The following is a 57,065-nucleotide window of genomic DNA, read 5'->3' as shown; positions in this document are numbered from 1 at the left end:
TTTACTAGCTTTAGAGTACTCAATACCCCAATCACAGAACTCTGTCCATACAAATTTATATAAAATAGATGCTGCTTCATTGAATTTAAATGTTTCAAGTGCTTCTCTTACATCTTCAACTGCATGAGAAAGTCTTGATTGCATATATTTTCCAAGAGCTGTTTTAATCTCAATATCTTTTAAATCTTCAAATGTATCTACATTTAAAGTTAAGAAATTAGCAGCATTATAAAGTTTGTTTGTAAAGTTTCTAAACTGCTCTAAGTTTTTAGCACCAAGTTTAATATCTCTACCTTGAACTGCTAAGTATGCAAGTGTAAATCTAATAATATCAGCAGAATGTTCTTCAACCATATCAAGTGGGTCAATTACATTTCCTTTTGATTTAGACATTTTAGCACCGTGCTCATCTCTTACAAGTGCGTGCATATAGATATCTTTAAACGGTAACTCACCTTGGAAGTGATCACCCATCATCATCATTCTAGCAACCCAGAAGAACATAATATCAAAACCTGTGATTAATAAAGAGTTTGGATAGAAGTCTTTCATATCTTGCTCTAAATTATAAAGCTCAGGTAATTTTCCATTATTTCCCCAACCTAATGGAGACATAGCCCATAAAGCAGAAGAGAACCATGTATCTAATACATCAGGGTCTTGAGTATAGTGTTTATTTCCACATTTTGGACAAGCTTCCGGTTCATCAGCTTTATCTGCCCATTGGTGATTACAAGAGTCACAAGTAAATACAGGAATTCTATGTCCCCACCATAATTGTCTTGAAATACACCACGGTCTTAATTCATCCATCCATGCTGTATATGAGTTGATCCAGTGAGCAGGGTGGAAGTTGTTATGTGCTTTTGTTTTATCAATTGAAGATTTTGCAACTTTTTCTGATAAGAACCATTGTTGAGAAATAAATGGCTCAACAATATTTTTACATCTATAACAGTGACCAACTTGGTGAGTATGCTCATCTATTTTTACAATATAACCTTCTGCTTGTAGTTTTTCAACAATAATAGGTCTAGCTTCAAGTCTCTCAAGTCCAGCGAACTCTCCACAATAGTCATTTAAAATACCAGCTTCATCAAAACATTTGATGAATTCTAAATCGTGTCTTTTTCCAACTTCGTAGTCATTTTGGTCATGTGCTGGAGTTACTTTTACAACACCTGTTCCAAACTCCATATCAACATGAGAGTCAGTAATAACTTTGATTTTTCTATCAGTTAGAGGAAGTAATACTTCTTTTCCAACGATATCTTTATATCTTTCATCATCAGGGTGAACCATAATAGCAGTATCACCAAAGTATGTTTCAGGTCTAGTAGTTGCAACTTGTACTTCACCACTTCCATCAGCAAACTTATAAATCATATGATAAAACTTACCATTTACTTCTTCGTGCTCAACTTCGATATCTGATAAAGCACCATCGTGAGTACACCAGTTTACCATGTAGTTGTTTTGAGTGATAAATCCATCATTGTATAAAGATACAAAAGCTTCTTTAACAGCTTCTTTTAGACCTTCATCCATAGTGAATCTTTCCCTTGACCATGCAGGAGTAACACCAAGTTTTCTCATTTGGTGAACAATGCTTCCACCAGAAGTCTCTTTTTGAAGCCAAGCTCTTTCAAGAAACTTTTCTCTTCCAATCTCTTCTTTAGTAGTACCTTCTGCTAATAATTGCTTTTCAACAACATTTTGTGTTGCGATACCAGCGTGGTCAGTTCCAGGTTGCCATAAAGTTTTGTACCCATCCATTCTTTTATATCTAGTAATAATATCTTGCAGTGTAAATGTAAGAGCATGTCCAATATGTAAGCTACCAGTTACATTTGGAGGAGGCATCATAATTGAAAAGTTTTTTCCCTCTTCTTGAATATCTTTGTTTCCGTCAATTTCAAAATAACCTCTATCTTCACAGATTTTGTAATAGTTGTCTTCTACTTTTGATGGTTCGTATTTTCCGCTCATTTATGTTCCTATGTGATTATTATGATTTTGTTTAATAAAATATCCGCGATTATATCTAAAAAAGATTTTATTTAAGGTAATACTATAAATAGCTTTTTATTTTGCTATCTTGCTGTGCAAGTTTAGCAATACTCAAACTTGGGATATTTCTTTCCATGTTTAAGTTATCAAGTAAGTAGTTTAGTTTTAAGATATTTGTTTTGATTTGTTCTAGGTAGTTTTTTAAAGATTTAATATGATTTTTGTCATTTGTATTTGTGTTGCTTAGTTCATTGATAGTTAGTTGTTCTCTTACTTTTTCTTCTTTAAGAACTTTTTCTATTTTCTGAATATAGTTGTGTGAATCTTTAGGGCTTTTTAGCATAATATATACCTTCAACTTTCTTTGAAGGTATATGATAACTAAAAAATGTCACATATGTGTCACGTATTTAAGAAAACTCTTAATCTTCAGGAGACTCTTTTTTTATTAAGCCAGCTTCTTTTAAAAATGGAGAGTGAATAAAATCTAGTTTTTTTACTTTGTCATATTTTGCAAAACTAAGGTAAAGTACATCTTTAGCTCTTGTTACAGCAACATAAAAAAGTCTTCTTTCTTCTTCTATACTTCCACCTTTGCTCATAAGTTTTCTATTTGGGAATCTTCCATCCATAAGGTCGATTACGAAAACTTCTTTAAACTCTAAACCTTTACTTGCATGAACAGAAAGAAGGTTTACTCCATCTCCTTCACTCATCTCTCCACCACCAAGAATCATTGAGTTAACAAATTTTGATAGGTCGTTAAAGTTTCTAGCAAGGTTTTTTAGAAGCATCACTTTTCTATTGATTTTAGCATGGGCTTTAGTTTTTTGCATCATGTTTACAGTACCATCTTTTTGCGTTGCTCTTTTTGTAGCTAAATTCTCTTTTAGCCTTGAGTACATCATAGATGAAGTAACCGATGAAACAAGTGATTCTGGAACTTTTGTTCTTCTAATCATTTTCATAAGTAAATAGAAGTCATAAAGATATTTTGCTCCATCAACAGATAGTTTAGGGTGTTTTAAAATTGCATTAGATAAAAAAGCTTCTTCAAAACCACAATCTTTAAATTTTGATACACTTCCTAATTCAATAAAATCATCAAATAAACCTAACTGTACATTTTTAACTCTATTTGATTGATAAGGGTTTTTAATACTTGAATCAGGTGTAAATAGACCTTTGAAAACATCTCCATTTCCTAGTTTTACTAAGGCATCAAAGATATCTTTTGCAATAGCTTTTCCAATACCTTTTCCATGTTCAAGTACGTGAATAAATGCCATCATATCATTGTGTGATAGTTGCATAACTAAAATATCAAGTACAAACTTTATCTCAACAGAGTCAAAAAATGACATTCCACCTTTTCTTTTTGCAGGAATTCCATACTCTCTTAAGTTTGCTTCAATTCCATCGGCACTTGAGTTGTTTCTAAAGATAATTGCTATATCACTATGGGGTGTTGAACTTTGAGAAATCTTTTCTGAGATATGATGATATTGTGCAAACAACTCAGTAAACTCTAAAAGTTTTGGAGGAATAGAGATATCTGTTCTCATAACTTGAAGTTGTTTCTCATATATTCTTTCATTATGTTCAATAACTTTTGTAGCTAAGTCTAAAATAGGTCTACTTGAACGATAGTTTTTTCTTAGTGTATATACATTTGAACCTTTATATCTTGTATCAAATGTTGAAATAATACCAATATCAGAGCCATTAAAAGCATAAATACTTTGGTCATAATCTCCTACACAAAATAGTGATTTAGGTCTAAATGCATCAAGAAGTCTTCCTTGTAAAGGGTTCGTATCTTGGTATTCATCAACTAAAATCTCTTTAAAGTCAAACTCTTCTTCTTTTAGAGTATCAAGCATAATAGTTAATAAATCATCAAAGTTTGCATAACCATATTTTGTTTTTAGTTCATTAAACTCTAATACAACATCATCATAAATAGGTGTATAGATTTCATGGTCAGGGTTTTTATTTTTTATCCACTCTTCAAAACCTTCACCTTCGTTTGAGTTAAGGTATAGTGAATACATATCATAAAGATATCCACCATCATATGGATTTACACCATCTTCTCTTTCATAAAAAACTCTTTTTTCATATAAAGACCTAAAAAGAGTTTTTAACTCATTTGGTTGTTTTAATGTAATATTTTTATTTAGTTTCTTTAAAAGTTTATATGAAACTGAGTGAAATGTTCCAGCCATAATTTTTGCAGCCATATCTTTTCCAAAGAACTTAGCAACCCTTGCTACCATTTCAGCGGCAGCTTTATTTGTAAAAGTTAATAGTAAAATTTCATCAGGTTGCACACCATTGTTGATAAGATTAGCAATTCTTCCTACAATAGTTGAAGTTTTTCCTGTACCTGCACTAGCAATAATAAGGTTAAAACCTTTTTCACATGTTGCAGCTTCGAGTTGTTCTTTATTTAAATTAGATAGAGGCATTTATTTAATATTCTTTAGTAGTATTTTCATTTGGCGAATATTAGCATAATGATTCTTATTTTTCGGGCAAAAAAAAAGCTCCCAGGGAGAGGAGCTTTTTTACACACAAGGAAATAAGTTTTTGGAAAACTTTAAAAAATTCGCAATTTAAAGTTAAGAAGTTTCGCGTTTCTTCTTAATCCATATGAAAATTATAATAGATGAGCATTAACTAAAGTCAAATAAAAAGTTAATGATTAGTTAATATAAGTATTAATAGATTGTTTTTTTGATTAATATAAGTGTGTTTTTAAGAGTATATAAGTAAAGCAAAGATTGCTTTACTTAAAAATATAACTAGTCTTCTACAGGCACAACTACAGGAGTTGATTCCCATATTCCGTGCTTTGTACAGTAACCATGTGCAACTAAGTTTAATTTCTTAGAAGTTGGGATAATTGTAAAAGTTGTAGTATTGTGAGCTTTAACATTACCTAATGTTCCTGGAACATAAGTAGCTTTAGCTAATAAAGTTTCTCCATTAAATAATGAAACAGACTCAATATAGTGATCAAAATCATCTGGGTGAGTATATTCATTTCCCATTTTAACAGTTACTTCAAAAGGCTCACCTTTTTTAGCAGCTTCAGCACAGTGAATAAATGGTGAATGTCTATCAATTAAATCTTTCTTTGCTTCTCTTTCTACAGTATCAATATCAACATATTTGTTAATTTTTGGCATTTCTTCTCCTAATAATAAAATTGGCGTATTATACAAAAAAATAATTAAAATAGAAAGCAAGTACAATTATGCTATTATCTCGCCTATGAATAAAGAAGATTTTTTTATAAAACAGTTTGTTAGTAATACAAAACTTATTGGTGATGACGGTGCTGTTATTGGTAAATGGGTTTATAGCAATGATGCTTTTTTTGAAAATGTTCACTTTAAAAAAGAGTGGATGAGCTTAAAACAAATAGCTCAAAAAGCAATGCTAGTAAATATTTCAGATGCAATTGCAATGAATGCTAAACCTAAATATGCACTTTTAACTGTAGCAATTCCAAAAGAGTACACTAATAAAGATTTAAAAGAGTTAGCAAAAGGTTTTAAAAAAGTAGCCAAAGAGTTTGGTATTGAAATTATTGGTGGAGATACAATCTCAAATATAAAGCTAGATATTTCGGTAACAATTATTTCTAAAACAAAAAAGCCAATTCTTAGAAGTGGAATAAAAAAAGATGATTTGCTTTGTTACACGGGAAGTTTAGGCTCATCTAAAAGAGATTTAGAAAAACTATTCTTAGGCGAAAAAGTATCAAAGAAATCTAAATTTATAAAACCAAAACTTAATGCAGAGTTTTTCTATAAAATTTCAAAATATGTAAATGCTTCTATGGATATATCTGATGGTCTGTTTTTTGAGCTTGAAAGAATGTCAAAACAAAGTAAGGTTGGATTTGAGTTTTTTGAAAAAATTGATAAAGATATAGGTTGTTCGGGGGAAGAGTATGAATTACTTTTCTCATTTGATAAAAAACATAAAGAAAAAATAGAAAAATTAGCAAAAAAATATGATGTGCCATTAAATATATTTGCCAAAGCAGTTAAGGGTAAATACTCTTGTGAGTGTGCAAATCATCATTTCAAAGATTAATAAAGTATAAGGAAAAATGTGGAAAAAGTTCAAAGGTATTTAAACCATTCAAAGATTGATGTTCTATTTAAACAAAACAAAGATGATTTTGTTGTAACAGAAATACCTCTATATGAGTTTAGTGGAGAAGGTGAACATTTAATTGTAAAGTTTAGAAAAAAAGATTTAACTACATGGGATGCGGTTAGAATATTTTCAGAACATTTAGGATGTAAAGGAAGAGATATAGGTTATGCAGGATTAAAAGATAAAAATGCGATGACGATTCAACATATCTCTATTCCAAAGCAGTTTGAAGAAAAACTAAATAGCTTTAACCATGAACAGATAAAAGTTTTAGATGTAACAAGACACAATAATAAAATAAGAGTAGGGCATTTAAAAGGAAATAAATTCTTTATTAGATTAAAAAGAGTAAATCTAATTGATGCTAAAAAGATTGAACAAGCAGTTCAAAGTATTGCAACTTTTGGTATGCCAAACTATTTTGGATTTCAAAGATTTGGAATAGAGGGAGATAACTATAAAAAAGGTGAAGCAATAGTAAAGGGTGAACTAAAAGAAAGAAATAGAAAACTAAAACAGATGTTTGTTAACTCTTATCAAAGTTACCTTTTCAATAATTGGCTTTCAAAGAGAATAGAAGTTTCAAAACTAGTTGACTCTTTTAAAGCTGAAGAGATTTACGAAAAACTTGAATTACCATTAGATGTAGTTAAAGATATGAAAAAACAAGAACATCCTTTCAAGCTTATTCCTGGTGATTTAATGAGTCATTATCCTTATGGAAAAATTTTCCATGTTGAAAACTTAAATGAAGAAGCTGAAAAGTTCTTTGCAAGAGATAGAGTTGCTACTGGACTTCTTTGTGGTAAAAGAGTTAAAAAAGCAGATGGTTTAGCACAAAATATTGAAAAAGAGTTTGATGTTGAAATCAAAGAAGATGGTGCAAGAAGATTTGCATGGATTTTCCCTGAAGAAATTGAAACAAATTTTAAAGAAGAAAAAAACTGGATGGAGTTACAATTTACTCTTCCAAAAGGTTCATATGCAACTGAGTTTGTTGCTGAGGTAATTCACTAAAATATCTTTTTTGTAGTTATAAATAACTAATTAGTCATAATATTATTAAGGTAAAATAAGATACACTTTTCTTACTTTTGATAAAGGGTTATATTATGACATACGAGGATCTTATAAAAGATTTATGTGATGTAATTAAAGAGTCAGAAAACAATGCTGTTTCTATTTATGAAAATTTAGAAAATGTTGACAGTATTATTTCTGAACTTGATCTTCCATTACATAAAGCTAAAAAAATTGAAGAACTGATTTCTAATTCTTTTGGTTTATTACAGCATCAAGACTTACATAGACAAAAAATAGAAAGAGTTGTAAATCACGTTTGTGAAACTAACAATATTGACTCAAAAGAGTATAATATTGCTTCTTCTGCTAAACATATATCGGGGGATGAAACATCAGATGTAGTTTCTGATGATGAGTTAGAAGCATTAATTAAAAGTATGCAAACAGCTAACTAAAATAAAAAGGTTTTTAAACCTTTTTATTTATTATTCTTACAAGCCTCTTTTTTCAGACTATTTAGTGTTCCAAATATTCTTAAAGACTCTACTTCTACAGCTTTAGCTTTTTCATTTAGAACTTCATTATCTGCTTTAGCCGCATTTGCGTCTACTAGTTCTTGAAGTTTACCTTTTAAACTTACATTTAGTTTTTCAAGGTCTTCAATTGCACTATAGTCACAACTTGGATTAATCTCTAAATACTCTTTAATCCAATCAGAAACAGTATAACAAGATGATGTAGTCCATTTTTCATAAGAACCAAGTTTTGAGTAAACATCATCTTTAAGACCAAGTACATTTACTTTTAACTTAGCTGTATCATAAACTAAATCTACATTACAAACTTCTTCTCTTGCTTCTTGTAAGAAACTTGCTCTTGAAGCTGCTGTTACAAGAGAGTTTGACATATTAGCAATATCATTTGACATTTTAGAGATTTGGTCAGCAACTTGTGCATTTTCTTGAGTTGCTCTATCTAATAAGTTAACGGCATCATTGATTTGAACGATTCCAGCTTCCTGCTCTTTAGAAGCATTTGCAACTTGCTCAATCTTTTCAATAGTTAAGTTAATATTTTGATTTAACTCTTCATATCCAGTAATCATATTATCAGAGATTTGTTTACCAGTATTTGTTTTTTGTGTTGCTTTTTCAACTAACTCTTTAATCTCTTTTGCTGCTTCAGCTGATCTAGAAGCTAGGTTTCTAACTTCACCTGCAACAACTGCAAAACCTTTACCTGCTTCACCAGCAGTAGCTGCTTCAACAGCTGCATTTAGTGAAAGGATATTTGTTTGGAAAGCAATTTGGTCAATAACTTCAATAGCTTCGTTAATAGAGCTAACTTGTGCATTGATATCATCCATAGCAACAGCTGTTTCATTTGCAAGGCTATGACCATTTTGTGCAGATTTTGTTACATATCCTGCTAAAGAAGACATTTCATTAGAAGCTTCTGTATTACCTTTAATATTTGCAGTAATTTGTTCTAATGCAGCAGCTGTTTCTTCTAAAGATGCGGCTTGTTGATTTGATGACGTAGATAACTGATTTGATGCAGTTGATAAAGTATGAGTGCTCTCTTTAAGTGAATCACCAGTATTCATAATCATCGCTAAAATCTCAGATGTATTATTACCTACAAGTTTAATTCCAGCAGCTAGTGAACCTAAGTCACCATAAATACCTTTATCATTTATCTTATAATCAAATTTAGACTCAGAGTAGTTTTTAAGAGTATCATTGATTCTATCAAGAGTCTCTTTTGTATGATTAATCATTGAGTTTAGTTTATTTTTTAAATCTTCAACATATGGGTTAGATGCAGTTGAGTTTACTTGGTATACAAAGAAACCATTTCCCGTTTTTTCTAAAATATCATTTGCTTCTTCAATAACTTTTTCATCTTGTTTTAGACCTGCTCTTACTTTATCCATATAAGAGTTAAATAGATTCGCTACTTCTCCAATCTCATCTTTTGATTCAACATCAAGTTTAATACTTGGGTCATTTGATTTAAGAAGGTTTTCAAATCCGCTTTTAAGTGTAGCAATAGGTTTTGTTGCTCTTTTTACAATTATAAAGATTAAACCAATAGTAATCCAGCCAAATACTGTAGATACTATTAAGATTTCTATTACTAAAGTACTAATTTTATCATCTGATTCTGCAAGTGAGAATGTAAGGTCCATAATACCAATTACATCACCTTCTTTTTGATTAGCATGACACATTAAACACTCTTGTGTTGCAATCATTGGCTTAATCATTCTTAGATTATGACCTTCTGCATCATCAGTTTCTAGTAGTTGATTTTCTTTTGTTTTAAATGATTTTAAAACATCTGGGTCTGTAGTAAATTTTGCACCTGGGTCGTACATATCAATAAGAGGTTGACTTTTTGCAATTACAAGCTCTTTAACTCCATCAATAGTAGCAGCTTCATCTTCTGCTTTTTTAATTTGTGCAGGATCTCCTGTATTCATCGCATTTCTTAGACTTTGGAACATTGCAGTATTAAGCATGTCAAGATTTTTTTTAGTAGTAGCAATGGAGTCTGCTCTTACTTGTTCAGTAGTCATATATGTTACTATTAAACTCGAAAGAGACATTAAAATGAATAGAGAAACTATTATTTTATTACTTATTTTTTTTGTAATTAATTCAATCATCAAAACAACCTTGATATTAAGCTTCAATATTATATAATGAATATTATTTATTGTATATAAAAACAAAAAGAAAATTTAAAATTTTGAAAGAAAAATATGATTGTAGGTATTGAAGGAAGCATTGAAAAAAAGGAGCCAACCCACTTACACCTTAATGTAAATGGTCTAATTTATGAGGTTTTCGTTTCAGTAAATTGTAGCTCAAAAGTAACAGATAAGCGTGTTAAGCTTCATACAACTCACATTATTAGAGAAGATTCTCAAACACTTTATGGCTTTTTAGACCCCAATGAAAAAAAATTATTTGACACAGTTATCAAGATAAATGGAGTGGGTCCAAAAGTAGCACTTGCTATTTGTTCTACCTTTACTCCAAGTTCTTTTGCACAAATTGTTAGTGAAAATGATGTATCAATGTTAAAAAGAGTTCCAGGTATTGGTCCAAAAGGTGCTAGTAGAATTTTAGTTGAGTTATCAGGGTTTATTGTTGAAGATGATGAGGATGGAGCTGTTGGTGGTTCAAAGGCAACACTTGAAGCTTCTCTTGCTTTAGAGTCTTTAGGATTTAAAAAAGATGTTGTATCAAAAGCACTTAAAGCGTGTACAGGTACAAATACAAGTGATTTAGTAAAACAAGCACTTAAGCAATTACAAAAATAAAATATAATAGTAAAAGCAACTCGTTGCTTTCTTTAGAATTTTGATACTTTTAAGGATTTTTTATAAATCCTGTTAAAAAGTAGTTATTATGAAATGTGTCCCTTTTAAATGGGACATTTAAAAGGAGATAGATTGAAGTTAGGAATAGTTTTTGGTGGTAAGTCATATGAGCATGAAATATCAATTGTTTCTGCTATTGCTATGAAAGATGTTTTAAAAGAAGAGTTAGTTTATATTTTTTGTGATTCAAATAGAGAGTTTTATCATATTCCAACAGATAAAATAAAATCAAAACTATTTAGTAGTGGTGAGTATAAAAAGTGTGATATTTTAAACTTCTCAAAAGATGGTTTCTCAAAGAAAGCTATGTTTGGAACAAAACCTTTTGAAGTTGATGCTGTTTTAAATATAACTCACGGTGGTGATGGCGAAGATGGATTATTAGCTTCTTTATTTGAGTTTGCAAATATTCCTTATATAGGACCTAGAAAAGGTGCTTGTGCTGTTAGTTTTAATAAGTTTTTAACAAAAGGTTATGCTCACAGTGTCGGTGTAAAAGCTATTGATTATAAATACTACACAAAAAATGACAAAGTAGAAGTTCACTCATTCCCTGTGATTATCAAGCCAGTTACTTTAGGTAGTTCTATTGGTGTTTCAATTGTAAAAACTCAAGAAGAGTTAGATTACGCACTTGATGTAGCTTTTGAGTTTGATGAAGCAATTATTGTAGAACCATTTATTGCAGGAATCAAGGAGTATAACTTAGCAGGTACTAAAGTAAATGGTGAATTTGTTTTCTCAATCATTGAAGAACCACAAAAAGCTGAATTCTTAGATTTTGATAAAAAATATTTAGACTTTGCTAGAACTTCTGCTGCTTTAGAAGCTGATATTTCTGAAGAACTTAAAGATAGAATAAAAGAGTCTTTCAAAGCTATTTATAACAATACTTTTGATGGTTCACTTATTAGATGTGACTTCTTTGTTCAAGAAGAGGAAGTATATTTAAATGAGATAAATCCAATTCCTGGTTCTATGGCAAACTATTTATTTAAAGATTTTAATAATGTATTAACAACATTAGCTAAATCTTTACCAAAACAAAAAGATATTAAAATAACATACGAATATGTAAACAAAATACAAGCATCAAAAGGTAAATAGATTTGGCTTTAAAAAGCATTGAAGTACAAGACAGAAAATTTAGTATCTCATATGAGATTGTAAATCCTAGCCAAAAGAAGGATATAGTTATTCTTCATGGTTGGGGTTCAAATAAAGAGATTATGAAACAAGCATTTGGTAACTTGCTTCAAGACTTTAGACATATATATATTGATATGCCTGGTTTTGGAAAAAGTTCAAATGATTATGTTCTTACTACAAAAGATTACTCACTTATTATAAAAAAGTTTTTAGAAGCTTTAAATACAAATGTTGTAGCAATAGCTGGACACTCATTTGGTGGAAAAGTTGCAACACTAATAAATCCTGAAAATCTTATCTTACTAAGTACTGCTGGAATTTTAGAAGAGAAAAGTTTCAATGTTAAAACAAAAATCTTCTTTGCAAAGATTTTTAACAAACTAGGACTTAGAAAAGTTACGAAGTCATTTAGAAGTGATGATGTAAAGCAAATGAGCCATGAAATGTATGAGACTTTTAAAAATGTAGTAGATGAAGACTTCTGCTATATCTTTTCTTCTTTTGAAAAAAATGCTATGATTTTTTGGGGGAAAGTAGATACTGCTACAACTCTTCCTTCTGGGAAAAAAATTCACGAGCTAATTAAAAATAGTAGTTTTACAGCCTACGAAGGTGATCACTACTTCTTTTTAAAACATGCAAAAGATATTTGTGAAAAAATTGAAAATGGATTAAAATAATGGAAATACTAGAATACTTTTATATATTTACTCATGTTTTACTAATCATGTCTTTAGGTTGGTATTTAATCACAAACTTACAATGGTATAACTATAAGTTAGAAAGAGTTTTATTTAAACACCACAAATGGCAATGGCATATCACATACTTTGCTGCTCCAGTTGTACTTTTTCATCTTTTACCTGATTTATATTTTTCTATCTATTTTTATTTGATTTATATGACTAGTTTTGTTCTTTGGAATAGAAAACTTGATAGGTCTTTAGTTTTAACTTCTAGAGTTAAAAGATTTTTAGGGGTACTTTTATTTATAACTTTTGCACTTCACTTACTTTGTATTTTAAGTGAATCTTGTCATGCAACGGCTATTTTTGTACCTATTATCTTAACACTTGCCGTTACGTACTTAATGGAAAAGATGTTTTTTATCTCTTTTAAACATAAAGGCAAACAAAGACTAGAAACTATTCCTCAGCTTAGAACTATTGCTATTACAGCTTCATATGGAAAAACTTCTATTAAAAACTATTTATACCATGTATTAAAAAGAAAATACAAAGTATATAAAACTCCAAGGTCAGTAAATACAATCGCTGGAATAGTTCTAGATGTAAATAGAGACTTACCTCTTGATACACAAATATATATTGCAGAAGCTGGTGCTAGACAAGAAGGTGATATCGAAGAAATCACTATGTACTTAGAACCTCAATATTGTATTTTAGGAAGTGTTGGAGAACAACATATCGAATATTTTAAAACTATAGAAAATATTATTCATACAAAAATGGAAATACTAAAATCTCCAAAGATGCTAAGAGGTTTTGTACATGAATCTGTTCCTTTAAAACAAGATTATGATGAGATTACAAAATTCCCTGATAATCTAAATGTAACTATGTCAAATCTTGATGGTATTTGGTTTGATATTTTAATTGATGGGGAACAACAACATTTCCATGCTCCAGTTCTTGGAAGTTTTAATGCGATAAATCTTACGGCAGTTATTTTAGTAGCCCATGAGCTTGGGATGACTATTGATGAAATCAAACTTGCAATAAAAGATTTACCACAAGTAGAACATAGGCTTCAAAAAATAGAAGCAGGTGGAAAGATTATTATTGACGATAGTTTCAATGGAAACTTAGAAGGTATGCTAGAAGCTATAAATATTTGTACTAATCATGAGGGAAGAAAAGTTATTATCACTCCAGGATTAGTTGAGTCAACTTCTGAAGCAAATATTTTACTTGCAAAAGAGATAAATGAGAAGTTTGATTTAGCGATAGTTACGGGAGAATTAAACTCACAATTACTTAGTTCTAATATTGATGAAGACAAAGTATTTGTATTAAAAGATAAATCAAAACTAGAAGATACTTTAGCATCTGTTACAAAAGAGGGTGACTTAATCCTTTTTGCAAATGATGCACCAAACTTTATATAAAAACAACTCGTTGTTTTCTTTAGAGTTTGCTACTTTAAGGATTTTTTACAAATCCTACTAAAAGTAGATGATAAAATAAAGGTCCCTTAAAAACTGGGACAGTTTTTAAGGAGAAATATAATGGAACACCTATACGCACCTTGGCGATACTCTTATGTTAGTGAAGAAAAAATAGAAGGGTGTGTATTCTGTCATATAGCAAAAAACAAAGAAGAAGAGAAATATCAAGTTCTTTTTCACGATGAACTTTGCTATGTAGTTATGAATAAGTTTCCTTACTCTCCTGGTCATATGATGGTAATCCCATATTTTCATACTGATAAAATAGAAGAGTTAGAAGAAGAGACTTGGCTAAGAGTTTCTAAAAGAGCAAGACAAGCAGTAAAACTACTAAAAGAAGTAATGCCTTGTGAAGGTGTAAATATTGGTATGAATCTTGGTAAAGCTGCTGGTGCTGGTATAGAACAGCACGTACATTATCATGTACTTCCTAGATGGATAGGTGATACGAACTTTATCTCAACTGTTGGTGGAGCAAGGGTTTATCCTGCCGAGTTTGATGAGATATATAATAAACTAAAAGAAAATTCTAAGAACTATTTCCTATGAAAATTTTTATATTTTTATTATTTCTTTGCAATTTTATATTTGCTGATAATGATTTATCTTTAGAAAAAATTTTTAAGAAAAACAAAGTAAAAGGTACAATTGTAATTCAATCACTAAGCTCAAATAAAAGTTATGTATTTAATCCAAAAAGAGCAAATACTCGATTATTACCTGCATCTACATTTAAAATACCTAATTCATTGATTGTACTAGATAATAAAGTAATTAAAGATGAAAAAGAGATTATTCTTTGGGATAGAAAAAAAAGGTTTTTAGATGTATGGAATAAAAACCAAACTTTGAAAACGGCTTTTAAATATTCATGTGTTTGGTGTTATCAATATTTTGCAAGTAAGTTATCTCTAGATATCTATAATGATTATTTAATAAAACTAAAATATGGAAATATGAAAACGGGTAATAACCTTACAAGTTTTTGGTTAAGTGGAGATATCAAAATTTCGTCTTATGAACAAATAGAATTTCTTAAAAAATTATATACTGAAAAACTTCCTTTTAAGAGTAAGCATTTAAAGTTAGTAAAAAAGATTATGATAGAAGAGAAAAACAACAAATACATATTACATGCAAAAACAGGCTGGGCTACTTCTCCTAAGAATAAACATGGATGGTATGTAGGATATATTGAAACTTCAAAAGATACATGGTTTTTTTCAACTAATCTTTTAATTAGTGATTTTAAAAGATTATATCTTAGAAAAGAATTAACTCTAGAAGTATTTAAATATTATAATATTATATAGAAAAGTTACCTAAATGTTTTTCAAGAAAAAAGAGTGCCCAATAGCAAAACTTGGTGAAAAAGTTTTAAGACAAAAAGCCAAAGAAGTAGAAAATATAAACTCAAAAGAGATATTGACTATTATAAAGAAAATGCTTGATTGTGTAAAATCAAGTAGGGGAGTTGGCCTTGCTGCTCCTCAAATCTTTGAAAGCTATCAAATACTTATAATCTCATCTCACCCAAATGACAGATACCCAAATGCTCCTCTTATGGAAGATGAAGTACTTATTAATCCAAAAATCATAAATAAATCAGAAACTATAGAAAAAGATTGGGAAGGGTGTTTAAGTATTCCAGGTATTAGAGCTTTGGTTCCAAGACATAAAACAATTGAAGTTGAATACACAACATTAGATAATAAAAAGGTACAAGTAGTATTTGAGGATTTTGTTGCAAGAATATTTCAACATGAGTATGACCATTTATTAGGTAAGGTTTATATAGACAGAGTAGAGACTCCCAAAGATATAATATCAGAAGAAGTCTATTTTAAAACTATAAAGTAGTTTTAGTGTTCGCTGTGCTCAGCAATCATAGTTTGAATTTTTTCTAAAATCTCTTTTGCTTGTTCTTCATCCATCTTTTCTTCATCAATTGCTAAAAGAATATTTTGAAGCTCAACTAAAAAAGACTCCATATCTCTAACTTCTTCTAGTGTATCATCTGTTTGTTCATTTTTCTCAATAACTTTATGTAAATCTTCAACATAACTTTCAACTTCAGGTATCATAGTATCATGAACAATTGAATATAACTCTTTTTTTATTTCTGACATTTTGTCCCTTTTTTGATTTTGGCTATTATATCTTTATATGTTCAATACTTAGGTTAACTTTATCATAGGATGATATACTTTCAATTAAAAATTTTCAGGACACAAAATGATTACTAGAAAAATAATAAACGAAAAAATGAGCAGAATAGTAGAACACAATGGCACTATCTATTTTGCAGGAATTGTATCAGATGATAAAGAGTTAGATATCAAAGTTCAAGCTAAAAGAGCTTTAGAAATAGCAGAAGAGAGATTTAAAGAAGCAGGAACAGATAAACATCATTTACTTAGAGCTGAGATTTGCCTAAAAGATATTTATAGGGACTTCAAAGCTTTCAATGAAGTTTGGAACGAGTGGGTTTCAGATGAAAAGCCAGCAAGAGCTTGTGTTGAAGCAAATATGGCAAGTCATAATACTCTTGTAGAAATTATCTTCACAGCAGCAAAAAAATAAATCTTTATGTTTGAAGTTATCTACAAGTATCTTACTATCATTTTTTTGATAGTACTTATGTTTATACTTTCCTTTACTGCATATGAATTTTATATTGGTTCAATCACAGTTAATAGTATATTTTTACATAAAGTAGCAGGAATAGCTCTATTTGTAGTAACTTTAATACATATATTAATAAGAAGAAAAAAACTAAAAAAATTAACACAAGAGTTTTTTAATATTTTCTCAAAAAATAAGAAAGTCACACTAGATAGTGATATGGATAGACTGCTTGATTCTTTGGAGCCAAAAACTTTAAAGCAAGTATGTGATACTTTTAATCTTGATATTAAAGAGCTTGATAAAATCTTTTCACAAAACAATATTTCTTATGAAAGTTTAGAGCAAATACTAAAAGAAATATCTAAAATAAACTCATATAAAACCTTTGCAATAATAGTAAAAATAATAGAATACAAAGCTGACTAATCAAAAGATTATTCTATGTTTAATAAAATAAACTATATATAATTTTTTTTATAATATATACTTTTCTTTTGTATGATTTCAGTATATGGATTTAAAAGGATACTTCTATGAAAAAAGATGTAATAGTTATTGGTGGTGGTATAGTTGGACTTATGTGTGCTTACAATCTTCATAAAAGAGGACGGCAAGTTACAGTAATAGACGAAGGTACTATTGAAAATGCAACATCCTTTGGAAATGCAGGGCTTTTATCTTCTTTTGATAAAACACCATTAAGTTACCCTGGAGTTGTATCAAACACTTTAAAACTTATGTTAAAGGGGCAATCTCCTGCTATCTTTCATCCAAACTTAGATTTAAAACTTTATAAGTGGTTATATAGATTTGTTCAAAGTGCAAATGAAGTTCGTACAAAAAAGACAATGATGCTATTTGAAAAGTATGGACAAATCTCACTTGATATCTACAAAGATTTAGTTTATAAAGAAGGTATTGATTTTGACTTTCACCATGATGGAATGTTATCAGTCTTTACTCAAAAACATACATATAAAGAAAAACTCGAAAAATACAACTATATAGATGAAGAAGATAGGTTTGAGATTTTTGATGATGCAAAGATTAAAGAGTATCTGCCTTTTGCAAATGATAAAATAGAAGGAGCAATTTTATTTAAGAAAAATGCTCGAATAGATCCAAAAAAGTTAATGCTAGGACTTAAAAAGTATTTACAAGATGAAGGAGTAGAGTTTATTTTAAATGAAGAGATTACAGATATAAAATATGAAAACAAGAAAGTAAAATATATCTATTCTCAAAATAGAAACTTCTATGAGGCTGAGACTTTTATTATGTCAACAGGGTACAAAACTGATTTGGCTAAAAAAAGTAATAAAGAACTTATGCTAACTCCTGCAAAAGGTTATAGTATAACTTTCACTATGCCAAAAGAGCTAAAACCAAAAACATCAACACTATTTAACGATTTATTTATAGTCATGACTCCAAGATTCAATGATGTAAGACTTACTTCAAAACTAGAGTTAGGAAGTGATGACCCAGAAGTAGTACAAAAACAAATAGATAGTATAAAGAAAAACTTCAAAGAGTATAGTATTCCTTTTGAAATGAAAGATGAAGTTACATGGAGTGGTTTTAGACCTCTTACTCCAAATGATATTCCTCTTATAGGAAGAGATGAGAACTATTCAAACTTAGTATATGCTATGGGATTAGGATGGCTTGGAATGACCTTTGCACCTTCTATTGGGCATATAATTGGTGACTTAGTAGAGTTTGACCAATCAAATGCAAAGAATGATGACATACTTTTATTTTCAGGATTTTATCAGTATTAAACTCTAATAGTACCTTTTCGATACCATTTTTTATTATACTTTTCATTATAAAGAGGTGTAATAATGAATGGAAACAATATAAATTTAATGTATGTAGAAGATGATGTGATTGTAAATGATACTATTACGAGCTTACTACAAAAGTTAGGTTATACGGTATATAACTTTTTTAATGGTGCAGACGCCTACAATTATTTTAAAGATAATAAAATTGATATAGTTATCTCTGATATTGATATGCCAAAGATGAATGGTATTGAATTAGTAGAAAAGATAAAAAAAGTAAATACAAAAACACCTATAATATTTACTACTGCAATTAGCGATGAAAAATATCTTCTTGATTCTATTAAATTAGGTATTGATTTATTTATGAAAAAACCTATTGACTGTAGTGTCCTAAAAGAGAATGTTGATAAGGTTTTAAAGCCATACTTCTTAGAGCTTGAAAATGAAAAAAAAGAAGAGAAAATAAGAGAACAAGCAAAAGAGATTCTTATTGCAAAAACTGTTTCTATGATTTCACACCAGTGGAGACAACCCTTATCAAAAATAGGTTCTATTACAAGTAAGATTAGAGTTTACTCACAAATGAACAAACTTACCGATGAAATTTTAATTGCCAATTTAGAGAAAATAGAAAAAGAGAATATCTACCTTTCTTCAACAATAAATAAGTTTAATAATCTTTTAGAGAAAAAAGATATTAGAGAATTCTCTTTAAAAGAGTTACTAAAAAGTATAATAGAGGATGAAATCTCAATTGAGATGCAAAACAATGTTTTTATCAAAAGTGACTATGATGAGTTTAAAAATATTTTTGAAAGTATTCTAAAAAACTCTTATGAGCAGTTTGATAAAAATGACATTGAAAATAGAAAGATAGATATAACAACATTTCAAGATGATGACTTTTTGAATATAAAGATATGTGATAATGCAGGTGGAATAGATAAAGATATCTTATCAAATGTATTTGATTTATACCATTCAGATAAATCCTTAAATGGTAGAGGACTAGGACTTTATTTAGCTAAAGTTTCATTAACTCTTTTAACAAATGGTGAAATTAGTTTAGAAAATATTGAGAGTGAAAATGGCAAAGGAGTTTGCGTAAAGATTAAAATACCAACTACGTATGTAAGTTAAACTTACACACTAGCTTTGTAGAACATAATAGCTGCAACAGCCATAAAAAATATACCAAGAAGTATTAGGTTAAATGCCTTCTCTTTTCTTACTTTTTCTTCATCTACTTCAAATACAGCAACAGACTTTAAAGCTCCATTATCTATATAATGAATAAACTTGTAACCTTTTTTTGAGTATTTAGCTCTTATCTTTTCTAACTCTTTTTCTCTTTGTTCTTTTGAAAATCCACCAACTACAATCTGTTTTTTCATATTAAACATATTCCTTAAAAGTTTTTTGAGATTATACAATATTTTATTGTAATCAAACTGTAGCCTATATCTTTGACTTTACTTAAAGTGTATACTAAAACATATACACTTATCCTTTTTAGAAGGAAATAAATTAATTAAATAAAAGGGCAAAAGCCCATAATACTTGACATTTAACTAATATTAAGTTATAATCCGCGTCCATAAAAATGGTTAGAGTGCCTTTTTCGGTATATCTAACGAGTTCTTTAAAGGAAAATACATGGAAAAAATTAGATTAAAGCTTAAAGCTTATGATCATAGAGTTTTAGACAGAAGTGTTGCTTCAATTGTTGAAGCTGTTAAAAGAACTGGTGCTGAGTTAAGAGGTCCTATTCCTCTTCCAACGAAGATCAGAAAATACACTGTTCTTAAAGGTCCTCACGTAAATAAGGATTCTAGAGAGCAATTCGAAATCAGAGTACACTCAAGAATGATTGATATCATTGCAGCGACTCCTGATACTGTAGATTCATTAATGAAACTTGACTTAGCTCCTGAAGTTGATGTTGAAGTTAGATCAATGGGTCAAGAATAATAAAGAAAGGGTAATAAATGGAATTTATCGTAGAAAAAATCGGTATGAGTAGAACTGTTACAGTTCCTGCAACACCAGTTACACTTTTAAAAGTTCTTGATACTAAAGTATGTGACGTTAATGAAGGTGTAGCACTTGTTTCATATAGCAAAGGGAAGAAATTCAACAAAGCTATTGAAGGTCAACAAAAAAAATATGGTTTAAGCAAAGAGTTTAATAGATTTGCAACAATTAATGTAGCAAATACTGAAGCTGGTGACTTAGATGTTTCTGGATTATCTGAAGCTGCTGTTTTAAAAACAACTTTTAAAACAAAAGGTAGAGGTTTCCAAGGTGGAGTTAAAAGATGGAACTTCGCTGGTGGTAGAGCATCTCACGGACACAGAATGGGTAGAAGAACTGGTTCTATCGGTAATGCAGAGTGGCCAGGTAGAGTTCAACCAGGTAAGAAAATGCCAGGACAATACGGAAATACAAATGTAACTGTTAAAAATGATATTGTTTCATTCGATGCAGAAACTGGTATATTAGTTGTAAAAGGTTCAGTATCTGGACCAAATGGTGGATTAGGAAAAGTAAGGATTGCTAAATGAGTAACGCAGTTGCAGTAAAGACAAACGAGTTACCAGAGTCTTTCAAAGATATTAACTCACACAATTTATATTTATATGTAAAATCTTACTTAGCAGCACAAAGAGCAAACACTGCTAGAGTAAAAAACAGATCTGAAGTAAGCGGTGGTGGTAAAAAACCAAAAGCACAAAAAGGTTCTGGTGGAGCTAGATGGGGTTCTAAAAGATCACCATTATTCGTTGGTGGGGGTCAAGTATTTGGACCTACTAAGAGAAACTACAACCAAAAAATCAACAGAAAGCAAAAAGCTTTAGCATTAAACTTTGCTATTAACGCTCATGCTGAAAATGGTTCTTTATTTGTAGCTGATTCTATCACAGTTGAATCAGGTAAAACTAAAGATGCGGTTTCAATCATTAATGGATTAAATCAAAGAGATACAGTAGTAATCGTTGATTCAATTGATGAAAAAACATACTTAGCGTTCAGAAACGTTAAAAACTGTTACATGATTGAAAAACAAGAAATTAATGCATATTTAATTTCTGCATATCACTCAGTACTAATTGAGAAATCAGTACTTGAATCATTAACAAAAGAGGCGTAAGATGGCAGATATTACAGATATTAAAGCAATATTATATACAGAAAAAACAATCGAGCTTCAAGAAAACGGTGTAATCGTTGTACAAACTAGTCCAAGAATGACTAAAAACGGTTTAAAAGAGGTTTTTAAAGAGTATTTTGGAGTAACTCCAGCAAAAGTTAACTCTTTAAGACAAGATGGTAAAGTTAAAAGATTTAGAGGAAGACCTGGTAGAAGACCAGACTTCAAAAAATTCTATGTTACATTACCTGAGGGCGCTGAAATAGCGAACCTATCAGCTTAAGGAGTATAGAAGATGGCAATTAAAAAATTTAGACCAATAACTCCTGCAAGAAGATTCATGTCTGTAATGGATACTTCTGATATTACTTCTAAACCAACAGTTAGATCTTTACTTGTTAGAGTAAAAGCTTCAGCTGGTAGAAATAATAACGGTAGAATTACATCTAGACACAAAGAAGCAGGTGCTAAGAAATTATATAGAATTATTGATTTCAAAAGAAACAAATTCGGTGTTGAGGGAACTGTATCAACAATTGAGTACGACCCATATAGAAACTGTAGAATTTGTTTAGTAACTTATGCTGATGGTGACAAAAGATATATCTTACAACCATCTGGATTAAAAGTTGGTGACAAAGTTGCTGCTGCTGAATCTGGATTAGATATCGTTACTGGAAACGCTATGAGACTTCAAAGTATTCCTGTAGGTACAATGGTTCATAATATTGAATTAAAGCCTGGTAAAGGTGGACAACTTGCAAGATCTGCTGGTGCATATGCTCAAATCATGGGTAGAGAAGGTAAATATGTTATCTTAAGATTACCATCTGGTGAAATGAGAAAGATTCTTGGTGTTTGTATTGCAACAATTGGTGTTGTAGGAAACGAAGACTTCTCAAACATGGTTGTAGGTAAAGCTGGTAGAACTAGACACCTTGGTATTAGACCTCAAACTAGAGGTTCTGCGATGAACCCAATTGATCACCCTCACGGTGGTGGTGAAGGTAAAACTAACTCGGGTAGACACCCAGTTACTCCATGGGGTATGCCAACTAAAGGTTATAAAACTAGAAAGAAAAAAGCTAGTGATAAATTAATCATTTCAAGAAGAAAGAAGTAAGGGTTTAAGATGGCAAGATCAGTAAAAAAAGGACCATTTGTAGACGCACACTTAATGAAGAAAGTTATCAAAGCTGTTGAAGCTAATGATAAAAAACCAATTAAAACTTGGTCAAGAAGATCAATGGTATTACCTGATATGATTGGTTTAACTTTTAATGTGCATAACGGTAGAAACTTTGTACCTGTAAACATTACAGAAAACCACGTTGGATATAAATTAGGCGAATTCGCTCCAACTAGAACATTCAAAGGGCACAAAGGTTCTGTGCAAAGAAAGGTATAATGATGGGTAAAGCAGTATTAAAATTTATTAGACTTTCACCTACTAAAGCAAGACTTATCGCAAGAGAAGTTCAAGGTATGAATGCAGAGTATGCAATTGCTTCATTAGAGTTCACTCCTAATAAAGCGGCAGGAATTATTTCAAAAGTAATCGCTTCAGCTGTAGCTAATGCTGGTTTAGAGCCAGAAGATGCAGTAATTACAAGTGCAAGAGTAGATAAAGGACCAGTTCTTAAAAGATTTACTCCAAGAGCTAGAGGAAGTGCATCACCAAAACATAAGCCAACTGCACACATTATGATTGAAGTTGCTGCTGCATCAGAAGGAGATAAGTAATGGGTCAAAAAGTTAATCCAATAGGTTTAAGACTAGGTATCAATAGAAACTGGGAATCAAGATGGTTTCCTAAGTTTGAAAATATGCCAGCAAATGTTGCTGAAGACGACAAAATTAGAAAATACGTTAAGAAAGAGTTATACTATGCAGGTGTTGCTCAAACTATCGTAGAAAGAACTGCTAAAAAAGTTAGAGTTACTATCGTAGCTGCAAGACCAGGAATTATCATTGGTAAAAAAGGTGCAGACGTAGAAAAACTTAAAAACAATCTTTCTAAATTAGTTGGAAAAGATATTGCAGTTAACATTAAAGAAGAGAGAAAACCACAACTTTCTGGACAATTAGCAGCTGAAAATGTTGCTCAACAATTAGAAAGAAGAGTTGCATTTAGAAGAGCTATGAAAAGAGTTATGCAAAACGCTCTTAAATCTGGTGCAAAAGGTATTAAAGTTTCTTGTTCTGGTAGACTTGGTGGAGCTGAAATGGCTAGAACTGAGTGGTACTTAGAAGGTAGAGTTCCTTTACATACTTTAAGAGCTAGAATTGATTATGGTTTTGCTGAAGCTCATACAACTTATGGTTGTATTGGTATTAAAGTTTGGATCTTCAAAGGTGAAGTACTAGCTAAAGGTATTCCAGCAGAAAAAGATACAGCTTCTAAACCAAAAAGAAGACCACAAAAGAGAAGAGGTAAATAATCATGTTAATGCCTAAAAGAACAAAATACAGAAAGCAAATGAAGGGTCGAAACAGAGGTAAATCTGCTAGAGCTAACACTTTAGCTTATGGTGAATTCGGAATCAAAGCTTTAGAGCATGGTAGAATCGACTCAAGACAAATCGAAGCTGCTAGGGTTGCAATGACAAGAGCAATCAAAAGACAAGGTAAAGTATGGATTATGGTATTCCCACACAAACCTTTAACAAAAAGACCATTAGAAGTAAGAATGGGTAAAGGTAAAGGTCCTATTGACAAGTGGGTTATGAATATTAAACCAGGTAGAGTGTGCTTTGAGATGGCTGGTGTTTCTGAAGAAATGGCCAAAGGTGCTTTAACTTTAGCTCAACACAAATTACCATTCAAAACTAAAATTGTAAGTAGAGAAAGTGAAAATGAACTATACTGATTTAAAAGATAAGAGCTTACAAGAGCTAAACGAATTGTTAAAAGAGAAAAAGGTGCTTCTTTTTGAATTAAAAGCTAAGCTAAAAACTATGCAGTTAACTAATACTTCTGAATTAAAAGCGTGCAAAAAAGATATTGCACAAGTTCAAACAGCTATTACTGCAGCAAAAGCTAACTAAGGATCTAAAGTATGACACATAAAAGAGAGATTCAAGGTGTAGTGGTAAAAACATCTGGAGATAAAACGGCTTCTGTATTAGTTACTAGATACGTTTTACACCCAAAATATCACAAGACTGTAAAAAGATTTAAAAAGTACTTAGTTCATGATGAGAGAAACGAGTTAAATGAAGGTGATACTGTTATCGCTGTAGAGTGTAGACCACTTTCAAAAACTAAATCTTTCAGACTAAAGACAATAGTAGCTACAGGAGTTAAATAATGATTCAAAGTTTTACTAGATTAAATGTAGCTGATAACACTGGTGCAAAAGAAATCATGTGTATCAAAGTTCTTGGTGGATCTAAGAGAAGATATGCTTCTGTTGGTGATGTAATTGTTGCTTCAGTTAAGAAAGCTTTACCAACTGGTAAAGTTAAAAAAGGTCAAGTTGTTAAAGCAGTTGTAGTAAGAACTCACAAAGAAGTTCAAAGAGAAAATGGATCTTTAATTAGATTTGATGACAACGCTGCTGTAATTCTTGATGGTAAAAAAGAACCAATTGGAACAAGAATCTTTGGACCTGTAGCAAGAGAAGTTAGATACTCAGGTTTCATGAAAATTGTTTCACTTGCTCCGGAGGTATTATAATATGGCTGCTAAATTAAAAATCAAAAAAGGTGATACTGTAAAAATCATCGCTGGTGATGACAAAGGTAAAACTGGAGAAGTTTTAGCTGTATTACCTGCACAAAACAAAGTAATCGTAAAAGATTGCAAAGTTGCTAAAAAAACAGTTAAGCCTGACCAAGACAAAAACCCTGAAGGTGGTTTTGTAAACAAAGAGATGCCTATTGATATCTCTAATGTAGCAAAAGTAGAAGGTGAGTAAGATGGCAAACAGATTACAAGAAAAATATAATACTGAAATCAAACCAGCTTTAGAGACTGAGTTTCCAAAGAACAAATCTTTAACTGCTAAATTAGAAAAAGTTGTTATTTCTGTAGGTGCTGGTGAAGCTATGAAAGATAGCAAATTAATGCAAAGTATGGAAGATACTATCTCTTTAATCGCTGGTCAAAAAGCTGTTAAAGTAATTGCTAAGAAATCAGTTGCTGGTTTTAAAGTAAGAGAAGGTTCACCAGTAGGAGTAAAAGTAACTCTTAGAGGTGAAAGAATGTATGCATTCTTAGATAAATTATGTTCTATTGCATTACCAAGAGTAAAAGACTTTAGAGGTCTAAACAGAAATGGTTTTGATGGTCAAGGTAACTTTAACTTTGGTCTTGATGAGCAATTAATGTTCCCAGAAGTTGTTTATGATGATATCATCAAAACTCACGGTATGAATATTTCAATTTCAACAAGCGCTACTGAAGATGCAGAAGCATATAGATTATTAGAGTTAGTTGGAATTCCATTTACTAAAGGAAGAGCGTAATGGCAAAGAAGTCTATGATTGCTAAGCAAAAGAGAACTCCTAAGTTCTCTTCAAGAGCATATACAAGATGTTCTGTGTGTGGAAGACCACACTCTGTATACAGAGATTTCGGTCTTTGTAGAGTTTGTTTAAGAAAAATGGCTAACGAGGGATTACTTCCTGGCGTTAAAAAATCTAGTTGGTAGGAGAATAAAAGCTATGATGAATGATATTATCGCAGATGCTTTAACTAGAATTAGAAATGCTGCACTTAGAAAATTAGAAGTTGCAACATTATTACATTCTAATACAGTAGTAGGAATTTTAAATGTACTTGAAAAGAAAGAGTATATTGACGGATTCAAAGTAGTTGATGGTGAAAACAATAAAAAAACTGTTCAAGTAACATTAAAATATGATGACAACGATAACTCAGTTATCAATGAAATCACAAGAGTTTCTACTCCAGGAAGAAGAGTTTATAAAAACGCTTCTGAAATTAAATCTTTCAAAAACGGATATGGTACAATCATTGTTTCTACAAACAAGGGTGTTATCGCTAACGATGAAGCTTTCGCTGCAAACGTTGGTGGTGAAGTACTATGTACTGTATGGTAGGAGAGTGTAATGTCTAGAATTGGAAAAAAACCTATCGCAATCCCAAGTGGATTAGAAGTAACAGTTGATGGAACTGTTGTTAACGTTAAAAAAGGGAATAATGTAATTCCTGTTGAAACTCATGGAAGAGTTCAAGCTGAAGTAGCTGACAATGAAGTTGTATTAACTAAAGTTGGTGAAACAAAAGAATCAGCAGCTTTCTGGGGTACATATAGAGCTTTAATTAACAATGCTGTAGAAGGTCTTTCTAAAGGTTTCCAAAAATCTTTAGAGATCAACGGTGTTGGTTATAGAGCTGCAGTTAAAGGTAAAGTATTAGAACTTCAGTTAGGATACTCTCACCCAATTAACTATGATATTCCTGAGGGATTAGATATTTCAGTTGATAAAAATATCATCCATGTTAAAGGTGCTGACAAACAACAAGTTGGTCAAGCTGCTGCAATTATTAGAGGCTTTAGAAAACCAGAACCATATAAAGGTAAAGGTGTTAAGTATACTGACGAGCATATCGTTAGAAAAGCTGGTAAAACTGCTAAGTAAGGTGTGAAAAATGAGTAGAATTAAAGATATAGCAAAAAAGAATTCTTCTAGAATCGTAAGAAAAAGAAGAGTTAGAGGAGATATCGGTAGAGGTACTGCTGAAACACCTAGAGTAACTGTTTTCAAATCAAACAGATATTTAAGTGCACAAGCAATTAATGATATTGCTGGTGTTACATTAGCAGCAATAAATTCTAAAGCACTAAACTTAAGTGTAAGTAGAGAAAATGCAGCAAAAGTTGCAGCAGAATTTGCTGAAAAACTTAAAGCTGCTGGAATTGAAAAAGTAGTATTTGATAGAAATGGATACCTTTATCACGGTGTAGTTGCAGCATTTGCTGATGGACTTAGAGAAAATGGTATCAAATTATAAGGGTTAATGATGGCAGCAGTAAATAGAGAAGATTTTCAAGAAGCAATCGTTAAAATCGGAAGAGTAACAAAAGTTGTAAAAGGTGGTAGAAGATTCAGATTTACAGCTTTAGTTGTTGTTGGAGATAAAAACGGTACAGTTGGATTTGGTACAGGAAAAGCTAAAGAGGTTCCTGATGCAATTAAAAAAGCTTTAGATGACGCATTTAAATCTTTAGTAAAAGTTAATATTCATGGAACAACTATTGCTCATGATATTCAACATAAATACAATTCAAGTGTTATTTTATTAAAGCCAGCTCCTGAAGGTTCGGGTCTTATCGCAGGTGGTGCGGCAAGACCAGTTCTTGAGCTTTCTGGAGTTAAAGATATTGTTGCAAAATCTTTAGGTTCAAATAATCCAAACAACCTTGTACAAGCTACAGTTGAAGCATTAGCAAGAATTAAAGGATAAGATGATGGCATTAGATAACTTACAACCAGCAACTGGTAGTACGAAAAATGTTAAAAGAGTAGGTAGAGGTCAAGGTTCTGGAACTGGTAAGACTTCTGCTAGAGGTCAAAAAGGTCAAAAGTCTAGATCTGGATACAAAATTAAGAGACACTTTGAGGGTGGACAAATGCCACTTCAAAAGAGAACTCCTAAAACTGGATTCTTCTCTAGAGTTGAGAAACCATACTCTATCAATGTTGATAAAGTAAAAAAAGTTGCAGGACTTGACGAGATTACAGTTGAATCTATCAAAACAGTTTACAAACTTTCTAAGAGTGTTACTAAAGTTAAACTAGTTGGTTCATCTGCAAAAGATTTAGCATCTAAAATTAAAGACGAAAACGTAACAACTACTGGAAACTAATTATGAGTAAAGATCTAATAAATAAGATTCTTATTACATTAGGTTTTATTCTACTTTACAGGTTACTGGCATACGTGCCAGTTCCTGGAGTGAATATAGACGTAGTTAAAGAATTCTTCGATTCAAATGCTAACAACGCATTAGGTCTTGTAAATATGTTCAGTGGTAATGCAGTTGAAAGACTGTCAATTATCTCATTAGGTATTATGCCTTACATTACAGCTTCTATTATTATGGAGCTTCTAGCAGCAACTTTCCCCGCACTTGGTAAAATGAAAAAAGAAAGAGATGGTATGCAAAAATATATGCAAATCATCAGATATACTACAATTGTAATTACATTAATTCAATCTATTGGTGTATCAATGGGTCTAAATTCATTAACTGGTCAAAGTGGACAAGGCGCTATCTCAATTGATATGAATACGTTTATAGCCGTATCATCAATTTCTATGTTAACAGGTACTATGCTTCTTATGTGGATTGGTGAACAAATCACACAAAAAGGTATTGGTAACGGTATTTCATTAATTATCTTCGCTGGTATTGTTTCTGCAATTCCAAGTGCAATTGGTGGTACTGTTGATTTAGTTAACAATGGTCAAATGAACTTCTTAACTGTAATCGCAATTTTAGTAATTATTCTAGCAACTGTTGGAGCAATTATTTATGTTGAGTTAGGTGAAAGAAGAGTTCCAGTTTCTTATTCAAGAAAAGTTATGATGCAAGCTCAAAATAAAAGAGTAATGAATTACATTCCAATTAAGGTTAACTTATCTGGTGTTATTCCTGCTATTTTTGCATCTGCAATTTTAATGTTCCCTGCTACAGTTTTACAAGGTAGTCAAAATGAGTACCTTTTAGTTGTTGCAGATTATTTAAGTCCTACATCTTATACATTTAATGTATTTATGTTCTTATTTGTAGTTTTCTTTGCATTCTTCTATGCATCAATTACTTTTAATGCAAAAGATATTTCTGAAAACTTAAAGAAACAAGGTGGATTTATTCCAGGTGTTAGACCAGGAGCTTCTACAGCTGATTTCTTAAATGAGACTGCAAGTAGACTTACATTCTGGGGAGCTATTTATTTAGGTCTTATCTCTACTGTGCCTTGGTTACTAGTAAAAGCAATGGGTGTTCCTTTCTATTTTGGAGGGGTTGCAGTACTTATTGTTGTTCAAGTAGCAATTGATACAATGAGAAAGATTGAAGCTCAACAGTATACGAATAAATATGAAACATTAAGTGCAGTTGGACTTTAAGATCATGGCTATTCCATTAAGAAAACAAAATGAAATAGAGAAACTTCGAACAGCTGGTCAAGCTGTTGCGAAGACTCTTAAACATTTAGAAGAAAATGTAAAACCAGGCATGACTTTAAAAGAAGTTGATGCTATGGGTGAAAAATACTTAAATGATCTAGGCGCTAGACCATCTTTCAAAGGCCTTTATGGCTTTCCTGGTGCAATCTGCACATCTTTAAATGAAGTTATTATTCATGGTATTCCTGATGACACTGTTTTAAAAGAGGGTGATATTTTAGGAATAGATATTGGATCTGAAATCGATGGTTGGTATGGCGATGCAGCTATTACTATGCCTATTGGTAAAATTTCAAAAGAAGATGAAGAATTAATTGCTTGTTCGAAAGATGCACTGTATTATGCTATTGATATTATTGAAGAGGGTATGAGATTTAAAGAACTTTCTAAAGCAATAGAAGATTTTATTGTAAATAGAGGGTATCAACCATTAGTTAGATTTTGTGGACATGGTATTGGTAAAAAACCTCACGGTGAACCAGAAATTCCAAACTATGTAAATGGTACAAATACTAAATCTGGACCAAAAATCAAAAATGGAATGGTGTTTTGTATTGAACCTATGATTTGTCATGAAGGAAGAGAACCAGTTATTTTAGAAAATGAGTGGGATGTTGTTTCTGAAGACGGAAAAAGAGGTAGTCATTACGAACATACAGTTGCTGTAGTAGATGGAAAAGCAGTAATTTTAAGTAAAGTAGATTGAGTAAACTTAGGAGAAAAAGTGGCAAAGAATGATGTAATAGTAATTGATGGTAAGGTAATTGAAGCTTTACCTAATGCTATGTTTAGGGTTGAATTAGATAATGGTCATGTAGTTTTATGTCATATCTCAGGAAAAATGAGAATGCACTACATTAAAATTTTACCAGGTGATAAAGTTAAGGTAGAAATTACACCTTACTCACTAGATAAGGGTAGAATTACTCACAGATATAAGTAATTTTTAAGAGATAATAAATTTCTTATTTATTATCTCTTTTTCTTAAAGTAGTTATGCTATACTAAAAGAAATTCTTGAAAGTATATAGTGTAATGAACGATATAATCAATATTATTAGCTTAACTTTAGATAGTTTAGACAAGCAAAGCAAACTTGCAAATCCCACAAATTTTGAAACTGAATTTTATAAACAACTTCAAAAAACTGATTTAATACTAGAAGAAACAGAAGAGATTAAAGATTTAATCACAAAACTAACAATTTATGAAAAATCTCAACTTAATAATGAAGTTCCTACTTTTAGAGAACTTTCTCAAATACTCTCACAAAGAGTTTCTAATCAAACAATAAGAGAGTTTTTAAAAGACTTTTCATATTTTATTTCTCCTTCAATAGATAAAGAGATAAAAGTAGAAATAGACAAAATATGTATCGATATAGCAGAAGACCCAAAGAAACTTCTTGATGATAGAGTTTTAAGGGAAATTAGAACTTTAACTGACAAAAGAATTAATAACGATAAAAAACTATTTAAAGATAAAACAAGTGACGTAAAAAAACTTATTAGATTTTTAGGTGAGTATATAAATAAGTTTATTGTTAATCACACTTCCACTTATGATGAAATTACAAGATTAAAAGAAGAAATAAATTCACTTTCTCTTTCTGAGTCATCATTAAATGATTTAGAAGAGATTAAATCAGATTTAATCAAATCAATTGATAAGTTTGAATCATCAGTAAGAGTTAGTCAAAAAGATATTTTAAATAATCAACTAGAGTGTAATAATTTATATGAACAAATTGAAGCTCTACAGCAAAACTTAGATAAAGCAGAAGAAGAGAAATCAACTGATTTCTTAACAGGTGTTTTAACAAGAAGAGCCTATGTTGTAGAAATTGAAAGATTAGAAAATGAGTATAGAGTATATGATTCTAACTATGCTTTAGTATTTTTTGATATTGACCATTTTAAAGATATAAATGATACTTATGGGCATGATTGTGGAGATTCAGTACTATCAACTTTTGCTCAGATATTAAAAAATCTTACTCGTACCGGAGATATTATCTCTAGGTATGGTGGGGAAGAGTTTATAACTATTGTTAATTACAAAAATAAAATGGATATTAAAAATTACCTAAGAAGGGTGAAAAATATTATCTCAAACAATAAGTTTGTTTATAATGATATAAAATTAAGTGTAAAATTCTCAGCAGGTGTTGCATTTAGAAATAATTATAACTCATATGAAGAAACTATTAAAAAAGCTGATGAATTACTTTATACTGCAAAAGCTCAAGGTAGAAATAAAATCATTGTAGATAATGGAGATATAGTATAAAATGAAGTAGAAAAGTTTACAGTTCGCGATATAAACTAACTACTTCTGTATACTATAAATGTAATAATAGCACTTTTTTATTAAAAAGTCACATTTTTATAAATAATTTGCATATTTTTTTAGCAAATTTATTCAAAAGAACTTTTTTTGTACAATTGCGTATGACAAAAGTAATTAAAAATAGAATTCTATCTCAGTTGCATTTTTTAAAATCAATTGGATACGAGTATCATGAACCAATAAAAGCTTTTAATAAAGAGGTTGAAGAGGATACTTTACCAAATGATATAAATAGTTTAGGGCAAATAGTAAATAACTGTTATTTATGTGAGCTTTCAAAAAATAGAAAAAATGTTTTATTTGGATATGGAAATATAAATGCAAGTATAATGTTTTTGATTGATGAACCAACAACTACTGAAGATGAACTTGATTCTTTTTATGTTGGAAAATCAGGTGAACAGTTAGCAAAAATGATTGAAAACGTATTACCTGTTAAAAAAGAAGATGTTTATATTACAAGTTTGGTAAAATGTAAGAGTCAAAATGGTTTTGAATCAACACATTTTAATAGTTGTAGTTCTTATTTATATAAACAAATTGATTTAATTCAACCTAAGTTAATTGTTACTTTAGGAGATAAAACTTACCAGTATCTATGTAAAGATAAAACACCTTTTTATCAAATTAGAGGTAAACTAACGAATTTTAAAAACTATGATGTGTTACCAACGTATAGTCCAGGATTTCTTTTAAGAAACCCATCTTTTAAGAAAGAAGCATTTCAAGATATGCTAAAAATAAAGTCGATTTTGGAGTCAAATTGAAAAATATAATTTTATTAGTATTAGTAGGTTTTTTCATAGTAGGGTGTGCACCTAAAGGAAAAGTTACTACTTCACAAAAGCAAGAAGTTAAAGAGACTGTTTATACTCAACCCCAAGAAGTTTATGAAGATGCCATTGAAAAAGAGCCAGTTGTAGCAGATGAAAAAGGTGCAAATAAAATTGCAGTACTTTATCCATCAAAAATAGTTGGTAAGTATGCTAAATCAACTGTAAATGCTGTTATGGCTTATTTAATTTACAATAACAAAGAGTTTGAAATAGAGGCATTTGATAGTTATGATGAAAGCAATATTAATATCCTAACTCAAATTAAAAAAATTGAAGAGCAAGGTTTCAAAAAAGTAATCACACTATTTACTCAAAATGGATATGAAATACTAAATAGAACCCATGCTTTACATTTTGCTAAAGTATATTTTCCTTTAATCAATAAAAGTGAAGTAGCTTTTGCTAAAGATAACTTTGTATTTGGTGGAATCTCTTATGAAAGACAAGTGAAACTTTTAAAAACTTTATCAAGTGAAAAAAGTACTATGTTTTATGTACCATCTTATTTAGGAAACAAGTTAAAAGATTTATATAACAATGAGTTTATTGATACTGAACCAATAACTAAAGAGATACAAAGAACAAACAATAAATATCAATATATCATGAATGATGAGAGAATAGCATATAATACTGTTTTATTAAATACACCAATTATTAAAACATCAATTATTTTATCTCAATTAACAGCATATGAGATTGATCCAATTAGAGTTTTATCTACACAATTAAACTATAACCCTTTGCTTGTAAAGTTAACACAACCAAGAGATAGAACAAATCTTTTTGTAGTAAACTCTATTGGAAAAGTTGATAGTTTTATTGAAGAGTATGCAGATTTATTAGGTGCAGATATTATTTACAACTGGGTTGATTATTCATCTTTAGTTGGAGCAGAATATTTAATGAATTTAGATACAGATGAAAACAAAAAAATCATTCAAACAGAGATTGAAGACAATCAAGTTAAATATGAACCAATACTTTATAGAGGAACTTCTTATGGCTTTAAAGAAGTGACTGATATTGATACAGCTTTAGAAGAAACATATAACACTCTTATTCAAAAACAAGAAGAGAAAAAAGCCAAAGCAGAGCAAGAGCTTTTAAAAAAACAGCAATTAGAAAATTAAGAAATCTTTCGATATAATCGCGAATATTTATAGAAACGGAGTAAGAATTGAGAACTCATTATTGTACTGATGTAACGGAAAAGAATATAGATGAAACTGTAACTGTTGCTGGTTGGGTAAACAGTAGAAGAGATCACGGTGGAATTATTTTTATTGACTTAAGAGATAGAGGTGGTTTAGTTCAACTTGTGTGTGACCCTGCTGATAACAAAGGAGCATGGGAAGTTGCTGATAGTGTTAGAGATGAATTTGTTTTAATAGCAACTGGTAAAGTAAGAGCTAGAGGTGAAGGTTTAGAAAACCCTAACTTAGTTACTGGAAAAATTGAAATTGTTGTAGAAGACTTAGTTATTGAAAACAGATCAAAACCTATGCCATTTGATTTAGGTGATGAAAAAGTAAATGAAGAGATTAGATTAAGAAATAGATTCTTAGAATTAAGAACTGAAAAATCTTTTGAAATTTTTAAATTAAGAAGTACTGCAAATATCGCAGTTAGAAACTGTCTAAATGAATTAGGATTCTTAGACGTAGAAACTCCAATTTTAACAAAATCAACACCAGAAGGTGCAAGAGATTATTTAGTTCCAAGTAGAGTTCACCCAGGTGAATTTTATGCACTTCCTCAATCACCACAATTATTTAAACAATTACTAATGGTTTCTGGATTTGATAAATATTTCCAAATTGCAAAATGTTTTAGAGATGAAGATTTAAGAGCAGATAGACAACCAGAATTTACTCAAATTGATGTTGAGATGTCTTTTTGTAATCAAGAAGATGTAATTGAAGTAGCTGAAAAATTAATTCACGATACATTTAAAGCTTGTGGTAAAGATGTTCCAACTACTTTCCCAAGAATTACTTACAAAGATGCTATGGAAAAATATGGTTCAGATAAACCAGATATGAGATTTGACATGGCTATGGTAGATGTTATTGATATTTTTGCTAACTCTACAAATGAAATCTTTGCAGATATTGCAAAAGATACTAAAAACAATAGAATCAAAGCTCTAAGATGTCCAAATGGAGATAACTTATTCTCTAAAAGACAAATGAAAGGTTTTGAAGATTACGTTAGAAAGTTTGGAGCTAAAGGTCTTGGTTATTTCCAAATGAAAGAAGATGGATTAAAAGGTCCTTTAACTAAATTCTTCTCTGAAGCTGATTTAGAAGCAATCGTAAAAACAACTGAATTAGAAGTTGGTGATGTTGTATTCTTTGGAGCTGGAGATAAGAAAACTGTATGTGATTACATGGGAAGATTTAGACTTTATCTTGCAGAGCAAATGGAAATTATTCCAGCAGACGTTTATGAGTTTGTATGGGTTGTTGATTTCCCTATGTTTGAAGTTGAAGATGGAAAAACTAAAGCATTACACCATCCATTTACTATGCCTAACTTAGATAAATGTGATTTAAATAATGTAGAAGATTTAGAAGATATTGAATCAATCGCTTATGATATCGTATTAAATGGTACTGAGCTTGGTGGTGGTTCAATCAGAATTCATAAAGAAGAAGTTCAAGAAAAAGTATTTGAACTTATGGGAATCTCTCAAGAAGAAGCAAATGATAAATTTGGATTCTTACTTGAAGCATTAAGATATGGTGCACCAAGCCATGGTGGATTTGCAATGGGATTCGATAGACTTATCATGTTATTAGCTGGTACTGATTCTATTAGAGATGTAATTGCATTCCCTAAAACTCAAAGAGCTCAATGTTTATTAACTTCTGCACCTTCAGCTGTTGATAATGAACAATTAAAAGAATTAAGTCTTAGAATTAGAAAGACTGAAGTATAATTTAAAAGGGCAACAATATGATTAAGTATATTATTGTATTGTTGTCACTACTCTCATTTTTACATGCAAAAACAAGCATCGTAGTTACTTTTCCTGTACATAAAGAGTTTATTCAAAAAATAGCAAAAGATGATTTTTTTATTAAAGTTATTGAAGATGGATATCAAAGTTTTGATAAAAGAGGAAATCTTTTTAAAAATGAAATCTATTATAGTGATGTATATTTGACTCTTGGTTTAGAAGAGGAAAAAAAGTACATAGAGCTTTTCAAAAAGAAAAATAGATATATGAAAATAATTGATGTATCTAAAGGAATTGAAAAAGATATAGTAAATGGAAAAGTTAATCACTATATCTGGACTGACCCTTTGTTAGTACGTGAATTAGTAAAGAATCTATACAATACATTAAGCACTCTAAAGTCCTATAAAAAAGAGTTTTATGAAGCAAATCATAAAGTCTTATTAAAAGAGTTAGATGAGTTCTTTTTATCTTTAAAAAAGAAGTTTGATAGAAATGAATTTTATAATATATATGTGTATGAGCCTTATTGGCACTATATAGCTAAAAGATATAGAATCAATCTTTATTATAGAGAAAATAGGTTTACTGATTTAGAAGAAGTACCTGCTTTAATAGAACATGCACAATTACATAATATTGAAAAAGTATTAATAAAAAAAGGAAGTTCCTACGAACAAGCTCAATCCTTAGCTTCCCATATTAACGCTGATATTGTAGAACATGATATCACAAAATATAATTGGAAAGTTAATATTCAATCCCTAGCTAGAAAAATCGCAAGATATAAAAAAAATCTATAATTGCATACTAAATATACAGTCTGTATAAAAAAACTGCTTACTTTTTAGAGTAAGATATTCCTATAAATATTTAGGAGATCTAAAATGTCAAAGAGTTTAGTAGACTATAAAGGTATTAAAGTAAAAAAAGAACTTTATCCTATAATTAAACATATTGAAGATGTTGATAAGTATAGGGAAGAGTTAGGAAGATTAAGTTCCTCTTGGGATATTTTTGCACTTTTAGGTCAATTAGGTGATATTCACATCGACATTGGTAAGACTAAAGAAAACTTCTTAAACTTAACAACTACACTACTTAATCATTTAAGTGATGAAACAGTTAAAAAAGCAACTGCAGAGATGAAATTTAAAGCTCAGGTTGCTATTGATATTGTAAATAGAAATCTTTTTGAAAGAACTGCTGATATTGGTTTTTTAGCAACGGATGATGATATTAGAGACTTCCTACAAAACTTTGTTTCAAGATACAACAGTGATAGTGTAGAACTAAAAGAAGAGATACAAAAAAGATTTTTAGAGTATGTACAAAAATATTCTGTGTACTATGATATTGTTTTAGCTGATACAAAAGGAAAAGTTGTAGCAAGACTTGACGATGATGTAAAAGTAGATTGGTTAGATAAAGAGTTTACTCAAAAAGTAATCAACTCAAGTGATGAGTATGTGGAAACTTTCCAATACCATGATTTTATTCCACATAAAAAGCAGTCTTTAGTTTACTCATATAAAGTAACTCAAACAAATGATTCAGACTCAGAGGTTTTAGGTGTACTTTGTCTTTGTTTTAGATTTAGAGATGAAATGGAAGGAATTTTTAACAATCTAATTGAAACAAGAAATAAAGAGGCTTTAACTATTTTAGATGAAGATGGAATTGTAATTGCTTCAAGTGATAAAGACTATATTCCTTTAGAATCAAAGCTAGAAATAGTTTTAGATGAAGAGTATAAAATAGTATCTTTTTGTGGTAGGGATTATATAGCAAAAACTTGTGTAACTAATGGTTATCAAGGCTTTAAAGGACTTAAGTGGTATGGACATATCATGGTTCCTTTAGAGTATGCATTTTTAAGTAATCAAAGTAATGAAGCAAAAGCAGATGATGCAATTATTGAATCTATGATGGAAAATGAACAACACTTTTCAAAAGATTTAAAAGATGTATTTAATAAAAGTAAAACTATTCAAGAAAATCTTGGACGTGTTATTTGGAATGGTAATGTTGCACAAAGTAAGTTAAACTCTTCAAATAGGGAGTTTTCAAAATCTCTTTTAAGTGAGATTGGAGTTACAGGAGTTAAAGCAAACTCTTCATTAAGTAACCTTAATCAAACTATCATAAACTCAATTTTAAAAGATAGTGAGTTCTTATCATCTTTAGCAATTGATATTATGGATAGAAACCTTTATGAAAGAGCAAATGACTGTAGATGGTGGGCATTAACTTCATACTTTAGAAAAGCATTTGATGACTATAACTCTTTAAGTTATAAAGAAAAAGAGATCTCTTCTATTTTAAAGTATATTAATGATTTATATACAGTATATACAAATCTACTTGTTTTTGATAAAAGTGGAAAAATAATTGCAGTTTCAAATGAAAAAGAGAATTATCTAGTAGGAAAAGTTTTACCTCAAAAATGGGTAGGAGAAACTTTAAACCTAAAAGATACATCAAAATATTGTGTATCAGATTTTGAAGAGACAAATCTTTATGCAAATGAGTCAACATATGTATATTGTGCAGCTATTAGGTCTTTTGAAAATCAAAATGAGATAAATGGTGGAATTGCTATTGTATTTGATTCTACACCTGAGTTTCATGCTATGTTAGAGGATAGCTTACCAAAAGGAAAGGATGGAGTATTCGCTTTATTTGCATCAAGGGATAAAAAGGTTATTTCTTCAACAAATAAAGATATAGAGGTAAACTCAATTATTGATATTGAAGATAAGTTTTTTGAACTAAAAAATGGTGAGCAAAAAAGTGAAATTATTGAAATAGATAATAAATATTATGCTTTAGGTGTTAGATGTTCACAAGGATATAGAGAGTATAAAAGTGCTAAAGATGACTATGTAAATGATGTTTTCTGTTTAGTATTTAATTATATTGGTGAAAAACATTTTGATAGTTTAAAGTATGAACAAAAATCAAAGTTCCTAAACTCAAATGCAAAAAAAGTGTTTACGGACTCTTGTGTTGAGTTAGCAACTTTCCATTTAGGTAATAAATTCCTTGCAGTGGAAGCAAAAAATGTTATTGAATCTATTTCTATAGATAAACTTGAAGAATCAATCGATATGGATAAAAATAATCCTTTTAAAGGAATGGTTTTACATAAAGACAATCTAATTTCAGTACTTGATATTAGAAGTTTCATTAAAGAAGATATAACAGATACTGAGCTAAATACTATTATTCTTTTAGAGTATGATAAGGATAATAAAGAACATTGTGTGGGAATACTTGTTTCTTCTTTAGAGAGTGTTTCAGTTGTAGAAAAAAACTCTATTCAACAAATACAAAGTCACTTCTTAGGAACTGGAACTTTAGTTGAAAGTCTTGCTGATATTAGTGATTATGAAGAGTCTCAAGTTGCAATGGTGCTTGATATTAAGAAGATTGATGACAATTTAACAAAGAAGGTTTAATTAGTTATAAATTTATATGAGAGGTTAAAATATCTTTTGGCACAATACGAAAAAATTAAAATGAAAGTATAAACTTATATGAGTGCCAATAACAAACAAAAAGAACAAAAATTTCTACCTACTACAAGAAAAGAGATGGATGCTTTAGGATGGGACCAATGTGATGTAATACTAGTAAGTGGGGATGCATATATTGATTCTCCATTTATTGGTGTTGCCGTTGTTGGAAGAATCCTAGAAGCTTTAGGCTTTAAAGTAGGAATTATAGGTCAACCTGATATTAAAAATGAAGATGTAAAAAGATTAGGTGAACCAAAATTATACTGGGGAGTTAGTGGTGGAAGTATTGACTCTATGGTATCAAACTACACTGCAACTAAAAAGTTTAGAAACAACGATGACTACACTCCTGGTGGGAAAAATGACAAAAGACCAGATAGAGCTACTTTAGTTTATACAAATTTAATTAGAAGACATTTTAAAAACACAGTTCCAATTGTTTTAGGTGGTATTGAAGCTAGTTTAAGAAGAGTTACTCACTATGACTTTTGGACAAATAAATTAAGAAAACCTATTTTATTTGATGCAAAAGCTGATTATCTAATTTATGGAATGGGTGAAGTTGCAATAAGAGAGTTTTCAACTGCTTTAAGAGATGGAAAAGACCCAAGAGAGGTTAGGGGAGTTTGTTATATTTCTAAAGAACCAGTTGAAGAGTTTTTACAACTACCTTCCCACCAAGAGTGTTTAGAAGATAAAGAGAAATATATAGACCTTTTTGATGATTTTTATAAAAACAATGACCCAATCTCTGCAAAGGGACTTTGTCAAAAAGTAGATACAAGATATGCTATTCAAAATCCTCCATGTGATTATCTAGATGAAAAAGAGATGGATGAGGTAGCTTCATATGATTATATTAGAGATTTACATCCATATCATAAACCACAAGGTAAGGTTAAATGTTTAGAGACTATTAAATTCTCTATTCAGACTCACCATGGGTGTTGGGGTGAGTGTAACTTCTGTGCTATTGGAGTTCACCAAGGTAGAACTATTAGAACAAGAAGTGAAAAAAATATTCTAAGTGAAGCAAAAGAGTTTACACAAGATAAAGATTTTAAAGGTGTTATTTCTGATGTTGGTGGACCAACTGCAAATATGTATGGGTATGAGTGTAATAAAAAACTTAAAAAAGGAACATGTGCTGAGATTAGATGTGTTGATTATGATAGACTTTGTAGAGTTATGAAAGTTGACCATAGTAGACACTTAAATCTTTTAAGAGACATTAGAAAAGTTCCCGGTGTAAAAAAAGCCTTTGTTGCATCAGGTTTAAGATATGACTTTATTCCAGCAGATAAAAAACATGGATATGAGTATTTAAAAGAGCTTGTAAATCATCATATTTCTGGACAAATGAAAGTAGCACCTGAACATACTTCAGATAGAGTTTTAAAGCTTATGGGGAAACCTGGAAAACAACCACTTATTGAGTTTAAAAAGATGTATGATAGATTAAATAAAGAAGCTGGTAAAAAACAGTTCTTAACTTACTACTTAATTGCAGCACATCCAGGTTGTGAAGAAAAAGATATGCATGAGTTAAAACAGTTTACAACCCATGAATTAAAAATGAACCCAGAACAAGCACAGGTTTTCACACCAACACCAGGGACTTACTCTTCTGTTATGTATTACACAGAGATGGACCCAGAAACAAGAAAGAAAATCTATGTTGAAAAAGATAAAAATAGAAAAGAAAAACAAAAAAGTATAGTGATAGATAAAAAGTATCACCAAAGAAGAAAAAGTAATGGAGCAAGCTTACAAAGCTAGACTTCATCTCTTCTAAAAATAAGAAAGATGTAGATATAATAGCTGCTTTTAATTCATAACAATATTTAAAAGGAACTATATTTGAAGAAACTATTTTTAATAATTGGAGCTCCTGGTTCTGGTAAAACTACAGATGCTGAACTAATTGCAAGTAAACACGATAATATCACTCATTATTCAACTGGAGATATGTTAAGAGCAGAGATTGCAAGTGGTAGCCAAAGAGGAAAAGAGATTGACTCTTTTGTATCAAAGGGTTTAATTGTACCTATTGAAATTGTAATTGAAACTATTGTAACTGCTATTAAAAATGCTTCAACTGATATTGTTGTAATTGATGGATATCCAAGATCAATTGAGCAAATGACTGAGTTAGATAAGTATCTAAAAAATGAAAGTGAAGTTGAGCTAACAAATGTAATAGAAGTTGAGGTTTCTCAAGATACTGCCTTTAAAAGAGTTTTAGGAAGAGCAGCGGATGCTGAGGTTGTTAGAGCTGATGATAATGAAGAAGTATTTTTAAATAGAATGAAACTATATATTGAACCACTTGCAGAGATTAAATCATTTTATACAAAACAAGATGTTTTAAAAGTAATCTCAGGTGAAGGAACAATTGAAGAAATTGTTGATGAAATGGATAACTTTATTCAATCAAGAGTATAACAATGATTAAAAAACCTAATTTTTACTCAGTAATTATTGGTACAGAACTTTTAAATGGGCGTCGAAAGGATGCCCATTTTGCTTTCTTAAATGAACAACTTCTAAAGCGAGGTTGGACTCACAAAGCCTCATTTGTAATAGAAGATGACACCAAACTAATGGAAAACATTTATAATCTTATAAAGGCTGATGAAAACTCAGTTATGTTCTCTTATGGTGGTATTGGTGCTACTCCTGATGATTATACTAGACAAATAGCTGCAAAGGTATTTCGTGATGGGAAGATGGAATACCATGAAAAAGCACAAGAGCTTATTATAAATCAATTTGGTGATGAAGCTTATCCTCATAGAATAGAGATGGGAAATCTTCCTATAAATGCAAAGTTACTTAAAAATGTAGTAAACAATGTAGCAGGCTTTTATTTAGATGATAGGTTCTTTTTTACACCAGGTTTTCCTTCAATGAGCCAAGCAATGGTAATTGAAGCTTTAGACAAACACTATTCTAAAAATGACTTAGTAAAATATAGAAAAACATTAACTGCTTTTTGTGGAGAAAATGATTTGATTTCACTTATGAAAGAACTTCCAAGTGATATTGAACTTTCATCTCTACCTAAAATAATTGATGATAAAAGACAAGTTGTCTTATCACTAAGCTCTTTAGAGCAAACTCTTTTAGATAATAGTTTTCAAGAATTTATAGATTTTTGTGAAGAAAAAAATATAAAATATATTCTTGAAGATACAAATAAAATAAAATAAACTCACCTAAAAAGCCTAGAAATAAGAGTTTCTAGGCTCCTAAAACTTTTTAAGATTAAATTTAGTAAAAAACTTTTTTTTTAGATTATAATTCCATACTTTAAATCTTAGGAAAAAGCTTGAATTTAGATCAAATTAGTAACTTTGTCTTTTGTGATAGAAGACTAAATGATTTTGATTTAGAAGTTAAATTACTTCCAAACCCTTATTATGATTATCCTTTTTTAATTATCAAAGATTTTTTATCACCTAAAATTTGTGATGGGCTTATTAGAAGCGTTAAAAAAGAAGATGATTATATAGATGCAAAAATCAAAAAAGAAAACTATTTAAACTATACAGATAAAAGTATTAGAAAAACAAAAATTTATAAACTGGATGATGAATACAAATCAATTTATAAAAAAAGATTTTTAGAAGTACAAAAGCAAATTGAAGAGTATTTTTCACTAGCTTTAACAACTAGTACAAAAGTGCAAGTTTTAGAGTATTTAAAAGGTTCATTTTATAAAGCTCATAGTGATGATTCAAATATGATTTATAAAGATGATGAATTAGTTGGTTTTAAAAATGTAGCTATAAATAGAAAACTTACAACTGTATTTTTTGCTACATCATGTGAAGACAATGAAGATTTTAATACTTTTAGCGGAGGAGAGTTAGTTTTCAACTTTCTTTATGATGAAAAAGGTGAAGTTATTAAATACAAGCCTAAAGCAGGGGAAATGATTGTCTTTTTAAGTAACCCATTTTTCACCCATGAAGTACTAGAAGTGAAGTCTGGATATAGATTAAGTTTAGTTCAATGGCATGACGCAATTACTTCATAATAGTAACTATTATATAATATTTAGATAGAAAAATTCACATAAAGGTTTACTATGGATATAAATGGATTATCTCATGCTGTACTTTTAGATAAAAATGGTGGTGCAAAGAGTTTATCTTATGATGAAATACAAAACTACACTAAAAGTATGGGCTTACTATGGGTTCACTTTGATTATTCTAGTAAAGAAGCAATTGATTGGATAACAAATAGAAGTGGTATTGATGAAGTAGCTGTTGATGCTTTATTAACTTCTGAAACAAGACCAAGAACTACTATTTTAGATAACTCTATTTTATTGGCTTTAAGGGGAGTTAACCTAAACGCGAACTCTGACCCAGAAGATATGATTTCTATTAGATTATATATTTCAAAAGATTTAATAGTAAGTACTAAAAAAAGAGACCTTCTTTCAGTAAAAGATATTCTAAATAGTTTTGAAAAAAATAGAGGACCTCAAAATAGTTCAGAGTTTTTAATTGAACTAACTGATAGATTAACATCTAGAATGGAAGGAACTATTGATAGTTTACACGATAGGGCAAGTGAAATAGAAGAGATGATTATTGAATCAAGTAACCTTTTCGTAAGAACAGAAATATCAAAGATAAGAAGAGAGGCTATTAGTCTAAGAAGATATCTATCGCCTCAAAAAGAAGCAATGCATAGACTTTATAGTGATAAAGTATCGTGGTTAAGTGAACACGATAAAGTACAGCTAAGAGAGATTACTGACCAGCTAATAAGATATGTAGAAGAGCTTGATTCAATAAACGATAAAGTGACACTAATACAAGAAGAGATATTAAGTAAAATTAGTGAACAAATGAACCAAAGAATGTATGTGCTATCTATTATTTCTGCTATTTTTTTACCACTTGGTTTTTTAACAGGGCTTTTTGGTATAAATGTAGGTGGATTACCTGGAACTGAAAATAAAGATGCTTTTATGTTTTTTACAATAGCTTTAAGTGCAATGGGAGTAGGGTTATTTTATCTGCTTAAAAGAAGTAAGTGGATTTAACCTTTAACTTGAAGGTTTAGTATAAAAATTAAACTTCCAACCCTTGTCTTGGTCATACTTTTCAAGGTTGTAAGTTTCCCATACTTTTATACACTTTTTATTACCTTTTTTAACTCCCTCTTTAGCAAACTGATGAGCTCGTCCAAAGTTAGGAAAGGCACCTTTTCCATTTGCATACATAAAAGCTAGATTACAATGGGCATCTTCATGTCCTTGCTTTGAGGCATATTCAAAATATTTTATTGCTAGTTTATAGTCTTTTTCTACAGCAATTCCAGCAGCTAAAAACTGACCTATCATATTTTGTGCAGGAGCATAACCATCATTTGCTGCTTTTAAAAAAGTATTAAAAGCAAGTTTTTCATTGAAGTAGGGTGACTTTTTTGTAATATATAGTTTTCCTAAAAGGTAGGTTGATTTATGATGATTTAATAAACTACCTTGTTCTAAAAAGGTTTTAGCTGTAGAGATACTTTTTTGTACACCTTTACCTTTTAGATATAAAGTTGCTAATCTATAGATTGATTGAGTGTCATCTCTTTTTGCTAAAACTCTATATGAGCTAAGAGCTTTTAAAACACCTTCTTCCTCTTCTATTTTTTTTACTTCTTCAAAACTAAGACTAAATGCAAAGCTTGTAATTAAAATAGTTAAAATTAGGTATTTCATAGTTACTCTTTATTTAATCTCTTTTTCTATATTAGGATTAAGTGTTGTAGTTATTTCATAAGATATTGTATCATGTATTGTTGCTAATTGTCTAACATCATCAAAAATACAAACTTTATCATCTATAGAATTAATAGAACAGTTATCCATAGAGACTCTACCTAGAATTTGATATCCTTTTGGAGTAGTATATGTTTTTTTGCCATTTAGTCTTAAGAAGCCATCTCCATATCCAATATCATATGTTGATACATTCATTTCACTTTTTGCGGTAAAAATACCACCGTATCCAACTCTTTGACCTTTTGTTATTTTTCTTGTAGAAATTCTATCTGCCCAAAGAGACATTACAGGTTTTAAATTTGGATTATCAAAGATAGAATCTGTATCTAAATAACCATATTGAGCTATACCAACTCGAGCAAAATCTTCATTGAAATTCTTAAATCTAAATAAACCTGAAGAGTTAGCAGAATGAAACTTAGGAATAGGCAAAAAAAGTTTTTCACATGTGTTCACAGCCAAAGTTTTTACTTGCCCAAAAATCTGTTGTTGCCAAAAGAATTCACATGATAAAGTATCAGCACTTCTGTAGTGAGTCATAATTCCAGTCAAGTTTAAATTTTTCCTTAAAGTACCATGAATAGCCTCTTCTAGAGTTTCAAGTGAAATACCATTTCTATGCATTCCGGTATCCACTTTTAGGTGAACATTCGTTTTTTCGGGTACTTTTTCAAGTTGTTCAAGGCTATTCACCACGATGTGAAAAGTATGTGAATAGTTGTGAAAAGTAGTGTCAGCCAAGATTAAGATTTGTTCAAAAAACGTCTCAATTTTCTCAGCTTCTTCACATGTTCTCACAACCGCTTTTGTTATTCCAAACTCTTTGGCCATTGATGCAATTTCAACAAGTCCATGACCATAGGCATTATCTTTTAAAACAACAGCAATTTTATCTTTAGAACCAGCGTGTTCAGAAATTATTTTTAGGTTGTGAAAGTAGTTTTCTTTATTTAAAATAATCTTAGGCAAGTTTTAATCTTCCTTTTCATCATGGAAATAATTATTTAGTAAAATAGCATCTTTTTCATTTAGAACTTCTTTTAGTTCTACTACTGATGCTTCTTTTATTTTTTCAAAACTTCCAAAATATAAAAGTAGTTTTTTAACCTTTGCTTCACCAATACCTTTTATTTGTAATAGTGAAACTTGTTTATCTTCTTTTCTTTTTTGTTTCTTATGAAAGTTTATAACAAATCTGTGGGCTTCATCCCTTTGTCTTTGTATAAATTGTAACCTTTGGTCACTAGGTTTTAGTTTTAAGCTTCTAATTTCACCACTTTTATCTTTATAGTGAACAATATCTTTTGCAGCACCTTTTGCCCTATGAGCTTTGGCATCTACTTTTTCTTTAGCAATTGCTACAATATCAAGGTTCACAGCAGCAGACTGTATAATGTCATAGGCAAGTTTTAGTAAAGTTTCACCTCCATCAATAACCCATAGGTCAGGAGGACTTACTTTTTCAAAGCTTTCAACTCTTCGCATAAGCATTTCCCTCATTTGAGAGTATTCATCTTTTGATTCTAAGTTATAGTGTCTAAACTGTTTTTTATCAAAGGCATTAAGCTCTTCATTCCAAACAACCATAGCTCCAACTGTAGCTTGTCCCATCATATGTGAGTTATCAAAACTCTCTATTATATATGGAAGAGTTTGTAAGTTAAATAGCTCTTTTATCTCTTCATAGATAGTTATTTGGTTTTTAGAAGATTCTATTCTAAGTAGTTCATCGCAGTTATTTAGTGCAATATTCAATAAAGATTTTTTCTTATCTTTTTTAGGATTTACAACTTTTATGTTCCTATCAAATCTCTCTTTTAAAAACTCTTCTATCTCTTCTTTTTCTTCTAACTCTTGTGCAACTAAAATCTCTTTTGGAAGTAGAGGAATTTCATTATTATAGTAATTGATAATTGCTCTTTGGTAAGCCTCGTTTAAATCAATATCTTTATTATCCTCTAAGAAGTCAAGTTTGATAAAGTCATGGGAAGAAGAGGCAAGTTTTCCATCTCTAATAAACATTCTTACAACAACAGCTTTTTTTCTACCAGCTTTTATTGCAAAAAGGTCTAAGTCTTCATTTGAAGCTAAATCAATACCCGATTTGATTTGAGATTTTTCGATTGATTTTATTCTATCTCTTAATTTCATCGCTTCTTCAAATCTAAACTCTTCTGAGTATTGCATCATTCTTTCACTAAGTTTATTGATTAGTTTGTTTTTATTATAGATATATTCACAAGCTTCATCAACTAGTTTTGCATAATCAGCTGTTGTAATTTTACCTTCACAAGGGGCATGACATTTTTTGATTTGATGGAAAAGACAAGCTTCTTTACCTTTAATACAAGATTTCTTTTGAACTAAAGGAACTATTTCATAGATTGAATCAAGCATATCTCTAGCACCAGTTGAGTAGGGACCAAAGTATTTTATATTGTTGTTTTTATGTACTCTTCTTGTTATTTCAAGTCTAGGAAAAAGTTCGCTATTATCTAACATAATATATGGGTAAGTTTTATCATCTCGTAAAAGAATATTGTATTTAGGTTTTAGTTGTTTAATAAGTGAGTTCTCTAAAATAAGAGCTTCATGTTCATTTGGTACAACTATCCACTCTAAAGATACTACTTCTGTAATCATCTTGTAAATACGAGGACCAAGTTTTTCTGCTGGTTGTAAGTTTGGTGTAAATTTAAAGTAAGATTTTACTCTATTTTTAAGAACTTTTGCTTTACCAATATAAAGTAGGTGTCCATCTTTATCAAAGTATTGATAAACTCCTGCTTCATTAGGGAGTTGTTTTAGTTTTTCTTCTAAATTCATTTAGGAATTTTATCTAAAAATAGCTTTATGAAGTAGCCAAAAAGCCACTTCATAGATTATGTTTTAATGGTAGTTTATATAATAAGGTTGTCTTTTGATATTTCTTGAACCAACTGACTCTAATCCTAAGATTTGTTTAGGAGTCATTAAAGGTTTTATATCATTTTTATAAAAGATTTTGAATCCACTATCTGCGATATCAGATTCATTTTGTGAATAAAGGTTGTTATATATTTGAACCTTGATTCCACCTCCACCATGACCATCAATATTATAGATTAACTCAATATTGTCATAGTTTTTAACTAACTCTTTTTTTCTTAACATTCTTTTGTGGAACATATGAACAATCAGTTTTTTCTTCTCTTTTATTCCATTTTCTATTAAGTAGTTGCTAATTAGCTCTTGTGCATCATTTACATCATTTCCAAAAATATGTCCAATAAACTTACCTGGAGGATACTTTCTGTGTTTTGGAATTTTAAATTCTGGGTCTAATGCTAAATGTACATTTTCATATTGTAAGTATTTTAAAACAGGTTTTAATGCTTCAACTGGAGTATAAATTCCTAATTGTAAGTCAATAATTACTGCAAAACCTTCTTTTTGTGCTCTTTTGATATATTTCATCACAGTTCTATCTGGAAGGTTTATAATATAGTCGTTATCTCTACCTGGATCGATAGTTGCTAATCCGTAGATTAAGTGAAATGCTAACTTTACATCAAAGTTTTCACCTAACTCTTTATCGTAGTACTCTTTTTTCTCTCTAAGTTTCTTTACAACATTGTCAATATGACTTTCACCTAAAATTCCTAAAGAAGGAGTATAAGGTCTTCCATAGAAACCTACCATAACTTCACTTTTTACTGCATCTTTTTGAACTACGATTTCTTCTGCTTTTTCAACTTCTGGTGTTATTGTAGTTGTGTTTGCTAGAAGAGGGTGAGTTACAAAAGTAAATAGTGTAATTATAAAAATTAAACTTTTTTTCATTTGCCTGCTTTTTCTAAATAGTTTTTATAGCGAAAGTATATTCAAATATATTAAAAAAAAATTTAAAAATTTGCTTTAAACCAAAGTTTCCAAAAATTTTTACAAATAACTTTATAATTTTTTAGTCTTTTGTAATACTTTTCTTTCACAATTGGAAAATAGGAGCTTAGAAGAATTTTTTCTTCTTGTTTTGAAAAATTATATTTTATACAAAGGGTTGCTAAATCAAAAAATCTATTATTTTTTGAAGCAAATTCCCAGTCAATAAAATAGACCTTATTATTAAAAAGTATGTTCTCTTTATTTAGGTCATTATGAGATAAAACTAAATCCTTTTTTTTATTATTATTTTTTAGTTTTTCAAGGGAATTTTTAATAATTTTTTTTGACTTTTTGTCATCTAATATTTTTTTGTAGTTTATAAACTCTTTTTCTAAACAATAAACTTTGTTCTTGTGTTTTATTTTATGTAGTTTTTTTAAAGATTTAGCAAGGACTTTGATTTGTTTTTTTGAAAGTTTATTTTTATGAGAGCCTTTTATAAAGTGACAAGTCATAAACTTATCACTTAAATAAACTGGCTTTGAAGCGATACCTTTTTTGTATGCTTTATTTTGTATTTTAAACTCTTGTTTTCTATCTATTTTTACTGTATGAGTTTTTTTGAAAACTCTTAATATAAAATCTTTTTTATCTTTTTTTATTTTATAAACTTCATTACAAAGTCCTTGATTCTTTAACTTTTTTACCATCTATAGAAGTTTTAAAATATCCTCTTCTATATCCTTTGGAGTTGTAGCTGAACCAAATCTATCTATTACTTTTCCATTTTTATCAACTAAAAACTTAGTAAAATTCCATTTGATACTCTCTGTTCCTAGTATTCCTGATGCTTCTTTTTTTAAGTATGTATATAGTGGGTCTTCATTTTTTCCGTTTACATCAATCTTTGCAAACATATCAAAATCAACTCCATAAGTTAGCCTACAAAACTGGGCAATCTCTTTATTTGTTCCTGGTTCTTGTCCACCAAATTGATTTGAAGGAAAACCTAAAATCATAAAATCTTTATCTTTATGTTTTTGATATAGATTTTCTAAACCTTCATATTGAGAAGTAAACCCACATTTACTTGCTACATTTACAATAAGTAGTACTTTACCTTTGTATTTAGATAAAGATACTTCTTCACCTTTTATGTTTTTCACTTTTAAATCATAAATACTCATAGTGTTGTCCTTTGCAAATAGAGATACTGATAAAAAAATCATCAAAGAAATCATAGCTTTAAAAAACATCTTAAATCCTTTTTTATTTATTTTAACCTAAATAAATATCTCTTTGTACTTATTTTTTGTTTTAAAATATATTTGTTTTGCCAAAAATCACATCATTGTGATTAACAAACCTATTACATCGTTTCCCTTCTAAAGCCTTGCAAATGTTTTGCCACTTTAAAGAGTGCCCACCATTTTCCCTGCTTAAGTCACCAAATACAAACATCAAAGCATGAGCATATTCGTGGGGTAATACATCATCAATCATATAATCAACACTCTCTTTAAATCTCTTCTTATTTAGAAAGACTACTATTTCTCCTGATTGACTTAAAGTTGCTGCACCAAAAAGATTAGAGGGCATTTTATTAGAAACTCTAATTGGAATCTCTCTTTTTACTCCAAACTTTTGGTAAGCTAACTTTTGCAAATATTGAGTTTTTTGAGTGATTCTATTTTGTGTTTTTTCATTTAAATCGGAAGTTTTAAATTTATATGTGTTGTAGATTGAGTAGATTAAAAAGATTGTTCCTAAAACTGTAACAGTTATAAAAAATAGTTTTAATCTTTGAAGAAACATCTAAAAACCTTTCTTTATGGAAAGGCTTTTAGCAGAACATCTTTATAGTGATTTAGCTGTTGCATAAGTTCATCACCATGGTCATTTATATCTGGATGATATTTTCTTGCAAGCTCTTTATATCTTTTTTTTATCTCTTCTTTTGTTGGGTCACTTGTAAATCCAAAGAACTCTTTTGCCTTTGGAACTTCTCCAAAAGATGTACCTGCACCTTGGAAGTTTCCTCTTCTAAACTGTTCTTGAAAATCATTAAAATCAAAGTTATTTGCACCATTTGCTTGTGAAAAGTCTTGACCATTAAATGTAAATTTAAAGTGTTGACCGTTTCCAGATGAAGCTTCTCTTATCTTCTTTTTAAATTGATAAACTATGTAATAACCAATAGAAACTAGTATAAATAAAATAATTAAAAATGTTCCAAAGTTAGTAAATATTAAATATAAGATTCCAAAGAATATTGCCCATTTAATAAGACTACTTATAAGTTGTGCCAAAATATTAATCCTGTTTTTTGTAAATTTTGTGGGTATTATAGTATTTTATTGTGAAGTATTTGCTTATCGAAAATGTAGATTATAAAAAGGTATGGAAGTCATACCTTTTTATTTAAAGTTTTTTAGAATGATTCCCATTCATCATCACTACTTTTTTCTGCTTTAAAAGTATGATTTGATGCAGGTTTTTCTGTATCTTTGCTTGTAGGTTTAGATTTTATTTCACTAGTATGAGTACTTAGAGTAGCTTTAGAAGAAGGCTTCTCTTTTTTAATACTTACATTCTCTTTTCCAATAAACTCTTTACTTTGTGCATCAGCAACAATCTCTTTTGCAACTCTATCTGTATCTATTGCAATATCATGAGTTTTGTTTGCAATAGAAGCATTCTCTTGAGTCTGTTTGTCTAACTGGTTAATTGCATCATTAATTTGAGTAATACCAGTCTCTTGCTCTTTACTTGCACTTGCAATTTCATTGATTTTTTCAGTTGAGTTACTGATGTTTTCAAGAAGTGAGTTATATCCTACAATCATATCTGCACTAATTGTTTTACCTTCATTTGCTTTTGCAGTTGCATTTTCAACTAAGTCTTTAATCTCTTTTGCTGCTTCAGCTGATCTAGATGCAAGGTTTCTTACTTCAGCTGCAACAACTGCGAAACCTTTTCCTGCTTCACCAGCAGTTGCTGCTTCAACAGCTGCATTTAGTGAAAGGATATTTGTTTGGAATGCAATTTGGTCGATAATAGAAATAGATTCATTGATTAATGTAACTTGTTCTGTAATATCTTCCATTGCAGAAGTAGTTTTTTGTGCAAGGTTTTGACCTTGTTTTGCAGATGAGTTTAAGTCATCAGTGTATTGGTTCATTTGTTGAATATTTTGACCATTACTTACAATTGTACTTGTAATCTCTTCTAAAGCAGCAGCAGTCTCTTCTAAAGAAGCAGCAGCAGAGTTAGCTGAGTCATTTAGCGTATCAACATTTTCAATTAAAATATCAGATGAACTATCAAGAGAAAGACCAATCTCTAAAGACTGCTTTAATAGTTCAGAAATACTATCACCTAAGTTATTTACTCCCGTTGCAAGTTGTTCTAAGTGTGCTTTGATTCCATCTGTTGGAACTTTGTTTCTATAGTTTGAGTTTGAGTATTCACCAAGTACTTTTAAAATAGAGTCAACATTTTTCTCTAAGTTTGCACTCATGTGGTTAATCATTTTTGTTAAATCATTTAATGCTTCATTTGAAGAACTAAGATTGATTTTAGAGCTAAAGTCACCTTGTTCATACTCTGTTAAAATTCTAACTGACTCATCAATGATTTTTCTATCTTGGTCAATATTCTCTTTTGTTCTTTCAATATTTTGATTAACAATTTTTGCCATTTGACCAAACTCATCTTGGTTTTTGTCATTTAATAACTCAACATGGTCTGCTTCATTATTTAAATATTTGAAGAATGAAACTAAACCTTTTTGGAAGTTTTCAAGATTTGATAAGATACTTTTAATAAGTGTTAAAGCCATAACGATAAATATAATTGAAGCAATCACACCAACAATAAGAAGTTGCATAGTTTGAGTACTCTCAGCTTCAGCTCTTTGTTCATTTGCATGAATATTGATTTCATCTAACTCTTTTTCAAGTTGTGTACCAACCGTAACCATCTTTTTCATGTTTTCTAAAATCTCTTGAGTCTCTTGTTCTATTCCATTAGAATAGTCATTGATTCTCTCATTTGCAAAAGCATCAAAAAATGAGATATATTCGTTAGATAAAGATTGAATATCTTTTGTTAGGTCAATGTCTTTTTTAATTTCTAATCTTTGAAGAAGCTCTGCTGATTGTTTATCTAAAGTAGAAAATGATTCTCTTACTTTTTGAGCATTGTCATTTGTAGGAACTCTTAGAAATTGATATACTGTGATTCTAGCAGTTAATACTTGCTGAATCATTTCATCAGTTATTTTTGCATTTGTACCTTTTGTTTTAAGTACACCGTTATAATAAGTATAAATACTACCCGCAATCACTGTTATAACAAGAAATAAAATTGGTAAAACCAATAATTTAACTTTTGTTGAAACATTTGAAAACATTAACGTCCTTTTTAAGTTTTAGTCACATTTGTAACAATTATCATAATAATATAATATTATAATAAATATCTTTCTTAAATAATTATATAAGGACGTTTAAATCGATTCCTTAAGCTCTAAATAAAATTTGGTACCTTCATCTTTATTTTTAAAATATATCTTACCTTTTTCTTGATTTGTAATAATTTCATAACTCAAATATAGACTAATTCCTGTGCCTACAGCTTCATGTTTTGTAGTAAAATAAGGGTCAAATACTTTTTCAGCATACTCTTGAGGTATTCCTCCTGCATTATCATAAATAGCTAATAAAACATTACCATTTTTCTTTCTTTTTATTGTGATAATTATTCTTTTTTTCTTAGGGTTGTTTTTTATAAGTGCATCTTTTGCATTATTTAGAATATTTAAAACTACTTGGATTAAGTCTCCTGTATGTATTGATACAAAAAGGTTTTCTTTTTTAAACTTTTTGATAATTTCAATTCCTTCATCTTCAAAACTTGCTTGAACTATTTCAATTATCTCATCTACTTTTTTCTGTAAACAAATAGTTTTCTTTTCATCTTCTTGGTCTTTTACAAACTCTTTAAACTTGTCAATTGTTTTAGATAAGTATTGAACTTGCTCACTAATAGATTTTGTATATAACTCAAAACTTTTATCATCTAATTTTCCCATCTCTTTATGCAAGATAAGTCCACTTGAACTTGTAGAAATGACATTTAAAGGTTGTCTCCATTGGTGGGCAATATGTGCAAGCATTTCAGTAATAGCTGCCATTTTTGATTGTTTTAGAAGGGAGATATCTTTTTTTCTATTTCTTTTTATCTCTAAATCAACTCTTCTATCTAGTTCATTATTGATTTTTTTTAGTTTTTCATTTGCTCTTTTTTGTAAGTAAAATAAGTAGAAAATTAAAGATATACCAAAGAAAGTACAAATAAATAAAATAACTATATCTTTAAACTCTTTATTAATAAAACTATCACTTTTGCAGATAAATAAAACTGCAACAACTTCTTTATTTATGGGGTTTTTTATAGGAATAAAAGTTTTTATAATATTGTATTTTTCAAGGAAAATAGAAAAAGGTTCCCCCTCATAGATTTTTTTAGTTAGTTGTTTAGTATTATTTTTAATAAGTAAAGGCTTGTGATAAGATACAATCTCTTTTTCATAATAAAACTCTTTGTATTGACTTTGAAGATAGTTAGATTTTTCATCTTCAAATAGTTTTTTATCTACTACATCTTTTTTGATAAGAAAGTGAGAATTTTTGTTGTAAGTCTCTTTTATAGCCTTTATCATTGCAAGGGAGTTAAAAGATATCTCTACACTTCCAATATGCATATTTCTAAAAAACAGAGGATAAATAAATCTAAAGCCATTGAAGATTCTCCCTTCTTCAAAACCATGGATATATTTTTTGTTTTGGTTTACATATCTAACAGTTTCACTTATGTGAGAGAGATTGTCACCATATTTTTGAGGTCTATGCATTCTTAAAAAAGAATCATTATTTGGTAGGTGAAAGTGTAGTTGTCTTAGATTAAAAGCTTTTAGTTTGTAGTACTTTTCTTTTAGCACTTCATATAACTCTTTTCTTATCTCATCTCTTTGCTCTTTATTTGAAAGGTAAGCATCTTTAAAAATAGTAAGTATTTTATTTGTATTGATTTCTGATTGAAAAATCAAATCAGCTATTTGTTTGTTTCTGTCATATACAGCTTTGTATTCTGAAAAGCTTTCTTTAGTAGTTTTTTGAAAGTGATTTTCTATTGTTTTTTGGTAATTAAAATAAAATATTGTAGTTATTGTTAGTAAGAAGAAAATATAAACAAAAATAAACCGAGTAACTATTGACTTGTTCATGGTAAATCTTTCATAGTATTTCATTTGTAACTAAAGTATAACATATAATAATATCATTTAGATAGCATTTGTTGTATAAATACTAGATATCTCTAAAGCTTCAAAGTTAGATATATGATTTTAATAAAATATTAATAATTATAAAGTATGATTATATTATAATAGATTAATGTAATATAGGGAATTTATATGGATTATGAAGAGTTTGAAAAAGCTGTTGATCTTTTTGGAATTTTAACAGGAACTTCAAAAAAAGAGTTAAAACAAAAATATTTAAAGTTGTCAAAAAAGTTACATCCTGATATGCCAGAAGGAAGTGATGAAAAGTTTCAACAACTGCAAGAGTCATATGAACTTTTGAATACATATATTGATTCCTTCAGGTATTCATTTGATGAAGAAGAGTTTAAAGCTCAGTTTCCTCCATTTACCAACTATAAAAACTGGAACAAATAATAAGGAACTTGTATGAATGATATTAGAAATGCAAAAGAGTTGATATTAAGTACTTTAGTTGCTGACTCATACTCTTTAGGGTCACATTGGGTTTATGATGAAAAACAGTTATTAAATCTTGATGTAGATTGGAATGAGTTAAATGATGCAAAAGCTTTATGGCACAAAGGTAGAAAAGCAGGTGAGTTTACTCATTATGGCGACCAAATACTTTGGTTATATAATTTCTTACAAAACAAAGAAACATTTGATGTAAATGAGTATACAAAATACTGGTTTGACAGGATGCAGTGCTACAATGGCTATATTGATGGTGCATCGAGAGATACTTTAGCAAATATCAATGAAGGTTTATCTCCTACAGGTTCAGAATCAACTGATTTATCAGTAGTTGGAAGAGTTGCTCCATTGTTACTTGTATCAAAAGATAAAAAAGAGTTCTTAGAAAACGTAGAAAACTTTGTACAAGTAACTCACAACTCAAATGAAGCTTTAATTGCTTCAAGATTCTTTGCAAAACTTTTAGTTGAGGTTTTAGAAAGAAAAGAGATTTTAAAAGCTATTGAAGAGTTAAAAGAAGAGTTTGACTCAAAGTTCCAAGGCTATATAAATAGTGGACTTGCTTCAAAGACAGAAGATACCTCAGTAGCAATCAGAAACTTTGGACCTGCTTGTGATATAAATGGTGGTTTCCAAGGTGTGATACATCTTTTAAGTAAGTATGACAATCTAAAAGATATGCTTGTTTGCAATGCAAAAGCAGGTGGGGAAACAAGTGCAAGAGCAATGATTGCAACACTTATCTTTATGGCACAAGAAGATAAAAAACTAACTCAAATACCACCTTCATGGTTAAGTATTAGAGCAACAATTATATAAAAAGAAAAGGACACGGATGAGAAGATTTATGCGATTTTTTCAAGATAAATTTTATATAGAGATTCTTTTTGCATCAGTACTATTTTTAGCTGCAATGGCTTTAGATATGATGTTAGAGTTTATAATCTATATGCTGTATTTTATTATCTATCTTGAAATCGTAAGGGCAGTGGTAAACTATATCAGAGAACAAAGGGTTGTTATCTCTTTTTTAGTTGATGCATTTATTATCTTAGCTTTAAGGGAGCTAATAGTAAATCTAGTGAAAATCAACAATGAAAAGATAGATTCTATTGAAGCACTTTGGGCAAGTAGTTTAAACTATAATATTATGATTATCTCTGGGGTAATTATCTTCTTATTTGTAGTAAGGTATTTATCTATTAAAACTGCACCAAAATATCTTATTGACAAGATGAAAAAACAAAACAGTAGTA

Annotated in this window: 68 protein-coding genes (2 of these 68 only partly in view); 51 read left to right on the top strand and 17 right to left on the bottom strand. The window is 29.8% G+C overall.

The genetic code is table 11. The annotated features are described in order from the left end of the window. From CRV03_RS04540 to CRV03_RS04525, 4 genes are all read right to left on the bottom strand, one after another. Positions 1–1,989, bottom strand: the 5' portion of a protein-coding gene (locus tag CRV03_RS04540; RefSeq protein ID WP_129083949.1) for a valine--tRNA ligase. The gene continues 630 nt to the left of window position 1, outside the view; only the first 1,989 of its 2,619 coding nucleotides appear in the window; it begins with the start codon at positions 1,987–1,989; its stop codon lies beyond the left edge, outside the window. Between the two features lie 82 nt (positions 1,990–2,071). Beyond that, the gene (locus CRV03_RS04535; RefSeq protein ID WP_129083948.1) at positions 2,072–2,353 is read right to left on the bottom strand and encodes a hypothetical protein; all 282 of its coding nucleotides are present in this window, start codon (positions 2,351–2,353) and stop codon (positions 2,072–2,074) included. A gap of 79 nt (positions 2,354–2,432) precedes the next feature. Continuing rightward, on the bottom strand, positions 2,433–4,481 hold the full coding sequence (locus CRV03_RS04530; protein ID WP_129083947.1) for an ATP-dependent helicase: 2,049 nt from the start codon (positions 4,479–4,481) through the stop codon (positions 2,433–2,435). A gap of 336 nt (positions 4,482–4,817) precedes the next feature. Next, complete coding sequence (locus tag CRV03_RS04525; protein ID WP_129083946.1) at positions 4,818–5,204, bottom strand: class II SORL domain-containing protein; 387 nt, start codon at positions 5,202–5,204, stop codon at positions 4,818–4,820. Positions 5,205–5,289: 85 nt separating this feature from the next. Here CRV03_RS04525 and CRV03_RS04520 point away from each other — a divergent pair, with 85 nt between their 5' ends. From CRV03_RS04520 to CRV03_RS04510, 3 genes are all read left to right on the top strand, one after another. Continuing rightward, a complete protein-coding gene (locus CRV03_RS04520; RefSeq protein WP_129083945.1) occupies positions 5,290–6,120 on the top strand; it encodes a thiamine-phosphate kinase in 831 nt (276 codons plus the stop codon). Positions 6,121–6,138: 18 nt separating this feature from the next. Further along, positions 6,139–7,203: a tRNA pseudouridine(13) synthase TruD gene (gene truD / locus CRV03_RS04515; RefSeq protein ID WP_129083944.1), complete on the top strand. Its 1,065-nt coding sequence runs from the start codon at positions 6,139–6,141 to the stop codon at positions 7,201–7,203. A gap of 95 nt (positions 7,204–7,298) precedes the next feature. Next, the gene (locus tag CRV03_RS04510; RefSeq protein ID WP_129083943.1) at positions 7,299–7,664 is read left to right on the top strand and encodes a hypothetical protein; all 366 of its coding nucleotides are present in this window, start codon (positions 7,299–7,301) and stop codon (positions 7,662–7,664) included. Between the two features lie 23 nt (positions 7,665–7,687). Here CRV03_RS04510 and CRV03_RS04505 read toward each other — a convergent pair whose 3' ends face one another. Next, the gene (locus CRV03_RS04505) at positions 7,688–9,880 is read right to left on the bottom strand and encodes a methyl-accepting chemotaxis protein (protein ID WP_129083942.1); all 2,193 of its coding nucleotides are present in this window, start codon (positions 9,878–9,880) and stop codon (positions 7,688–7,690) included. A 96-nt stretch (positions 9,881–9,976) separates the two neighbouring features. On the opposite strand from CRV03_RS04505, the gene ruvA reads away from it, so the two are divergent. The 7 genes from ruvA to def all read left to right on the top strand — a co-directional run bounded on the left by ruvA (position 9,977) and on the right by def (position 15,797). Then, the gene (gene ruvA / locus CRV03_RS04500; protein ID WP_129083941.1) at positions 9,977–10,540 is read left to right on the top strand and encodes a Holliday junction branch migration protein RuvA; all 564 of its coding nucleotides are present in this window, start codon (positions 9,977–9,979) and stop codon (positions 10,538–10,540) included. A gap of 132 nt (positions 10,541–10,672) precedes the next feature. Beyond that, positions 10,673–11,707: a D-alanine--D-alanine ligase gene (locus CRV03_RS04495; protein WP_129083940.1), complete on the top strand. Its 1,035-nt coding sequence runs from the start codon at positions 10,673–10,675 to the stop codon at positions 11,705–11,707. A gap of 2 nt (positions 11,708–11,709) precedes the next feature. After that, on the top strand, positions 11,710–12,429 hold the full coding sequence (locus CRV03_RS04490) for an alpha/beta fold hydrolase (RefSeq protein ID WP_129083939.1): 720 nt from the start codon (positions 11,710–11,712) through the stop codon (positions 12,427–12,429). Then, a complete protein-coding gene (locus CRV03_RS04485) occupies positions 12,429–13,877 on the top strand; it encodes a UDP-N-acetylmuramoyl-tripeptide--D-alanyl-D-alanine ligase (RefSeq protein WP_129083938.1) in 1,449 nt (482 codons plus the stop codon). Before CRV03_RS04490 ends, CRV03_RS04485 begins: the two co-directional genes overlap by 1 nt. 120 nt (positions 13,878–13,997) lie before the next feature. After that, positions 13,998–14,486, top strand: coding sequence for an HIT domain-containing protein (locus CRV03_RS04480; RefSeq protein WP_129083937.1), 489 nt, complete (start codon positions 13,998–14,000; stop codon positions 14,484–14,486). Continuing rightward, the gene (gene blaOXA / locus CRV03_RS04475; RefSeq protein WP_129083936.1) at positions 14,483–15,250 is read left to right on the top strand and encodes a class D beta-lactamase; all 768 of its coding nucleotides are present in this window, start codon (positions 14,483–14,485) and stop codon (positions 15,248–15,250) included. The genes CRV03_RS04480 and blaOXA overlap by 4 nt, the downstream gene beginning before the upstream one ends. A 13-nt stretch (positions 15,251–15,263) precedes the next feature. Continuing rightward, entirely contained in the window at positions 15,264–15,797 is a 534-nt protein-coding gene (gene def / locus CRV03_RS04470; RefSeq protein WP_129083935.1) for a peptide deformylase, read from the top strand. A 2-nt stretch (positions 15,798–15,799) separates the two neighbouring features. On the opposite strand, the gene CRV03_RS04465 is transcribed toward def, so the two are convergent. Beyond that, on the bottom strand, positions 15,800–16,066 hold the full coding sequence (locus CRV03_RS04465; protein WP_129083934.1) for a hypothetical protein: 267 nt from the start codon (positions 16,064–16,066) through the stop codon (positions 15,800–15,802). A 106-nt stretch (positions 16,067–16,172) separates the two neighbouring features. On the opposite strand from CRV03_RS04465, the gene CRV03_RS04460 reads away from it, so the two are divergent. The 4 genes from CRV03_RS04460 (at position 16,173) to CRV03_RS04445 (ending at position 19,498) form a co-directional block, all read left to right on the top strand. After that, positions 16,173–16,520 (top strand): RidA family protein, encoded by a 348-nt coding sequence (locus CRV03_RS04460; RefSeq protein ID WP_129083933.1) that lies wholly within the window; start codon positions 16,173–16,175, stop codon positions 16,518–16,520. A 57-nt stretch (positions 16,521–16,577) separates the two neighbouring features. After that, positions 16,578–16,991, top strand: coding sequence for a hypothetical protein (locus CRV03_RS04455; protein WP_129083932.1), 414 nt, complete (start codon positions 16,578–16,580; stop codon positions 16,989–16,991). 107 nt (positions 16,992–17,098) lie between these two features. Beyond that, positions 17,099–18,349 (top strand): FAD-binding oxidoreductase, encoded by a 1,251-nt coding sequence (locus CRV03_RS04450; RefSeq protein ID WP_129083931.1) that lies wholly within the window; start codon positions 17,099–17,101, stop codon positions 18,347–18,349. A 63-nt stretch (positions 18,350–18,412) separates the two neighbouring features. Beyond that, positions 18,413–19,498, top strand: a complete 1,086-nt coding sequence (locus tag CRV03_RS04445; RefSeq protein WP_129083930.1) for a hybrid sensor histidine kinase/response regulator — start codon at positions 18,413–18,415, stop codon at positions 19,496–19,498. 2 nt (positions 19,499–19,500) lie between these two features. Here the strand turns inward: CRV03_RS04445 and CRV03_RS04440 are convergent, their stop codons facing one another. After that, entirely contained in the window at positions 19,501–19,752 is a 252-nt protein-coding gene (locus CRV03_RS04440; RefSeq protein ID WP_129083929.1) for a hypothetical protein, read from the bottom strand. A 262-nt stretch (positions 19,753–20,014) separates the two neighbouring features. Here CRV03_RS04440 and rpsJ point away from each other — a divergent pair, with 262 nt between their 5' ends. From rpsJ to CRV03_RS04270, 34 genes are all read left to right on the top strand, one after another. Next, a complete protein-coding gene (rpsJ, locus tag CRV03_RS04435) occupies positions 20,015–20,329 on the top strand; it encodes a 30S ribosomal protein S10 (RefSeq protein ID WP_114838549.1) in 315 nt (104 codons plus the stop codon). Positions 20,330–20,346: 17 nt separating this feature from the next. Next, positions 20,347–20,922, top strand: a complete 576-nt coding sequence (rplC, locus tag CRV03_RS04430; RefSeq protein WP_129083928.1) for a 50S ribosomal protein L3 — start codon at positions 20,347–20,349, stop codon at positions 20,920–20,922. Next, positions 20,919–21,509, top strand: coding sequence for a 50S ribosomal protein L4 (gene rplD, locus CRV03_RS04425; protein WP_129083927.1), 591 nt, complete (start codon positions 20,919–20,921; stop codon positions 21,507–21,509). Before rplC ends, rplD begins: the two co-directional genes overlap by 4 nt. Position 21,510: 1 nt before the next feature. After that, positions 21,511–21,792: a 50S ribosomal protein L23 gene (locus CRV03_RS04420; RefSeq protein ID WP_114838552.1), complete on the top strand. Its 282-nt coding sequence runs from the start codon at positions 21,511–21,513 to the stop codon at positions 21,790–21,792. 12 nt (positions 21,793–21,804) lie between these two features. Further along, positions 21,805–22,632 (top strand): 50S ribosomal protein L2, encoded by an 828-nt coding sequence (gene rplB / locus CRV03_RS04415; protein WP_129083926.1) that lies wholly within the window; start codon positions 21,805–21,807, stop codon positions 22,630–22,632. A 9-nt stretch (positions 22,633–22,641) separates the two neighbouring features. Then, entirely contained in the window at positions 22,642–22,917 is a 276-nt protein-coding gene (rpsS, locus tag CRV03_RS04410; RefSeq protein WP_129007024.1) for a 30S ribosomal protein S19, read from the top strand. 2 nt (positions 22,918–22,919) lie between these two features. Next, on the top strand, positions 22,920–23,252 hold the full coding sequence (gene rplV / locus CRV03_RS04405) for a 50S ribosomal protein L22 (protein WP_129083925.1): 333 nt from the start codon (positions 22,920–22,922) through the stop codon (positions 23,250–23,252). Further along, entirely contained in the window at positions 23,252–23,950 is a 699-nt protein-coding gene (gene rpsC / locus CRV03_RS04400; RefSeq protein WP_129083924.1) for a 30S ribosomal protein S3, read from the top strand. Before rplV ends, rpsC begins: the two co-directional genes overlap by 1 nt. A gap of 2 nt (positions 23,951–23,952) precedes the next feature. Next, positions 23,953–24,378, top strand: a complete 426-nt coding sequence (gene rplP / locus CRV03_RS04395) for a 50S ribosomal protein L16 (RefSeq protein WP_129083923.1) — start codon at positions 23,953–23,955, stop codon at positions 24,376–24,378. After that, a complete protein-coding gene (rpmC, locus tag CRV03_RS04390; RefSeq protein ID WP_129083922.1) occupies positions 24,365–24,556 on the top strand; it encodes a 50S ribosomal protein L29 in 192 nt (63 codons plus the stop codon). The genes rplP and rpmC overlap by 14 nt, the downstream gene beginning before the upstream one ends. An 11-nt stretch (positions 24,557–24,567) precedes the next feature. Then, complete coding sequence (gene rpsQ / locus CRV03_RS04385; protein WP_129083921.1) at positions 24,568–24,819, top strand: 30S ribosomal protein S17; 252 nt, start codon at positions 24,568–24,570, stop codon at positions 24,817–24,819. After that, positions 24,819–25,187 (top strand): 50S ribosomal protein L14, encoded by a 369-nt coding sequence (gene rplN, locus CRV03_RS04380; protein WP_129007029.1) that lies wholly within the window; start codon positions 24,819–24,821, stop codon positions 25,185–25,187. Before rpsQ ends, rplN begins: the two co-directional genes overlap by 1 nt. A gap of 1 nt (position 25,188) precedes the next feature. Continuing rightward, positions 25,189–25,428 carry a 50S ribosomal protein L24 gene (gene rplX / locus CRV03_RS04375; protein WP_129083920.1) on the top strand — a complete coding sequence of 80 codons (240 nt, stop codon included), beginning with the start codon at positions 25,189–25,191 and terminating at the stop codon, positions 25,426–25,428. A gap of 1 nt (position 25,429) precedes the next feature. After that, a complete protein-coding gene (gene rplE, locus CRV03_RS04370; RefSeq protein WP_129083919.1) occupies positions 25,430–25,978 on the top strand; it encodes a 50S ribosomal protein L5 in 549 nt (182 codons plus the stop codon). Then, entirely contained in the window at positions 25,978–26,163 is a 186-nt protein-coding gene (locus CRV03_RS04365) for a type Z 30S ribosomal protein S14 (protein ID WP_114838563.1), read from the top strand. The genes rplE and CRV03_RS04365 overlap by 1 nt, the downstream gene beginning before the upstream one ends. A 13-nt stretch (positions 26,164–26,176) precedes the next feature. After that, entirely contained in the window at positions 26,177–26,575 is a 399-nt protein-coding gene (rpsH, locus tag CRV03_RS04360; protein ID WP_129083918.1) for a 30S ribosomal protein S8, read from the top strand. A 9-nt stretch (positions 26,576–26,584) separates the two neighbouring features. After that, positions 26,585–27,118 carry a 50S ribosomal protein L6 gene (gene rplF, locus CRV03_RS04355; protein WP_129083917.1) on the top strand — a complete coding sequence of 178 codons (534 nt, stop codon included), beginning with the start codon at positions 26,585–26,587 and terminating at the stop codon, positions 27,116–27,118. 10 nt (positions 27,119–27,128) lie between these two features. Further along, positions 27,129–27,491, top strand: coding sequence for a 50S ribosomal protein L18 (gene rplR, locus CRV03_RS04350; RefSeq protein ID WP_129083916.1), 363 nt, complete (start codon positions 27,129–27,131; stop codon positions 27,489–27,491). Between the two features lie 9 nt (positions 27,492–27,500). Then, positions 27,501–27,944 carry a 30S ribosomal protein S5 gene (gene rpsE, locus CRV03_RS04345; protein WP_114838567.1) on the top strand — a complete coding sequence of 148 codons (444 nt, stop codon included), beginning with the start codon at positions 27,501–27,503 and terminating at the stop codon, positions 27,942–27,944. Positions 27,945–27,948: 4 nt separating this feature from the next. Beyond that, positions 27,949–28,347, top strand: a complete 399-nt coding sequence (gene rplO, locus CRV03_RS04340; RefSeq protein ID WP_129083915.1) for a 50S ribosomal protein L15 — start codon at positions 27,949–27,951, stop codon at positions 28,345–28,347. A gap of 2 nt (positions 28,348–28,349) precedes the next feature. After that, positions 28,350–29,612, top strand: coding sequence for a preprotein translocase subunit SecY (secY, locus tag CRV03_RS04335; RefSeq protein ID WP_129083914.1), 1,263 nt, complete (start codon positions 28,350–28,352; stop codon positions 29,610–29,612). Between the two features lie 4 nt (positions 29,613–29,616). After that, positions 29,617–30,378: a type I methionyl aminopeptidase gene (gene map / locus CRV03_RS04330; RefSeq protein ID WP_129083913.1), complete on the top strand. Its 762-nt coding sequence runs from the start codon at positions 29,617–29,619 to the stop codon at positions 30,376–30,378. A gap of 18 nt (positions 30,379–30,396) precedes the next feature. Continuing rightward, a complete protein-coding gene (gene infA, locus CRV03_RS04325; protein ID WP_114838571.1) occupies positions 30,397–30,615 on the top strand; it encodes a translation initiation factor IF-1 in 219 nt (72 codons plus the stop codon). A 74-nt stretch (positions 30,616–30,689) separates the two neighbouring features. Beyond that, positions 30,690–31,961: a GGDEF domain-containing protein gene (locus CRV03_RS04320; RefSeq protein ID WP_164968615.1), complete on the top strand. Its 1,272-nt coding sequence runs from the start codon at positions 30,690–30,692 to the stop codon at positions 31,959–31,961. Positions 31,962–32,122: 161 nt separating this feature from the next. After that, the gene (locus CRV03_RS04315) at positions 32,123–32,788 is read left to right on the top strand and encodes a uracil-DNA glycosylase (RefSeq protein WP_129083911.1); all 666 of its coding nucleotides are present in this window, start codon (positions 32,123–32,125) and stop codon (positions 32,786–32,788) included. After that, complete coding sequence (locus CRV03_RS04310) at positions 32,785–33,990, top strand: hypothetical protein (RefSeq protein WP_129083910.1); 1,206 nt, start codon at positions 32,785–32,787, stop codon at positions 33,988–33,990. Before CRV03_RS04315 ends, CRV03_RS04310 begins: the two co-directional genes overlap by 4 nt. 47 nt (positions 33,991–34,037) lie before the next feature. Next, positions 34,038–35,801 carry an aspartate--tRNA ligase gene (aspS, locus tag CRV03_RS04305; protein WP_129083909.1) on the top strand — a complete coding sequence of 588 codons (1,764 nt, stop codon included), beginning with the start codon at positions 34,038–34,040 and terminating at the stop codon, positions 35,799–35,801. Between the two features lie 17 nt (positions 35,802–35,818). Next, positions 35,819–36,625 carry a metal ABC transporter solute-binding protein, Zn/Mn family gene (locus CRV03_RS04300; protein ID WP_129083908.1) on the top strand — a complete coding sequence of 269 codons (807 nt, stop codon included), beginning with the start codon at positions 35,819–35,821 and terminating at the stop codon, positions 36,623–36,625. 84 nt (positions 36,626–36,709) lie between these two features. Continuing rightward, entirely contained in the window at positions 36,710–39,283 is a 2,574-nt protein-coding gene (locus CRV03_RS04295; RefSeq protein ID WP_129083907.1) for a cache domain-containing protein, read from the top strand. Positions 39,284–39,361: 78 nt separating this feature from the next. Beyond that, positions 39,362–41,122 (top strand): YgiQ family radical SAM protein, encoded by a 1,761-nt coding sequence (locus CRV03_RS04290; RefSeq protein WP_129083906.1) that lies wholly within the window; start codon positions 39,362–39,364, stop codon positions 41,120–41,122. Positions 41,123–41,203: 81 nt separating this feature from the next. Beyond that, complete coding sequence (locus CRV03_RS04285; protein ID WP_129083905.1) at positions 41,204–41,788, top strand: adenylate kinase; 585 nt, start codon at positions 41,204–41,206, stop codon at positions 41,786–41,788. 2 nt (positions 41,789–41,790) lie between these two features. Next, positions 41,791–42,555, top strand: coding sequence for a molybdopterin-binding protein (locus tag CRV03_RS04280; protein WP_129083904.1), 765 nt, complete (start codon positions 41,791–41,793; stop codon positions 42,553–42,555). Positions 42,556–42,674: 119 nt separating this feature from the next. Beyond that, positions 42,675–43,385 carry a 2OG-Fe(II) oxygenase gene (locus tag CRV03_RS04275; RefSeq protein WP_164968614.1) on the top strand — a complete coding sequence of 237 codons (711 nt, stop codon included), beginning with the start codon at positions 42,675–42,677 and terminating at the stop codon, positions 43,383–43,385. Positions 43,386–43,436: 51 nt separating this feature from the next. After that, positions 43,437–44,408 (top strand): zinc transporter ZntB, encoded by a 972-nt coding sequence (locus CRV03_RS04270; protein WP_129083902.1) that lies wholly within the window; start codon positions 43,437–43,439, stop codon positions 44,406–44,408. 3 nt (positions 44,409–44,411) lie between these two features. Here the strand turns inward: CRV03_RS04270 and CRV03_RS04265 are convergent, their stop codons facing one another. The 10 genes from CRV03_RS04265 to CRV03_RS04220 all read right to left on the bottom strand — a co-directional run bounded on the left by CRV03_RS04265 (position 44,412) and on the right by CRV03_RS04220 (position 55,293). After that, on the bottom strand, positions 44,412–45,077 hold the full coding sequence (locus CRV03_RS04265; RefSeq protein WP_129083901.1) for a tetratricopeptide repeat protein: 666 nt from the start codon (positions 45,075–45,077) through the stop codon (positions 44,412–44,414). A gap of 9 nt (positions 45,078–45,086) precedes the next feature. Then, on the bottom strand, positions 45,087–46,109 hold the full coding sequence (locus tag CRV03_RS04260; RefSeq protein ID WP_129083900.1) for an alanine racemase: 1,023 nt from the start codon (positions 46,107–46,109) through the stop codon (positions 45,087–45,089). Positions 46,110–46,112: 3 nt separating this feature from the next. Next, positions 46,113–47,966: an excinuclease ABC subunit UvrC gene (gene uvrC / locus CRV03_RS04255; protein ID WP_129083899.1), complete on the bottom strand. Its 1,854-nt coding sequence runs from the start codon at positions 47,964–47,966 to the stop codon at positions 46,113–46,115. Positions 47,967–48,029: 63 nt separating this feature from the next. Beyond that, positions 48,030–48,962, bottom strand: coding sequence for a hypothetical protein (locus CRV03_RS04250; RefSeq protein WP_129083898.1), 933 nt, complete (start codon positions 48,960–48,962; stop codon positions 48,030–48,032). A 62-nt stretch (positions 48,963–49,024) separates the two neighbouring features. Next, positions 49,025–49,714, bottom strand: a complete 690-nt coding sequence (locus CRV03_RS04245) for a phosphotransferase (protein WP_129083897.1) — start codon at positions 49,712–49,714, stop codon at positions 49,025–49,027. After that, positions 49,715–50,191: a glutathione peroxidase gene (locus CRV03_RS04240; protein WP_129083969.1), complete on the bottom strand. Its 477-nt coding sequence runs from the start codon at positions 50,189–50,191 to the stop codon at positions 49,715–49,717. Between the two features lie 130 nt (positions 50,192–50,321). After that, entirely contained in the window at positions 50,322–50,819 is a 498-nt protein-coding gene (locus CRV03_RS04235) for a SprT-like domain-containing protein (protein WP_129083896.1), read from the bottom strand. A 14-nt stretch (positions 50,820–50,833) separates the two neighbouring features. Further along, positions 50,834–51,313: a J domain-containing protein gene (locus CRV03_RS04230; protein WP_258239003.1), complete on the bottom strand. Its 480-nt coding sequence runs from the start codon at positions 51,311–51,313 to the stop codon at positions 50,834–50,836. Between the two features lie 122 nt (positions 51,314–51,435). Then, positions 51,436–53,418 (bottom strand): methyl-accepting chemotaxis protein, encoded by a 1,983-nt coding sequence (locus tag CRV03_RS04225; RefSeq protein WP_129083895.1) that lies wholly within the window; start codon positions 53,416–53,418, stop codon positions 51,436–51,438. 96 nt (positions 53,419–53,514) lie between these two features. Beyond that, entirely contained in the window at positions 53,515–55,293 is a 1,779-nt protein-coding gene (locus tag CRV03_RS04220; protein ID WP_164968613.1) for an ATP-binding protein, read from the bottom strand. A 189-nt stretch (positions 55,294–55,482) separates the two neighbouring features. Here CRV03_RS04220 and CRV03_RS04215 point away from each other — a divergent pair, with 189 nt between their 5' ends. The 3 genes in view from CRV03_RS04215 to CRV03_RS04205 are tightly spaced (at most 16 nt apart) and all read left to right on the top strand, a layout consistent with a single transcriptional unit that may run on beyond the window. After that, entirely contained in the window at positions 55,483–55,749 is a 267-nt protein-coding gene (locus CRV03_RS04215) for a DnaJ domain-containing protein (RefSeq protein WP_129083893.1), read from the top strand. Positions 55,750–55,761: 12 nt separating this feature from the next. After that, positions 55,762–56,628: an ADP-ribosylglycohydrolase family protein gene (locus CRV03_RS04210; RefSeq protein WP_129083892.1), complete on the top strand. Its 867-nt coding sequence runs from the start codon at positions 55,762–55,764 to the stop codon at positions 56,626–56,628. A 16-nt stretch (positions 56,629–56,644) separates the two neighbouring features. Next, positions 56,645–57,065, top strand: the 5' portion of a protein-coding gene (locus tag CRV03_RS04205) for a phosphate-starvation-inducible PsiE family protein (protein WP_129083891.1). Its footprint extends 5 nt past the window's final position; the window shows 421 of its 426 coding nt (coding positions 1–421); it begins with the start codon at positions 56,645–56,647; its stop codon lies beyond the right edge, outside the window.

This window comes from Arcobacter sp. F155 (assembly GCF_004116455.1).
Taxonomy (GTDB): Bacteria; Campylobacterota; Campylobacteria; order Campylobacterales; family Arcobacteraceae; genus Halarcobacter.
Note: the sequence above shows the minus strand (reverse complement) of the source record. Positions and strands in the feature narration are given on the sequence as shown.

Excerpts from the sequence above, each read along its gene's own strand:
- rpsE (WP_114838567.1), top strand. The coding sequence starts at position 27,501 with ATGGCAGCAGTAAATAGAGAAGATTTTCAAGAAGCAATCGTTAAAATC.
- CRV03_RS04245 (WP_129083897.1), bottom strand. The coding sequence starts at position 49,714 with ATGGTAAAAAAGTTAAAGAATCAAGGACTTTGTAATGAAGTTTATAAA.
- rplP (WP_129083923.1), top strand. The coding sequence starts at position 23,953 with ATGTTAATGCCTAAAAGAACAAAATACAGAAAGCAAATGAAGGGTCGA.
- CRV03_RS04280 (WP_129083904.1), top strand. The coding sequence starts at position 41,791 with ATGATTAAAAAACCTAATTTTTACTCAGTAATTATTGGTACAGAACTT.
- CRV03_RS04210 (WP_129083892.1), top strand. The coding sequence starts at position 55,762 with ATGAATGATATTAGAAATGCAAAAGAGTTGATATTAAGTACTTTAGTT.
- rplO (WP_129083915.1), top strand. The coding sequence starts at position 27,949 with ATGGCATTAGATAACTTACAACCAGCAACTGGTAGTACGAAAAATGTT.
- rplF (WP_129083917.1), top strand. The coding sequence starts at position 26,585 with ATGTCTAGAATTGGAAAAAAACCTATCGCAATCCCAAGTGGATTAGAA.
- rpsH (WP_129083918.1), top strand. The coding sequence starts at position 26,177 with ATGATGAATGATATTATCGCAGATGCTTTAACTAGAATTAGAAATGCT.
- CRV03_RS04440 (WP_129083929.1), bottom strand. The coding sequence starts at position 19,752 with ATGAAAAAACAGATTGTAGTTGGTGGATTTTCAAAAGAACAAAGAGAA.
- CRV03_RS04235 (WP_129083896.1), bottom strand. The coding sequence starts at position 50,819 with ATGTTTCTTCAAAGATTAAAACTATTTTTTATAACTGTTACAGTTTTA.
- CRV03_RS04265 (WP_129083901.1), bottom strand. The coding sequence starts at position 45,077 with ATGAAATACCTAATTTTAACTATTTTAATTACAAGCTTTGCATTTAGT.
- secY (WP_129083914.1), top strand. The coding sequence starts at position 28,350 with ATGAGTAAAGATCTAATAAATAAGATTCTTATTACATTAGGTTTTATT.
- rplD (WP_129083927.1), top strand. The coding sequence starts at position 20,919 with ATGAGTAACGCAGTTGCAGTAAAGACAAACGAGTTACCAGAGTCTTTC.
- rpsJ (WP_114838549.1), top strand. The coding sequence starts at position 20,015 with ATGGAAAAAATTAGATTAAAGCTTAAAGCTTATGATCATAGAGTTTTA.
- CRV03_RS04240 (WP_129083969.1), bottom strand. The coding sequence starts at position 50,191 with ATGAGTATTTATGATTTAAAAGTGAAAAACATAAAAGGTGAAGAAGTA.
- CRV03_RS04455 (WP_129083932.1), top strand. The coding sequence starts at position 16,578 with ATGTTTATACTTTCCTTTACTGCATATGAATTTTATATTGGTTCAATC.
- CRV03_RS04480 (WP_129083937.1), top strand. The coding sequence starts at position 13,998 with ATGGAACACCTATACGCACCTTGGCGATACTCTTATGTTAGTGAAGAA.
- CRV03_RS04445 (WP_129083930.1), top strand. The coding sequence starts at position 18,413 with ATGAATGGAAACAATATAAATTTAATGTATGTAGAAGATGATGTGATT.
- rplR (WP_129083916.1), top strand. The coding sequence starts at position 27,129 with ATGAGTAGAATTAAAGATATAGCAAAAAAGAATTCTTCTAGAATCGTA.
- rpsC (WP_129083924.1), top strand. The coding sequence starts at position 23,252 with ATGGGTCAAAAAGTTAATCCAATAGGTTTAAGACTAGGTATCAATAGA.
- ruvA (WP_129083941.1), top strand. The coding sequence starts at position 9,977 with ATGATTGTAGGTATTGAAGGAAGCATTGAAAAAAAGGAGCCAACCCAC.
- map (WP_129083913.1), top strand. The coding sequence starts at position 29,617 with ATGGCTATTCCATTAAGAAAACAAAATGAAATAGAGAAACTTCGAACA.
- CRV03_RS04290 (WP_129083906.1), top strand. The coding sequence starts at position 39,362 with ATGAGTGCCAATAACAAACAAAAAGAACAAAAATTTCTACCTACTACA.
- CRV03_RS04485 (WP_129083938.1), top strand. The coding sequence starts at position 12,429 with ATGGAAATACTAGAATACTTTTATATATTTACTCATGTTTTACTAATC.
- CRV03_RS04520 (WP_129083945.1), top strand. The coding sequence starts at position 5,290 with ATGAATAAAGAAGATTTTTTTATAAAACAGTTTGTTAGTAATACAAAA.
- CRV03_RS04510 (WP_129083943.1), top strand. The coding sequence starts at position 7,299 with ATGACATACGAGGATCTTATAAAAGATTTATGTGATGTAATTAAAGAG.
- CRV03_RS04315 (WP_129083911.1), top strand. The coding sequence starts at position 32,123 with ATGACAAAAGTAATTAAAAATAGAATTCTATCTCAGTTGCATTTTTTA.
- CRV03_RS04420 (WP_114838552.1), top strand. The coding sequence starts at position 21,511 with ATGGCAGATATTACAGATATTAAAGCAATATTATATACAGAAAAAACA.
- blaOXA (WP_129083936.1), top strand. The coding sequence starts at position 14,483 with ATGAAAATTTTTATATTTTTATTATTTCTTTGCAATTTTATATTTGCT.
- CRV03_RS04535 (WP_129083948.1), bottom strand. The coding sequence starts at position 2,353 with ATGCTAAAAAGCCCTAAAGATTCACACAACTATATTCAGAAAATAGAA.
- CRV03_RS04365 (WP_114838563.1), top strand. The coding sequence starts at position 25,978 with ATGGCAAAGAAGTCTATGATTGCTAAGCAAAAGAGAACTCCTAAGTTC.
- rpmC (WP_129083922.1), top strand. The coding sequence starts at position 24,365 with ATGAACTATACTGATTTAAAAGATAAGAGCTTACAAGAGCTAAACGAA.
- CRV03_RS04220 (WP_164968613.1), bottom strand. The coding sequence starts at position 55,293 with ATGAACAAGTCAATAGTTACTCGGTTTATTTTTGTTTATATTTTCTTC.
- CRV03_RS04270 (WP_129083902.1), top strand. The coding sequence starts at position 43,437 with ATGGATATAAATGGATTATCTCATGCTGTACTTTTAGATAAAAATGGT.
- CRV03_RS04225 (WP_129083895.1), bottom strand. The coding sequence starts at position 53,418 with ATGTTTTCAAATGTTTCAACAAAAGTTAAATTATTGGTTTTACCAATT.
- rpsQ (WP_129083921.1), top strand. The coding sequence starts at position 24,568 with ATGACACATAAAAGAGAGATTCAAGGTGTAGTGGTAAAAACATCTGGA.
- CRV03_RS04295 (WP_129083907.1), top strand. The coding sequence starts at position 36,710 with ATGTCAAAGAGTTTAGTAGACTATAAAGGTATTAAAGTAAAAAAAGAA.
- CRV03_RS04525 (WP_129083946.1), bottom strand. The coding sequence starts at position 5,204 with ATGCCAAAAATTAACAAATATGTTGATATTGATACTGTAGAAAGAGAA.
- def (WP_129083935.1), top strand. The coding sequence starts at position 15,264 with ATGTTTTTCAAGAAAAAAGAGTGCCCAATAGCAAAACTTGGTGAAAAA.
- CRV03_RS04530 (WP_129083947.1), bottom strand. The coding sequence starts at position 4,481 with ATGCCTCTATCTAATTTAAATAAAGAACAACTCGAAGCTGCAACATGT.
- CRV03_RS04300 (WP_129083908.1), top strand. The coding sequence starts at position 35,819 with ATGATTAAGTATATTATTGTATTGTTGTCACTACTCTCATTTTTACAT.
- rplB (WP_129083926.1), top strand. The coding sequence starts at position 21,805 with ATGGCAATTAAAAAATTTAGACCAATAACTCCTGCAAGAAGATTCATG.
- rplN (WP_129007029.1), top strand. The coding sequence starts at position 24,819 with ATGATTCAAAGTTTTACTAGATTAAATGTAGCTGATAACACTGGTGCA.
- uvrC (WP_129083899.1), bottom strand. The coding sequence starts at position 47,966 with ATGAATTTAGAAGAAAAACTAAAACAACTCCCTAATGAAGCAGGAGTT.
- rplV (WP_129083925.1), top strand. The coding sequence starts at position 22,920 with ATGGGTAAAGCAGTATTAAAATTTATTAGACTTTCACCTACTAAAGCA.
- CRV03_RS04215 (WP_129083893.1), top strand. The coding sequence starts at position 55,483 with ATGGATTATGAAGAGTTTGAAAAAGCTGTTGATCTTTTTGGAATTTTA.
- rplC (WP_129083928.1), top strand. The coding sequence starts at position 20,347 with ATGGAATTTATCGTAGAAAAAATCGGTATGAGTAGAACTGTTACAGTT.
- rplX (WP_129083920.1), top strand. The coding sequence starts at position 25,189 with ATGGCTGCTAAATTAAAAATCAAAAAAGGTGATACTGTAAAAATCATC.
- CRV03_RS04465 (WP_129083934.1), bottom strand. The coding sequence starts at position 16,066 with ATGTCAGAAATAAAAAAAGAGTTATATTCAATTGTTCATGATACTATG.
- CRV03_RS04505 (WP_129083942.1), bottom strand. The coding sequence starts at position 9,880 with ATGATTGAATTAATTACAAAAAAAATAAGTAATAAAATAATAGTTTCT.
- CRV03_RS04250 (WP_129083898.1), bottom strand. The coding sequence starts at position 48,962 with ATGAAAAAAAGTTTAATTTTTATAATTACACTATTTACTTTTGTAACT.
- rplE (WP_129083919.1), top strand. The coding sequence starts at position 25,430 with ATGGCAAACAGATTACAAGAAAAATATAATACTGAAATCAAACCAGCT.
- rpsS (WP_129007024.1), top strand. The coding sequence starts at position 22,642 with ATGGCAAGATCAGTAAAAAAAGGACCATTTGTAGACGCACACTTAATG.
- CRV03_RS04450 (WP_129083931.1), top strand. The coding sequence starts at position 17,099 with ATGAAAAAAGATGTAATAGTTATTGGTGGTGGTATAGTTGGACTTATG.
- CRV03_RS04460 (WP_129083933.1), top strand. The coding sequence starts at position 16,173 with ATGATTACTAGAAAAATAATAAACGAAAAAATGAGCAGAATAGTAGAA.